Origin of the sequence: Knoellia altitudinis, assembly GCF_042666355.1 — a bacterium.
Taxonomy (GTDB): Bacteria; Actinomycetota; Actinomycetes; order Actinomycetales; family Dermatophilaceae; genus Knoellia; species Knoellia altitudinis.
The window spans coordinates 170,583-227,188 of record NZ_JBHTDK010000002.1 but is presented as its reverse complement, the minus strand read 5'-3'; the positions used below and the strand labels follow the sequence as shown (position 1 = coordinate 227,188).

The 56,606-nt window shown below is 69.4% G+C and carries 56 protein-coding genes (2 of these 56 cut by a window edge); 25 read left to right on the top strand and 31 right to left on the bottom strand.

The window, feature by feature from the left end:
• The 6 genes from ACFQW8_RS15815 to ACFQW8_RS15790 form a co-directional block, all read left to right on the top strand.
• Window positions 1-597: the 3' portion of a nitroreductase family protein gene (locus tag ACFQW8_RS15815; RefSeq protein WP_380089042.1), read on the top strand. It extends 78 nt beyond the left edge of the window; the window shows 597 of its 675 coding nt (coding positions 79-675); the start codon falls outside the window, past its left edge; its stop codon occupies window positions 595-597.
• Window positions 598-667: 70 nt separating this feature from the next.
• A complete protein-coding gene (locus ACFQW8_RS15810; RefSeq protein ID WP_380089040.1) occupies window positions 668-3,145 on the top strand; it encodes a DNA gyrase/topoisomerase IV subunit A in 2,478 nt (825 codons plus the stop codon).
• 246 nt (window positions 3,146-3,391) lie between these two features.
• Window positions 3,392-4,774: an ABC transporter substrate-binding protein gene (locus tag ACFQW8_RS15805; protein WP_380089038.1), complete on the top strand. Its 1,383-nt coding sequence runs from the start codon at window positions 3,392-3,394 to the stop codon at window positions 4,772-4,774.
• 113 nt (window positions 4,775-4,887) lie between these two features.
• The gene (locus ACFQW8_RS15800; protein WP_380089037.1) at window positions 4,888-5,904 is read left to right on the top strand and encodes a carbohydrate ABC transporter permease; all 1,017 of its coding nucleotides are present in this window, start codon (window positions 4,888-4,890) and stop codon (window positions 5,902-5,904) included.
• Window positions 5,905-5,907: 3 nt separating this feature from the next.
• Window positions 5,908-6,861 (top strand): carbohydrate ABC transporter permease, encoded by a 954-nt coding sequence (locus ACFQW8_RS15795; RefSeq protein ID WP_380089035.1) that lies wholly within the window; start codon window positions 5,908-5,910, stop codon window positions 6,859-6,861.
• Window position 6,862: 1 nt separating this feature from the next.
• A complete protein-coding gene (locus ACFQW8_RS15790; RefSeq protein ID WP_380089034.1) occupies window positions 6,863-7,909 on the top strand; it encodes a LacI family DNA-binding transcriptional regulator in 1,047 nt (348 codons plus the stop codon).
• 106 nt (window positions 7,910-8,015) lie between these two features.
• Here ACFQW8_RS15790 and ACFQW8_RS15785 read toward each other — a convergent pair whose 3' ends face one another.
• Both ACFQW8_RS15785 and ACFQW8_RS15780 read right to left on the bottom strand, forming a co-directional pair.
• Window positions 8,016-9,488, bottom strand: coding sequence for an APC family permease (locus tag ACFQW8_RS15785; RefSeq protein ID WP_380089032.1), 1,473 nt, complete (start codon window positions 9,486-9,488; stop codon window positions 8,016-8,018).
• 158 nt (window positions 9,489-9,646) lie between these two features.
• On the bottom strand, window positions 9,647-11,794 hold the full coding sequence (locus ACFQW8_RS15780; protein WP_380089030.1) for a DNA gyrase/topoisomerase IV subunit B: 2,148 nt from the start codon (window positions 11,792-11,794) through the stop codon (window positions 9,647-9,649).
• A 255-nt stretch (window positions 11,795-12,049) separates the two neighbouring features.
• On the opposite strand from ACFQW8_RS15780, the gene ACFQW8_RS15775 reads away from it, so the two are divergent.
• Window positions 12,050-12,268, top strand: coding sequence for a DUF7455 domain-containing protein (locus tag ACFQW8_RS15775; protein ID WP_380089028.1), 219 nt, complete (start codon window positions 12,050-12,052; stop codon window positions 12,266-12,268).
• A gap of 10 nt (window positions 12,269-12,278) precedes the next feature.
• Window positions 12,279-12,773 carry a DUF456 domain-containing protein gene (locus ACFQW8_RS15770; RefSeq protein ID WP_380089026.1) on the top strand — a complete coding sequence of 165 codons (495 nt, stop codon included), beginning with the start codon at window positions 12,279-12,281 and terminating at the stop codon, window positions 12,771-12,773.
• Between the two features lie 177 nt (window positions 12,774-12,950).
• Here the strand turns inward: ACFQW8_RS15770 and ACFQW8_RS15765 are convergent, their stop codons facing one another.
• From ACFQW8_RS15765 to ACFQW8_RS15735, 7 genes are all read right to left on the bottom strand, one after another.
• Window positions 12,951-13,346 carry a DUF3040 domain-containing protein gene (locus ACFQW8_RS15765; protein ID WP_380089024.1) on the bottom strand — a complete coding sequence of 132 codons (396 nt, stop codon included), beginning with the start codon at window positions 13,344-13,346 and terminating at the stop codon, window positions 12,951-12,953.
• Between the two features lie 110 nt (window positions 13,347-13,456).
• Window positions 13,457-14,710, bottom strand: coding sequence for a DNA polymerase IV (gene dinB, locus ACFQW8_RS15760; RefSeq protein WP_380089022.1), 1,254 nt, complete (start codon window positions 14,708-14,710; stop codon window positions 13,457-13,459).
• 8 nt (window positions 14,711-14,718) lie between these two features.
• Complete coding sequence (locus tag ACFQW8_RS15755) at window positions 14,719-15,495, bottom strand: methyltransferase domain-containing protein (protein ID WP_380089021.1); 777 nt, start codon at window positions 15,493-15,495, stop codon at window positions 14,719-14,721.
• Window positions 15,496-15,586: 91 nt separating this feature from the next.
• Window positions 15,587-16,063 carry an iron chaperone gene (locus ACFQW8_RS15750; RefSeq protein ID WP_380089019.1) on the bottom strand — a complete coding sequence of 159 codons (477 nt, stop codon included), beginning with the start codon at window positions 16,061-16,063 and terminating at the stop codon, window positions 15,587-15,589.
• A 67-nt stretch (window positions 16,064-16,130) separates the two neighbouring features.
• Window positions 16,131-19,922, bottom strand: a complete 3,792-nt coding sequence (locus tag ACFQW8_RS15745) for a DNA polymerase III subunit alpha (RefSeq protein ID WP_380089017.1) — start codon at window positions 19,920-19,922, stop codon at window positions 16,131-16,133.
• Window positions 19,919-20,326, bottom strand: coding sequence for an SAV_6107 family HEPN domain-containing protein (locus ACFQW8_RS15740; RefSeq protein WP_380089015.1), 408 nt, complete (start codon window positions 20,324-20,326; stop codon window positions 19,919-19,921). Before ACFQW8_RS15740 ends, ACFQW8_RS15745 begins: the two co-directional genes overlap by 4 nt.
• 5 nt (window positions 20,327-20,331) lie before the next feature.
• Window positions 20,332-20,649, bottom strand: coding sequence for a DUF6504 family protein (locus ACFQW8_RS15735; protein WP_380089013.1), 318 nt, complete (start codon window positions 20,647-20,649; stop codon window positions 20,332-20,334).
• Window positions 20,650-20,784: 135 nt separating this feature from the next.
• Between ACFQW8_RS15735 and ACFQW8_RS15730 the strand changes: the two genes are divergently transcribed.
• On the top strand, window positions 20,785-21,306 hold the full coding sequence (locus ACFQW8_RS15730; RefSeq protein ID WP_380089011.1) for a YbaK/EbsC family protein: 522 nt from the start codon (window positions 20,785-20,787) through the stop codon (window positions 21,304-21,306).
• A 167-nt stretch (window positions 21,307-21,473) separates the two neighbouring features.
• On the opposite strand, the gene metF is transcribed toward ACFQW8_RS15730, so the two are convergent.
• Window positions 21,474-22,361, bottom strand: a complete 888-nt coding sequence (gene metF, locus ACFQW8_RS15725; protein ID WP_380089010.1) for a methylenetetrahydrofolate reductase [NAD(P)H] — start codon at window positions 22,359-22,361, stop codon at window positions 21,474-21,476.
• Window positions 22,362-22,439: 78 nt separating this feature from the next.
• On the opposite strand from metF, the gene ACFQW8_RS15720 reads away from it, so the two are divergent.
• Window positions 22,440-23,525: a polyprenyl synthetase family protein gene (locus ACFQW8_RS15720; protein ID WP_380089009.1), complete on the top strand. Its 1,086-nt coding sequence runs from the start codon at window positions 22,440-22,442 to the stop codon at window positions 23,523-23,525.
• 6 nt (window positions 23,526-23,531) lie between these two features.
• Here ACFQW8_RS15720 and ACFQW8_RS15715 read toward each other — a convergent pair whose 3' ends face one another.
• The 4 genes from ACFQW8_RS15715 to ACFQW8_RS15700 all read right to left on the bottom strand — a co-directional run bounded on the left by ACFQW8_RS15715 (window position 23,532) and on the right by ACFQW8_RS15700 (window position 25,585).
• Window positions 23,532-24,116 (bottom strand): GNAT family N-acetyltransferase, encoded by a 585-nt coding sequence (locus ACFQW8_RS15715; RefSeq protein ID WP_380089008.1) that lies wholly within the window; start codon window positions 24,114-24,116, stop codon window positions 23,532-23,534.
• A 33-nt stretch (window positions 24,117-24,149) separates the two neighbouring features.
• The gene (locus ACFQW8_RS15710; protein WP_380089006.1) at window positions 24,150-24,428 is read right to left on the bottom strand and encodes a winged helix-turn-helix transcriptional regulator; all 279 of its coding nucleotides are present in this window, start codon (window positions 24,426-24,428) and stop codon (window positions 24,150-24,152) included.
• Window positions 24,425-24,829, bottom strand: a complete 405-nt coding sequence (locus ACFQW8_RS15705; protein ID WP_380089004.1) for a VOC family protein — start codon at window positions 24,827-24,829, stop codon at window positions 24,425-24,427. The genes ACFQW8_RS15710 and ACFQW8_RS15705 overlap by 4 nt, the downstream gene beginning before the upstream one ends.
• A gap of 66 nt (window positions 24,830-24,895) precedes the next feature.
• Window positions 24,896-25,585, bottom strand: coding sequence for a hypothetical protein (locus tag ACFQW8_RS15700; protein ID WP_380089003.1), 690 nt, complete (start codon window positions 25,583-25,585; stop codon window positions 24,896-24,898).
• A gap of 160 nt (window positions 25,586-25,745) precedes the next feature.
• Between ACFQW8_RS15700 and ACFQW8_RS15695 the strand changes: the two genes are divergently transcribed.
• Both ACFQW8_RS15695 and ACFQW8_RS15690 read left to right on the top strand, forming a co-directional pair.
• On the top strand, window positions 25,746-26,291 hold the full coding sequence (locus tag ACFQW8_RS15695) for a DUF1349 domain-containing protein (protein ID WP_380089002.1): 546 nt from the start codon (window positions 25,746-25,748) through the stop codon (window positions 26,289-26,291).
• Between the two features lie 206 nt (window positions 26,292-26,497).
• Window positions 26,498-26,653: a hypothetical protein gene (locus ACFQW8_RS15690; protein ID WP_380089000.1), complete on the top strand. Its 156-nt coding sequence runs from the start codon at window positions 26,498-26,500 to the stop codon at window positions 26,651-26,653.
• A gap of 204 nt (window positions 26,654-26,857) precedes the next feature.
• Here ACFQW8_RS15690 and ACFQW8_RS15685 read toward each other — a convergent pair whose 3' ends face one another.
• Window positions 26,858-27,508 carry a potassium channel family protein gene (locus ACFQW8_RS15685; protein ID WP_380088998.1) on the bottom strand — a complete coding sequence of 217 codons (651 nt, stop codon included), beginning with the start codon at window positions 27,506-27,508 and terminating at the stop codon, window positions 26,858-26,860.
• A 518-nt stretch (window positions 27,509-28,026) separates the two neighbouring features.
• On the opposite strand from ACFQW8_RS15685, the gene ACFQW8_RS15680 reads away from it, so the two are divergent.
• Window positions 28,027-29,247: a hypothetical protein gene (locus ACFQW8_RS15680; RefSeq protein ID WP_380088997.1), complete on the top strand. Its 1,221-nt coding sequence runs from the start codon at window positions 28,027-28,029 to the stop codon at window positions 29,245-29,247.
• A 162-nt stretch (window positions 29,248-29,409) separates the two neighbouring features.
• Here ACFQW8_RS15680 and ACFQW8_RS15675 read toward each other — a convergent pair whose 3' ends face one another.
• From ACFQW8_RS15675 to ACFQW8_RS15665, 3 genes are all read right to left on the bottom strand, one after another.
• Window positions 29,410-29,730, bottom strand: a complete 321-nt coding sequence (locus ACFQW8_RS15675; RefSeq protein ID WP_380088995.1) for a pentapeptide repeat-containing protein — start codon at window positions 29,728-29,730, stop codon at window positions 29,410-29,412.
• Window positions 29,731-30,460: 730 nt separating this feature from the next.
• Window positions 30,461-30,886, bottom strand: coding sequence for a DUF4262 domain-containing protein (locus ACFQW8_RS15670; protein WP_380088993.1), 426 nt, complete (start codon window positions 30,884-30,886; stop codon window positions 30,461-30,463).
• A 101-nt stretch (window positions 30,887-30,987) separates the two neighbouring features.
• The gene (locus tag ACFQW8_RS15665) at window positions 30,988-31,209 is read right to left on the bottom strand and encodes a hypothetical protein (RefSeq protein WP_380088991.1); all 222 of its coding nucleotides are present in this window, start codon (window positions 31,207-31,209) and stop codon (window positions 30,988-30,990) included.
• Between the two features lie 368 nt (window positions 31,210-31,577).
• On the opposite strand from ACFQW8_RS15665, the gene ACFQW8_RS15660 reads away from it, so the two are divergent.
• Together ACFQW8_RS15660 and ACFQW8_RS15655 are read left to right on the top strand one after the other, a co-directional pair.
• On the top strand, window positions 31,578-33,020 hold the full coding sequence (locus ACFQW8_RS15660; protein WP_380088989.1) for a DUF4041 domain-containing protein: 1,443 nt from the start codon (window positions 31,578-31,580) through the stop codon (window positions 33,018-33,020).
• Window positions 33,021-33,134: 114 nt separating this feature from the next.
• The gene (locus tag ACFQW8_RS15655) at window positions 33,135-33,863 is read left to right on the top strand and encodes a class I SAM-dependent methyltransferase (RefSeq protein ID WP_380088988.1); all 729 of its coding nucleotides are present in this window, start codon (window positions 33,135-33,137) and stop codon (window positions 33,861-33,863) included.
• A gap of 137 nt (window positions 33,864-34,000) precedes the next feature.
• Here the strand turns inward: ACFQW8_RS15655 and ACFQW8_RS15650 are convergent, their stop codons facing one another.
• Window positions 34,001-34,372 carry an Rv2175c family DNA-binding protein gene (locus tag ACFQW8_RS15650; protein WP_380088986.1) on the bottom strand — a complete coding sequence of 124 codons (372 nt, stop codon included), beginning with the start codon at window positions 34,370-34,372 and terminating at the stop codon, window positions 34,001-34,003.
• A 140-nt stretch (window positions 34,373-34,512) separates the two neighbouring features.
• On the opposite strand from ACFQW8_RS15650, the gene ACFQW8_RS15645 reads away from it, so the two are divergent.
• From ACFQW8_RS15645 to ACFQW8_RS15635, 3 genes are all read left to right on the top strand, one after another.
• Window positions 34,513-35,649, top strand: coding sequence for a LysM peptidoglycan-binding domain-containing protein (locus ACFQW8_RS15645; protein WP_380088985.1), 1,137 nt, complete (start codon window positions 34,513-34,515; stop codon window positions 35,647-35,649).
• A gap of 62 nt (window positions 35,650-35,711) precedes the next feature.
• Window positions 35,712-37,640, top strand: coding sequence for a Stk1 family PASTA domain-containing Ser/Thr kinase (gene pknB / locus ACFQW8_RS15640; protein WP_380088983.1), 1,929 nt, complete (start codon window positions 35,712-35,714; stop codon window positions 37,638-37,640).
• Between the two features lies 1 nt (window position 37,641).
• Window positions 37,642-38,577 (top strand): DMT family transporter, encoded by a 936-nt coding sequence (locus ACFQW8_RS15635; RefSeq protein ID WP_380088982.1) that lies wholly within the window; start codon window positions 37,642-37,644, stop codon window positions 38,575-38,577.
• Between the two features lie 20 nt (window positions 38,578-38,597).
• Here ACFQW8_RS15635 and ACFQW8_RS15630 read toward each other — a convergent pair whose 3' ends face one another.
• The 5 genes from ACFQW8_RS15630 to ACFQW8_RS15610 form a co-directional block, all read right to left on the bottom strand.
• Window positions 38,598-39,683, bottom strand: a complete 1,086-nt coding sequence (locus ACFQW8_RS15630) for a threonine aldolase family protein (RefSeq protein ID WP_380088981.1) — start codon at window positions 39,681-39,683, stop codon at window positions 38,598-38,600.
• Window positions 39,676-41,028, bottom strand: coding sequence for a class II 3-deoxy-7-phosphoheptulonate synthase (locus ACFQW8_RS15625; protein WP_380088979.1), 1,353 nt, complete (start codon window positions 41,026-41,028; stop codon window positions 39,676-39,678). The genes ACFQW8_RS15630 and ACFQW8_RS15625 overlap by 8 nt, the downstream gene beginning before the upstream one ends.
• 234 nt (window positions 41,029-41,262) lie before the next feature.
• Window positions 41,263-41,961 carry a response regulator gene (locus ACFQW8_RS15620; protein WP_380088977.1) on the bottom strand — a complete coding sequence of 233 codons (699 nt, stop codon included), beginning with the start codon at window positions 41,959-41,961 and terminating at the stop codon, window positions 41,263-41,265.
• The gene (macS, locus tag ACFQW8_RS15615; RefSeq protein ID WP_380088975.1) at window positions 41,958-43,151 is read right to left on the bottom strand and encodes a MacS family sensor histidine kinase; all 1,194 of its coding nucleotides are present in this window, start codon (window positions 43,149-43,151) and stop codon (window positions 41,958-41,960) included. The genes ACFQW8_RS15620 and macS overlap by 4 nt, the downstream gene beginning before the upstream one ends.
• Before the next feature lie 4 nt (window positions 43,152-43,155).
• Entirely contained in the window at window positions 43,156-44,037 is an 882-nt protein-coding gene (locus ACFQW8_RS15610; RefSeq protein WP_380088973.1) for a lysophospholipid acyltransferase family protein, read from the bottom strand.
• A 163-nt stretch (window positions 44,038-44,200) separates the two neighbouring features.
• On the opposite strand from ACFQW8_RS15610, the gene ACFQW8_RS15605 reads away from it, so the two are divergent.
• Window positions 44,201-44,737 (top strand): hypothetical protein, encoded by a 537-nt coding sequence (locus ACFQW8_RS15605; RefSeq protein ID WP_380088971.1) that lies wholly within the window; start codon window positions 44,201-44,203, stop codon window positions 44,735-44,737.
• 12 nt (window positions 44,738-44,749) lie between these two features.
• Here ACFQW8_RS15605 and ACFQW8_RS15600 read toward each other — a convergent pair whose 3' ends face one another.
• From ACFQW8_RS15600 to ACFQW8_RS15580, 5 genes are read right to left on the bottom strand one after another with little or no spacing between them, the layout of a single operon-like run.
• Window positions 44,750-45,427: an endonuclease/exonuclease/phosphatase family protein gene (locus ACFQW8_RS15600; protein WP_380088969.1), complete on the bottom strand. Its 678-nt coding sequence runs from the start codon at window positions 45,425-45,427 to the stop codon at window positions 44,750-44,752.
• Between the two features lie 20 nt (window positions 45,428-45,447).
• Entirely contained in the window at window positions 45,448-46,410 is a 963-nt protein-coding gene (locus ACFQW8_RS15595; protein ID WP_380088968.1) for an ROK family glucokinase, read from the bottom strand.
• Window positions 46,407-46,829: a hypothetical protein gene (locus tag ACFQW8_RS15590; protein WP_380088966.1), complete on the bottom strand. Its 423-nt coding sequence runs from the start codon at window positions 46,827-46,829 to the stop codon at window positions 46,407-46,409. The genes ACFQW8_RS15595 and ACFQW8_RS15590 overlap by 4 nt, the downstream gene beginning before the upstream one ends.
• Window positions 46,819-48,081, bottom strand: a complete 1,263-nt coding sequence (locus ACFQW8_RS15585) for an ArsA family ATPase (protein ID WP_380088965.1) — start codon at window positions 48,079-48,081, stop codon at window positions 46,819-46,821. Before ACFQW8_RS15585 ends, ACFQW8_RS15590 begins: the two co-directional genes overlap by 11 nt.
• Window positions 48,082-48,095: 14 nt before the next feature.
• Window positions 48,096-48,548 carry an SRPBCC family protein gene (locus ACFQW8_RS15580; protein ID WP_380088964.1) on the bottom strand — a complete coding sequence of 151 codons (453 nt, stop codon included), beginning with the start codon at window positions 48,546-48,548 and terminating at the stop codon, window positions 48,096-48,098.
• 125 nt (window positions 48,549-48,673) lie between these two features.
• Here ACFQW8_RS15580 and ACFQW8_RS15575 point away from each other — a divergent pair, with 125 nt between their 5' ends.
• Window positions 48,674-50,464: an AMP-dependent synthetase/ligase gene (locus tag ACFQW8_RS15575; protein ID WP_380088962.1), complete on the top strand. Its 1,791-nt coding sequence runs from the start codon at window positions 48,674-48,676 to the stop codon at window positions 50,462-50,464.
• Window positions 50,445-51,890 (top strand): hypothetical protein, encoded by a 1,446-nt coding sequence (locus ACFQW8_RS15570; protein ID WP_380088961.1) that lies wholly within the window; start codon window positions 50,445-50,447, stop codon window positions 51,888-51,890. Before ACFQW8_RS15575 ends, ACFQW8_RS15570 begins: the two co-directional genes overlap by 20 nt.
• On the opposite strand, the gene ACFQW8_RS15565 is transcribed toward ACFQW8_RS15570, so the two are convergent.
• Together ACFQW8_RS15565 and ACFQW8_RS15560 are read right to left on the bottom strand one after the other, a co-directional pair.
• Window positions 51,841-52,854 carry a hypothetical protein gene (locus tag ACFQW8_RS15565; RefSeq protein ID WP_380088959.1) on the bottom strand — a complete coding sequence of 338 codons (1,014 nt, stop codon included), beginning with the start codon at window positions 52,852-52,854 and terminating at the stop codon, window positions 51,841-51,843. The two genes, ACFQW8_RS15570 and ACFQW8_RS15565, sit on opposite strands and share 50 nt — an antisense overlap.
• Before the next feature lie 23 nt (window positions 52,855-52,877).
• Entirely contained in the window at window positions 52,878-53,135 is a 258-nt protein-coding gene (locus ACFQW8_RS15560) for a hypothetical protein (RefSeq protein ID WP_380088958.1), read from the bottom strand.
• 130 nt (window positions 53,136-53,265) lie between these two features.
• Here ACFQW8_RS15560 and ACFQW8_RS15555 point away from each other — a divergent pair, with 130 nt between their 5' ends.
• From ACFQW8_RS15555 to ACFQW8_RS15540, 4 genes are all read left to right on the top strand, one after another.
• Window positions 53,266-54,114 (top strand): alpha/beta fold hydrolase, encoded by an 849-nt coding sequence (locus tag ACFQW8_RS15555; RefSeq protein WP_380088957.1) that lies wholly within the window; start codon window positions 53,266-53,268, stop codon window positions 54,112-54,114.
• A gap of 89 nt (window positions 54,115-54,203) precedes the next feature.
• The gene (locus tag ACFQW8_RS15550; RefSeq protein WP_380088956.1) at window positions 54,204-55,919 is read left to right on the top strand and encodes a DEDD exonuclease domain-containing protein; all 1,716 of its coding nucleotides are present in this window, start codon (window positions 54,204-54,206) and stop codon (window positions 55,917-55,919) included.
• Between the two features lie 66 nt (window positions 55,920-55,985).
• Window positions 55,986-56,477 (top strand): cupin domain-containing protein, encoded by a 492-nt coding sequence (locus tag ACFQW8_RS15545; RefSeq protein ID WP_380088955.1) that lies wholly within the window; start codon window positions 55,986-55,988, stop codon window positions 56,475-56,477.
• Window positions 56,478-56,496: 19 nt separating this feature from the next.
• Window positions 56,497-56,606, top strand: partial view of an Lrp/AsnC family transcriptional regulator gene (locus ACFQW8_RS15540; protein WP_380088954.1) — the 5' end (the start) only. It continues 169 nt past the right edge of the window; the window shows 110 of its 279 coding nt (coding positions 1-110); its start codon is at window positions 56,497-56,499; its stop codon lies beyond the right edge, outside the window.

Sequence of the window (56,606 nt, the reverse complement as noted above, 5' to 3'; positions counted from 1 at the left end):
TTCGACGCCGACCGCGCCGTCCCGTTCGAGACCGTCGAGCGGCTCGTCGCGCTCGCCCAGCGTGCTCCGAGCGCCGGCCACACCCAGGGGTGGGACGTGCTGGCCCTCACCAGTGCCCAGGACCGCGAGCGGTTCTGGGAGGTGAGCCGCGAGGAGACCGCCACGGAGCCGGGTCAGAGCTCACCTTGGCTGCGCGGAGTCTCGGCAGCGCCGGTCCTGCTCGTCATGCTCGCCGACCCGACGGCATACCTCGACCGCTATGCCGAGCCGGACAAGGGCTGGACCGACCGCTCGCCGGACCGGTGGCCGATCCCCTACTGGGACACCGACACGGCGATGGCCGCGATGGTCATCCTGCTGGGGGCCGTCGACGCCGGGCTGGGTGCGCTCTTCTTCGGCGTCCCGGCCGGGCGTCACGACGCAGTCAGAGCGGCGTATGCCGTCCCGCCCGGTCGGCGGGTCGTCGGCGTCATCGCGCTGGGCCATGAGGCCAGGCGGGTGAGGAGCCTGTCGCTCAGGAGGGGACGTCGCCCGTTGGGTGACGTGCTGCACCACGGCACCTTCGGCGCGTCGGCTGCGGGGACGTCAGAGCCCTGAGGGAGGATGCAGTGATCGCTCGCGCCGCGTCCGCGAGGCACCGAACCCGACTGAGGTAGACCGCCCACCCATGGCCAAACGCACCAGCTCCCCCACCGGAGACGCCGAAGAGGTCGCCGAGCACATCGTCGACATCGACGTGGGGCTCGAGATGCAGAACGCCTTCCTCGAGTACTCCGTGTCGGTCATCCACTCTCGGGCGCTCCCGGACGTGCGCGACGGGCTCAAGCCGGTGCAGCGCCGCATCCTCTACTCGATGAGCGAGATGGGCCTGCGCCCCGACCGCGGTCACGTCAAGTCCTCGCGCGTCGTCGGCGACGTCATGGGCAAGTACCACCCGCACGGTGACACCGCGATCTACGACGCCCTCGTCCGCATGGCGCAGCCGTTCACGATGCGCCTGCCGCTGGTCGACGGCCACGGCAACTTCGGCTCGCTCGACGACGGGCCGGCCGCCTCGCGCTACACGGAGGCACGGCTCGCGCCCGCCGCGCTCGTCATGACCGCCGGTCTCGACGAGGACACCGTCGACTTCGTCCCCAACTACGACGACCAGCTGCTCCAGCCCGGCGTGCTGCCGGCGGCCTATCCCAACCTGCTCGTCAACGGCGTGAGCGGCATCGCCGTCGGCTTCGCGACGAACATGCCTCCGCACAACCTCGTCGAGGTGATCGGCGCGGCCAGGCACCTCATCGCCCACCCCGACTGCAGCCTGGACGACCTCATGAAGTTCGTCCCCGGACCCGACCTGCCGCTGGGCGGCAAGATCGTCGGGCTCAACGGCATCCGCGACGCCTACCTCACCGGCAAGGGCAGCTTCAGGACCCGCGCGACCACCCGGATCGAGAAGCTCACCCCCCGCAGGTCGGGGATCGTCGTCACCGAGCTGCCCTACCTCGTCGGCCCCGAGAAGGTCATCGAGCGGATGAAGACGCTCGTCCAGGGCAAGAAGCTCCAGGGCATCAGCGACGTCAAGGACCTCACCGACCGCAAGCACGGCCTGCGGCTCGTCATCGAGGTCAAGAACGGCTTCAACCCCGACGCCGTCCTCGAGCAGCTCTTCAAGCTCACGCCGATGGAGGACTCGTTCGGCATCAACAGCGTCGCGCTCGTCGACGGCCAGCCGCAGACGCTCGGCCTCAAGGACCTCCTGCGCCACTACGTGGAGTTCCGCATCGACGTCGTGCGGCGCCGCACGGCATACCGGCTCCGCAAGGCGCAGGACCAGCTCCACCTCGTCGAGGGCCTCCTCATCGCGATCCTCGACATCGACGAGGTCATCCAGCTCATCCGCACGAGCGAGGACACGGCGACGGCCCGCTCACGCCTCATGAGCGTCTTCGACCTCAGCGAGGTCCAGGCCACCCACATCCTCGACCTGCAGCTGCGCCGCCTGACCAAGTTCTCGCGGATCGACCTCGAGACCCAGCGTGACGACCTGCGCAGCCGCATCGAGCAGCTCGAGGCGATCCTCGGCGACGAGAAGCTGCTCCACAAGACGGTGTCGAGCGAGCTGGCCGAGGTCGCCAAGCAGCACGGCACACCACGGCGCACCGTGCTGCTCGAGTCCGCCGGCAACCCGGTGAGCGCAGCGGCCCCGCTCGAGGTGAGCGACGACCCGTGCTGGGTGCTCCTCTCCTCCACCGGACTGCTCGCCCGCACCGGGACCGACGACCCCATCCCGTCGCACGGACCACGCGCCAAGCACGACGCCGTCATCGCGGCCGTGCGCACGACGGCGCGCGGCGAGGTCGGTCTCGTCACGAGCCGCGGCCGGATGATCCGCATCAGCGCGCTCGAGCTGCCGACCCTGCCGCCGCTCGGAGGTGCACCGAGCCTCTCCGGCGGAGCACCGCTCGCGGCCTACGTCGACCTCCCCCGTGGCGAGGAGCCGATCACCGTCGTCTCGCTCGACCCCGACGGTCCGGGCCTCGCCCTCGGCACCGCGCAGGGCATCGTCAAGCGGGTGACCACCGACCAGCCCAGGTCGCACGACTGGGAGGTCATCTCCCTCAAGGACGGCGACACCGTCGTCGGGGCCGGCCAGGTCGTCACCGGTGACGAGGACCTCGTCTTCGTCACCACCGACGCCCAGCTCCTGCGGTTCCCGGCGAGCGCCGTCCGCCCGCAGGGCCGCACCGGCGGAGGCATCGCCGGCGTGCGCGTCACCCCCCGCGAGCGGGTGGCGTTCTTCGGCGTCGTCGACCCGGCTCGCGACGCCGTCGTCGTCACGGCCAGCGGGTCCGCCGACGCCCTGCCCGGCACCCAGCCCGGAGCCGTCAAGGCCACTCCCCTGTCCGAGTACCCCGCCAAGGGGCGCGGCACCGGCGGCGTGCGGGCGCACCGCTTCCTCAAGGGCGAGGACACCCTCGTGCTCGCCTGGGTCGGCGCCACCCCTGCTCGCGCCAGCGGCGCGGGCGGCGTGGCCCTCGACCTGCCGGAGGCCACCGGGCGACGCGACGGATCAGGTGTCCAGGGCTCGGCCGTGATCACCGGCATCGGCGCCTCCCCTCCTGAGTCGTCCGTTCGTACGACGTCCGCGGGCTGAGACGAGGGTCGTCTGGCTCGCGGCGCTGGATGATGCGACGATCCCCGGAACCTGCTGCCACTGCGCGAAGGTGAGCGAACGGCATACTCGCAGAGCAGTTTCAGTCGTGTTACGGGATCGTGACCGACGAATGACAGCAAAGACGTTCCACCGGACATGTAACCGCTTTTACACTTCGAACGATTCACCTCAGCGCCGAGGTCAGTGATGGCCACGGCGCGTCCCCTTGAACAGATGGAGGCGGGCATGGCCCACAAATCACAGCGCCGCACTGCACTGGCGTTCGCCAGCATTGTCGCGGTTTCCCTGAGCGTCGCGGCCTGCGGCTCCTCGGACGACGGCGGCGGCGGCACCGACGCCGGTGCCAGCGGAGACACCAGCTCGGTCGACTGCGCCCCCTACGAGGCGTTCGGCGACCTCAAGGGCAAGACGGTCTCGGTCTACACCTCGATCACCGCGCCCGAGGACGAGCCGCACATCAACTCGTACAAGCCGTTCGAGGACTGCACCGGCGTCGAGATCAAGTACGAAGGCTCCAAGGAGTTCGAGGCCCAGCTGCCCGTGCGCGTCAAGGGTGGCAACGCCCCCGACATCGCCTACCTGCCGCAGCCCGGCCTCCTCAAGACGATGGTCGCCACCGGCAAGGTCATCCCGGCCCCGCCGGAGACCGTGGCCAACGTCGACAAGTACATGCCCGACTTCAAGGAGTACGGCACCGTCGACGGCAAGTTCTACGCGGCGCCCCTTGGAGCCAACGTCAAGTCGTTCGTCTGGTACTCGCCTTCCGCCTTCGAGGAGAAGGGCTACGAGATCCCCAAGACGTGGGACGAGCTGCTCACCCTGAGCGACAAGATCGCGGCCGACGACCCCGAGGGCAAGCCGTGGTGTGCGGGCATCGAGTCCGGCGACGCCACCGGCTGGCCGACCACCGACTGGGTCGAGGACGTCCTGCTCCGCACTGCGGGTCCCGAGACCTATGACAAGTGGGTCAAGCACGAGATCCCGTTCAACGACCCCGCGGTCGAGACGGCTCTCGCCGAGGTCGGCAAGATCCTCAAGAACCCGAAGTACGTGAACGGCGGCCAGGGTGACGTGAAGACGATCGCCTCGACCTCGTTCCAGGACGCTGGTCTGGCGCTCCTCGACAACGGCGGCTGCTACATGCACCGTCAGGCGTCGTTCTACGCCGCCAACTTCCCCGAAGGCACCAAGGTCGCCGAGGACGGCGACGTCTGGGCCTTCTACCTGCCGGCCAAGGACGAGAGCACCAAGCCGGTCCTCGTCGGTGGCGAGTTCACCGCGGCCTTCGCCGACCGTCCCGAGGTCAAGGCGTTCCAGACCTACCTCGCCTCGCTCGAGTGGGCCAACGAGCGCGCCAAGACCTGTGGAGCCGGTGGCTGCGTCACCGCGAACACCCAGGCCGACGCGTCCCTGCTGAAGAACCCGGTCGACAAGCTGTCGGCCGAGATCCTCACCGACAAGGCGACCACCTCGCGCTTCGACGGCTCCGACCTCATGCCGGGCGCCGTGGGTTCGGGAACCTTCTGGAAGGGCATGACCAACTGGATCACCGGACAGGACGACAAGGCCACTCTCGACTACATCGAGAACTCCTGGCCCAAGTCCTGACCTGACTCCCGGGCCAGACCTTTCGGCCCGACAGGTCTCCCGCCGGGGTGGGGTGGTTTCCCACCCCACCCCGGCTTTCTTCTGTGCACCCTCAAACCTCTGGAGGTGGAGTCATGGTCGCGAGCATCCTGGGCATCGCGCCGTCGGCAATCCCCGAGCCGTTGCTTCGTGCCGAGAGCACGCTCGGCAAGTTCCTGCTCATGTTCTTCGCAGTGGCGGTCTTCGCCGTCGTTTTCGGCCTCGTCCTGCTGGTGGCCTCCCGCTTCAAGGGACGCAACGGCGAGAAGGCCCAAGGCGCACTGTTCGCGGCGCCCGCCGTGCTGCTCCTGGCCGTCGGCCTCATGTACCCGGCCATCCTGACCGTGATCCAGTCACTTCGCGGCAAGTCGGGTGAGGGCAGCTTCAGCTTCGAGAACTACGTCACGATGTTCACCCAGCCCGAGCTCCTCATCGTGCTTCGCAACACGGCGCTCTGGGTCGTCCTCGTGCCGTTCCTCGCCACGGGCATCGGCCTGCTCTACGCCATCATCATCGACCGGGCCAGGGGTGAGGCGTTCGCCAAGGCGCTCATCTTCCTCCCGATGGCCATCTCGATGGTCGGCGCGAGCATCATCTGGAAGTTCGTCTACCAGTACAAGCAGACCGAGCGTCCTCAGATCGGCCTGCTCAACCAGATCTTGAAGTGGTTCGGGTTCGAGACCCAGCAGTTCCTGCTCAACGCTCCTCTCAACACCCTCATGCTCATCATCGTCATGGTCTGGATCCAGGCCGGCTTCGCGATGACCGTGCTCTCCGCTGCGATCAAGGCCATCCCCGATGACATCATCGAGGCCGCTCGTCTCGACGGAGTCTCGGGCCTGAAGATGTTCCGGTTCATCACCCTCCCGAGCATCCGGGCCGCCATGGTCGTGGTCCTCACGACCATCGGCATCGGCACCCTCAAGGTGTTCGACATCGTTCGCACGATGACCGCGGGACAGTTCGACACCTCGGTCGTCGCCAACGAGTTCTACAACCAGAGCTTCCGATACGACGCGGCCGGAGTGGGTGCCGCCCTCGCGGTGCTGCTCTTCGTCCTCGTCATCCCGATCGTCGGCTACAACATCGTCCAGATGCGCAAGGAGGCCTGAGCCGTGAGCACTGTCCAGACGGGGGCTCTGCCCGAGTCGTTCGAACCCAAGGACCTCGAGCCGCCGAGCAAGCCCAAGAAGGCCAAGAAGTCCGCCACGGGGGACGCCGCTCGTGCCATGAGCTCCCGTGGTGCCTCGCTCGTCGCGATCGTCATCGCCGTCCTCTGGACGACGCCGACGCTCGGCCTGCTCATCACGTCGTTCCGCAGCCAGCGCGACATCAACCGCAGCGGGTGGTGGACCGCCCTGAGCAACCCAGGCGGTTTCACTCTCGAGAACTACCGCCAGGCTCTCGAGCCCGGCAGCTCGGCGAGCCTGGGTCAGTACTTCATCAACACGATCGTCATCACCGTTCCCGCGGTGCTCCTGCCGATCTTCCTCGCCTCGCTCGCGGCCTACGCCTTCGCGTGGATGCCGTTCCCGGGTCGTGACGCCCTCTTCGTCGCGGTCTTCGCCCTGCAGATCGTCCCGCTGCAGATCGCGCTCATCCCCCTGCTCGACATCTACACCAACAAGCTCGGGTTCGGCGCGTCCTACTGGAGCGTGTGGTTGTCGCACACGATCTTCGCGCTGCCACTGGCCACGTTCCTGATACACAACTTCATGCGCGAGCTCCCGGGCGAGCTCATGGAGGCGGCCCGCGTCGACGGGGCAGGTCACGTCACGATCTTCTTCAAGATCCTGCTCCCCCTGCTCACCCCGGCCCTCGCGGCGTTCAGCATCTTCCAGTTCCTCTGGGTCTGGAACGACCTGCTCGTGTCGTTGGTCTTCCTGGGTGGATCGCCGGACGTCGCTCCCATCACGGTGCGGGTGGCCGAGCTGTCCGGATCACGTGGCAGTGCCTGGTACCTCCTGTCGGCAGGTGCGTTCATCTCGATGATCGTCCCCGTCGCGGTGTTCCTGGCCCTGCAGCGGTTCTTCGTCCGAGGCCTTCTCGCAGGCGGCCTGAAGGGCTGACATGACTGCTCCGGACCGCCGCCGGCGGATGAGCACGATCACGGATGTTGCGCGGGAGGCCGGGGTCTCCGTGGCCACGGTCTCCCGCGCACTCCGTGGGCTCGACCGCGTGAGCCCGCGCACCCGTGAGCGGGTGTTCAAGGTGGCCACGGAGCTCGACTACGTCGCCAGCCCGACAGCGACGTCACTGGCGTCCGGACGCACCCAGGTCGTCGGAGTCGTGGCGCCCTTCCTCACCCGGTGGTTCTTTGCGACCCTCGTGAGTTCCATCGAGAAAACTCTGCGGCAGCACGGGCACCACGTCCTGCTCTTCGACCTGGAGGACGACACCTACGACCAGCGACTTCCCCTGTCGCAGAACATGCTGTGGAAGCGCGTCGACGGTGTCATCACCCTCAACCTGCCCCTGACCGTGCAGGAGCTCGAGCTCGTCGACCGTCTCGGACTGCCCCTCGTCGCGATCGGGACACCGGTCGCGGACCGGCCCAACGTCCGCATCGACGAGGACCTCGCGATGCGGACCGCCACCGAGCACCTGGTGTCGCTGGGGCACGAGCGCATCGCCTACATCGGCACGGTCCCGTCCAACGCGGCCCACATCCAGACCCCGCAGGCGCGCCTGGACGCGTTCCGGGACGTCATGCGCGCACACGGGCTTCAGGAGCACCCGGACTGGATCCTGGAGTCCGACTGGACCGCGGACAGCGCCGCGTCGGACACCCGGACCCTCCTGGCCTCGGCGGACCGACCCACCGCCCTGGCTGCCGCCTCGGACGAGATGGCGATGGGCGCGATGGCCGCGGCACGGGCTGAGGGCCTCCGAGTCCCTGAGGACCTCTCCGTCATCGGTGTCGACGACCACGTCCTCAGCAACGTGCTCGGCCTGACGACGGTGCGTCAGGACGTCGCCGCCCAGGGACGTGAGGCTGCCGAGATCCTCCTGCGCGCCCTCGGTGTCGACACCCCAGGTGGCAGCACCTCCGCGGTCGTCGTGCCCACGGAGCTCATCGTGCGCGCGAGCACCGCTCCCCCGCCGCCCAGCACCTGACCCCTGCCCCACCTCGACATTTCGTGGCGGACACACGACCGTCCCCCCAGGACGGCCCTGGGGGGACGGTGACGTGTCGCGAAGCCGCGGTCAGGCGGCGTCTGCCTCAGTGGTGCGCGTGGTCGGGGTCGCCGAGCTCCTCCGGGTCACGCATGTAGGTCTTCTTGGCAAAGAGGAACCGGTTCGCCAGCCAGGTGATGGCCCACAGGACGACACCGATGGCCAGGAGGCCACCCGCGATCTTGTACTGGATCGTGTCGCGCCCGGTCCACGGACCCACGAAGAACGCGCAGACGATGGCGCCGATGATCGGCAGGGCCGTCGGAGCGACGAAGTGCTTCCGGTTGATCGTGTCCTTGCGCAGGACGAGCACGCAGACGTTGACGATGCTGAAGACACCGAGCAGCAGCAGTGCGGTGGTGCCACCCAGTGCCGCGATGATCGGAGAGTCCGACTGGGTCGACACGAAGTAGATGAGCCCGAAGGAGATGGCCGTGGTGAACAGGATGGCCGCCCACGGGGTCCGGCGCTCCGCGTGCACCTTGCCGAGGAACGGCGGGAGCACCTCCTGCTTGGCCATGCCGTAGAGCAGGCGACTGGCCATGAGCATGTTGATCAGCGCCGAGTTGGCCACGGCGAACATGCCGATGAACGGGAACACCTTGTCGAACGGGACGTTGGGTGCGCCGGCCGCCACGACCTGGGTGAGGGCTGACTCGTTGTCGGGGTTCGCGAGCTCTCCCACGGGCACGAGTGCGACGGCCGTGATCGAGACGAGGACGTAGATGAGACCGGTGATGCCCAGGCCGGTGAGCATGACCCGCGGGAAGTCCCGGACCGGGTCCTTGGTCTCCTCGGCCATGTTGACCGAGTCCTCGAAGCCGACCATCGCGAAGAACGCGAGTGACGTCGCTGCGGTGATGGCGAAGAACGTGCTCTTGTCGCTCGGGCTGTCGAAGACGACGGCCCGTGAGAAGTCCGCCTTGCCCTGGGTCACGGCATACAGGCCGATGAAGATGATGAGGAGCAGACCCGAGAGCTCGACCATCGTCAGGACGACGTTGGCCTTGACGCTCTCGCTGACTCCGCGGAAGTTGATCGCCGCGACGAGGGCCATGAAGCTGAGCGCGATGATGAGCAGTGGCGTGCTTCCCGCCTCCCACTCCGTCCCGAGGCCGTCGCGAAGGAAGCCCGCGAAGGCGTTGGACGCGGTCGATGCCGAGGTGATGCCCGAGCACATCACCGCGAAGCACACGATGAACGTCACGAAGTGCACCCCGAAGGCCTTGTGCGTGTAGAGGGCTGCACCGGCCGCCTGCGGGTACTTCGTCACGAGCTCGAGGTAGGAGAACGCCGTGATCGTCGCGATGACGAACGCGACGAGGAACGGGGCCCAGGCCGCACCGCCGACCTCACCCGCGACGGTACCGGTCAGGGCGTAGACACCCGTTCCGAGGATGTCACCGACGATGAAGAGCAGGAGCAGCTTGGGCCCCATGACCCGGTTGAGCTCCGGCTCTCCATTGCGTGGTGCGTCGATCACTCCCGTGTCGCCGCGATCGTCGATGTGACCACTCATGTGCACGCCCTCCTGATGGGGCCCCGGGTGTCCGACGCCTGTATCGGCTTACTGTGGCCCAGATCACGACTCAGGGCAACGCAAACGCGCCGGTATGCCGTGAGTTCGCCGAATGCGGCCGTGCGCCCGCTGGTCGCCTCACCTGGGGTGCCGGTGGCTCAGGCGTCGATGCGCTCCCGGTCGAGCCGGGCCGAGCCCTGCACGATGAAGTCGCGGCGCGGCGCCACCTCGTTGCCCATGAGCAGCTCGAAGATCTGCTCGGCCTTCTCGGCGTCGGCCATCGTGACCTTGCGCAGCGTGCGGTGGCGCGGGTCCATGGTCGTCTCGGCCAGCTGGTCGGCGTCCATCTCGCCCAGCCCCTTGTAGCGCTGCATGGGCTGCTTGATGTTGCGACCCTTCCTCGTCAGGGACGCGACGGTCTTGCGCATCTCGCCCTCGGAGTAGGTGTAGATGAGCTCGCCCTTGCGCGCGCCCACGCCCGACACCTCGATGCGATGCAGTGGCGGCACCGCGGCATACACCCGCCCTGCCTCCACGAGGGGCCGCATGTAGCGGAAGAACAGGGTGAGCAGCAGGGTGCGGATGTGGGCGCCGTCGACGTCGGCGTCGGTCATGATGATGACCTTGCCGTAGCGCGTGGACTCGAGGTCGAACGTCCGGCCCGAACCAGCGCCCAGCACCTGGATGATCGCGGCGCACTCGGCGTTGCCGAGCATGTCGGTCAGTGAGGCCTTCTGGACGTTGAGGATCTTGCCCCGGATCGGCAGGAGCGCCTGGACGTCGGAGTTGCGGGCCAGCTTGGCGGTGCCGAGGGCACTGTCACCCTCGACGATGAAGAGCTCGGTCCGGTCGATGTCGTTGCTCCGGCAGTCAGCGAGCTTGGCCGGCAGCGACGAGGTCTCGAGCGCGTTCTTCTTGCGCTGGGTCTCCTTGTGCAACCGCGCACTGATGCGCGACTTCATCTCGGCGGTGACCTTCTCGAGGAGCATGGCCGCCTGCTGCTTCTCGCCCCGCTTGGTCGACGTGAGGTTGGTGGTGAGCTCCTTCTCGACGACTCGGCCGACGATGGCGCGCACGGCGTTGGTGCCGAGCACCTCCTTGGTCTGACCCTCGAACTGTGGCTCGGCGAGGCGCACCGTCACCACGGCCGTGAGCCCCGCGAGGATGTCGTCCTTGTCGACCTTGTCGCTGCCGACCTTGAGGCGGCGGGCGTTGACCTCGAGCTGCTTGCGGAAGACCTTGAGCAGGGCCTGCTCGAAGCCCACCATGTGCGTGCCCCCCTTGGGCGTCGCGATGATGTTGACGAAGGAGCTGATCCTGGCGTCGTAGCCGGTGCCCCAGCGCACCGCGATGTCGACCTCGCACTCGCGCTCCACCTCCTGCGGGGACATGTGGCCCTTGGAGTCGAGGACCGGCACGGTCTCGGTGAAGCTGCCGGTGCCCTGGAGCCGCCAGACGTCGGTGACCGACGGGTCGGGCGCGAGGAACTCGGCGAACTCGCTGATGCCGCCGTCGTGGAAGAACACCTCCTCGTGCGGACCGGCCTCCCCCGCGGTCCCGGGGAGCCGGCGTTCGTCGCGGATCATCAGGGTGAGCCCGGGGACGAGGAACGACGTCTGGCGCGCGCGCGCGACGAGTCCCTCGTAGTCGAACTCGGCGTCCTTGATGAAGATCTGCGGATCGGCCCAGTAGCGGATGCGCGTGCCCGTGACACCGCGCTTCGCCTTGCCGATGATGGCGAGCTCACTGGTCCGCTCGTAGGGCTTGAACTCGTGCTCGGGGCTCTTGTCGGCACTCGCCACGTCGGGGAAGTAGCCGGGCTCACCGCGGCGGAAGCTCATCGCATAGGTGTTGCCGCCCCGGTCGACCTCGACGTCGAGGCGTGCGGAGAGGGCGTTGACGACCGAGGCGCCCACACCGTGGAGGCCACCGGAGGCGGTGTAGGACCCGCCACCGAACTTGCCACCGGCGTGCAGCTTGGTGAAGACGACCTCGACCCCGGTGAGCCCGGTGCGGGGCTCGATGTCGACGGGGATGCCACGCGCGACGTCCCGGACCTCGACCGAGCCGTCCTGGTGCAGGATCACCTCGATGCGGTCACCGTGGCCACCGAGGGCCTCGTCGACGGCGTTGTCGATGATCTCCCAGAGACAGTGCATGAGACCGCGGCTGTCGGTCGACCCGATGTACATGCCCGGCCGCTTGCGCACGGCCTCGAGGCCCTCAAGGACCTGGAGGTGGTGCGCGCTGTAGTCGGACGAGGTCTTGCTCGTCGCGGCCTTCTTGGCCGGGGACGTGGGGCTCATGCGTTCCTTCGGGTGTCGTGCGTGGCGGGGCCGGGAGGCGGATGCCGCGTTGCGCTCAGGCTAGCTCCGGCCTCTGACCACCCCGCCGAGGCGCGCTGTCGCACCCGTGGGGAAGAATCGAGTCGTCGGCATCGGATCGGTCACAACGCGAGTACTTCCCGCGCAGGAACAGGTCGGCATGTTTGACTGTTACAACGCTCGACGCCCACGCATCCGCCGTGGGCGCAACTGACGAGATCAGCCGAGGAGGCCGATGTGACCACCGCACTGGCACCCACCCTGACCGCTGCGGACCGCTGTGACCGCTGCGGTGCCCAGGCCTATGTTCGGGCGACGCTCCACGTCGGGGGTGAGCTGCTCTTCTGCGCTCACCACGGCCGCGAGCACCTTCCGAAGCTCCGCGACCACGCGGACATCACCGACGAGAGCGACCGGCTGACGGAGCCGCCCAGCGTCGCAGACATCGACGTCTGACGCCGCACGCGTGAACCTCCTGCCGGAGGGCACCAGCGTCTGGGTGCCGGCGATCCTCATCTTCGTGGGGATCGTCGGCATCGTCGTTCCTGTCGTCCCCGGGCTCCTGCTCGCCGTGCTCGGCGTGCTCCTGTGGGCCTACGAGACCGGAGGCTCCACGGCCTGGACCTTCTTCGCGGTGTGCCTGGCGATCTATCTCGCCGGCGTCGTCATCCAGTTCCTCGTGCCGGGCAGGCGCCTGCGCGAGCAGGGCGTGAAGACGACCACCCTCCTGTTGGCCGTCGTGCTCGGCGTCGTCGGAATGTTCGTCATCCCCGTGATCGGCTTCATCATCGGCTTCGTGCTCGGGATCTTCCTCGTCGAGCAGAGCCGCAGCCGGGACCGCGCGCAGGCGTGGGCCCGCACCAAGAGTGCAGTCCGGGCCGTCATCACGAGCATGGGCATCGAGCTGTGCGCCGGACTGCTCATCGCGGTCACCTGGGTCATCGGCGTCCTCGCCACCTGAACCGTGCCCCACTTCACGCCGCCCCTTGATCGGGTCACCCGATAAGGGGGCGCTCGACCCGACGTGCGAACCGGGGTCGAGCGGACGTTGATCGGGTCACCCGATCATGCGGCGAACCGCGGGGGTATGCCGTCCGCCCACGTGCACGTGTCCGAGGACGAGGACCCGTCTTCGGTCCTAGTTCCAGCCGTCCTGGCCGCGGCGGTCCCACCGGTTGTCGAGCTTGTCCATGAACCCGGATCCGCTCTTCTGCTTGCGCCCGCTCGACGTCGGCCCGGTCGAGCCGTCATTGCGCACGACCGCGAGCTGGCCTCGTCGTGGCGGGGTGAGGGCGAACGCCACGGCGGCGACCATCACTGCGAAGCCGGCCGCGCCGACCCACATCGTCGTCTGGATGCCCACGAGGACAAGGCCCAGACCGACGAGCACACCGACGATGCCGATGATCCACCGCAGGCGCGTGGGGCCACCGCGCCGGGTCCCCTCCATGCTGGAGGCGAACTTGGGGTCCTCGGCGACCAGGGCCTGCTCCAACTGCTCGAGCATTCGCTGCTCGTGCTCTGACAGCGGCACGGCGTCCTCCTGGTGTGCGGCGTGGGTGGTGTCGTGTCATTGATCTTCCACCAATGACAACGCACGGCGCCGCGGTTTCGTTGCATCGCCAGCTGCGGTGCTGGTTCTTCCTAGGATAGGTCCCGATCGTCGCTGGGGGAAGGTTGGCCCCGGTCAATCAAACTGGCCGGTCGCACGGAGCCCGCACCGAAGCGAGCGCTCGCCCGGTCGACGGCCCGGTCGGCGTCCCGCCAGCCGTGGTCGGCCTCTCCCAGCATCCCCTGGATCGGCGCCTGCTCGACCGCGACGAGCTTCTCGAGCCGCACGCCTACGAGCCTGATCCGGGCCCGTTGCAGCCCGAGGGCGTCGAACAGCGAGGTCGCGGTCTCATAGATCTCACGGCTCGTGTCGGTCGGCTCGCGCAGGGTGCGCGCCCGCGTGATCGTCGTGAAGTCCGAGAACCTCACCTTGATCGACACCGTGCGGCCGGTGAGCCGAGCAGCCCGAAGCCGCGCTGCGACCCGGTCGCTCAGCTTGAGCAGGTGCCGGTGGATCTCTCGCGGGTCGTCGATGTCGTACTCGAAGGTCTCGTCGGCGCCAATGCTCTTCTCGCGCTGCTCCCGCTGCACGGCTCGCGGGTCACGTCCCCAGGCGAGCTCGTAGAGGTGGTTGCCGGTCGCCTCGCCGAGCCCACGCACGAGCGTCGGCAGCGGCGTGTGGGCGATGTCGGCGACGGTGCGCAGCCCGAGCCGGGTGAGCTGCTCCTCGGTCTTCTCCCCCACGCCCCACAGCGCGCCGACGGGCAGCTGCTGGACGAAGGGGATGACCTCGTCGCGCGGGACGACGACCATGCCGTCGGGCTTGGCCAGCCCGGAGGCGATCTTGGCCACGAACTTCGTCGACGCGACCCCGACCGAGCAGGTGATGCCCTGCTCGTCGTGGATCGTGTCCCGGATCTGCGCGCCGATCAGTGCGGGCGACCCCAGTCGTCGGATGGCGCCCGACACGTCCAGGAAGGCCTCGTCGAGCGACAGCGGCTCGATGTCGGGGGTCACCGAGCGGAAGGTCTCCATCACCGCGGACGAGATCGCGGCATACAGACGGTGGTCGGGTGGCAGGACCGTCGCCTGCGGGCAGAGCCGCCGCGCGCGCGTCATCGGCATCGCCGAGGCCACCCCGAAGCGTCGGGCCTCGTAGGTCGCCGACAGGACGACTCCCCGGTTGCCGCCACCGATGATGACGGGCGTGCCGACGAGCTCGGGGTGCGAGAGCAGCGTCGCCATGGCATAGAAGGCATCCATGTCGACGTGCAGGATCGTGCACCCGGTGTCGTCGGGTGGCTCGTTCGAGGACCGACCGGGGAGGCTGAACTGGCGACGGCTCATCGCCGCTCTCAGGGCCGGGTGGCGATGACGTGCAGCGAGGTGCCGAGGTCGGCGAGGACGGCGAAGTCCGGATGCGCCGCCACGGCACGCTCGAGGTCGAGGAGTGCGGCGCGGTCGGCGTCGGAGTCCACGAGCGCCGACGGGACGAGGTCGCTGAAGAGACGTATGCCGTGTGCACCCGTGACCGTGAGGCCGGCGGCCTCGAGGAGGCCGACGACACCGGCCCGGTCGAACCGTCGCGGGACGGGATCGGCGTCGCCCCAGCGTCCATCGGGACGGTCGAGTGCCGCACGAGCCTGGGCGAACTGGCCGGCGAGCGCGCGGGCGATGACGGCCGCGGACCTCTGCGGGACGACGAGGCTGAGGATGCCGGCGGGCGCAAGGACCTCAGCGATCCGGGCGAGGGTCGCCTCCGGATCGTCGACGTACTCGAGGGTGCCGTGGCACAGGACGAGGTCGGGGCGGTCGCGGCCGACGAGCGACGACAGGGTCTCGGCGTCACCCTGCACGGCGCTGACCCGTGACGACGCCTGTGCCTCCGCGGCCCGACGGCGCAGGGAGGCGAGGGCGTCCGGGCTGGGGTCGACGACCGTGACGTCGTGGCCGGCGACGGCGAGCGGCACGGCGAGGCCGCCGGTGCCACCGCCGAGGTCGATGACCCGCAGGGGGCGGTCGAGCTCGAAGCTGCGGGCGCGCACGACCTCGTCGACCGCCGCCCACATGGCTGCTGTCCGTGGTGAGGTCGAGACCCCGGTGCGGCGTGCGATCGTCGCGTCCTCGGTCACGACCCACCTCCTCGTCAGATGCCTCTGGGGCAGTGCGACCGGCCGGGTGCCTCGCGCCCCACCAGCCTAGTTGCCGCGCGTGACAGCGTCCTCAGCCGACCGCCTTCCTGACGAGTGTCGCGACGCGCTTCTCGTTCGCGGCGTTGACCGCGGTGATGGCGAACACCGTCGGCCACATCGTGCCGTCGTCGAGGGTGGCCTCCTCGTTGAACCCGAGCTCCGAGTAGCGGACGTCGAACTTGGAGGCTGCCTTGAAGAAGCAGACGACCTTGCCGTCGGCGTTGGCATAGGCCGGCATGCCGTACCAGGTCTTCGGCATCAGGTCCGGTGCGTTCTCGGTGACGATCCGGTGGATCGCCTCCGCAAGAGCTCGGTCGCCGTCGGGCATCTCCGTGATCTTGGACTCGAGGTCGGCCAGACCCTTGGCCCGGTCCTTCTCGCCCTTGGCCTCGGCGCGGAGCTCCTTGGCGCGCTCCTTCATGGCGGCACGCTCGTCGGCGCTGAAGCCGCTCTTGGTCGTGTCGGTCGTGGTCTTCGTGGTCTTCGTGGCTGCCTTGTTGGTGGTCATGAAAGGCACCGTAGGTTCGCGGGCCACGTCGCTGCTTCTCGATTCCTGACGACTTCCTTCCCGGGTCTCAGTGGCCGGAGCTGCCGGGGCTGGAGTGCCACAGCTTGCGCGACGGTGTGCCGTGCTCCGGGACGGCGACCGAGCCGACGAGACGGCCGTCGGTGGTCGACGTGCCCGCGGGCTTGATGTCGGCATAGGGCGACTGCTTGAAGCCGGACGCGTGCACGAGCACCCGGCGCCTCCCGCGGGAGTCGGCCTCCCGCTCCCCCACCTCGGCACGGGCGATGGCCTCGGCGTCGGCGCTCTCGAGCGCACCCAGGACCGCCGCGTGACCACCGTCGCGCCAGGCATCCCAGAGCCCGGCGAGCTCCCAGGCACCGGTCGCCCGGACCGAGATCCCGCGCGGGCCCGTTCGACGGACGACACCACGCACCAACAGGAGCCAGGAGTGGAAGATCGTCGCGGCATACGGGCCCTGGACGTCCTCGAAGAAGGTGGCGTCGACGGGGCCGGTGGAGTCGTCGAGGGTGAGGAAGACGACCCGGCGGCCCGACCGGATGGGCGGGGTCTGGGTCGCGACCTTGACCCCGGCGATCCACACCTCGCTGTTGCTGCGCGCTCCCAGCAGGTCGCGGCTGCGGACGACCCCGAGCGCGTCGAGCATCGGCCCGTAGAACTCGACGACGTGCGCCGAGGCGTCGAGCCCGAGGACGTCGAGCTCGGCCCGGACCCGCTCGGTGCCGGTCATCTCGGGCAGGCCGGTGCCGGGGGTCAGCTCGGGCCGGTCGCCGAGGTCGAGGGTGAGCTGCACCGACTGGTCGCCTGCAGCCACGACCGGCCGAGCTGCTTGCGACTGTGCCGCTGCCCGCTCCCGCACGAGGTCGTCGCCGAGGGTCGGCGGCGGGAGTCGGCGACGCGACGACCGTCCCGTGCTCGCCCGCTCCCACCGGTCGAGCTCACCGACGTGGAGCAGGAGGTCACGGCGGGTGATGCGACCGCGACGCCCCAGCCCGGAGCCCGAGACCCCGATGCCGTGCATGGAGTCGAAGGCACCGGCGAGGACGAGTCGTTCGACGACCGGCCGGCTCACCGTGGCACGTGACCAGAAGTCACCGAGGTTCGAGAACGGCTGTCCCGCAACGATGCTCGCAACCTCGGCACCACTGATGCCCTTGACGTCGGTGAGCGAGAGGCGGATGCCGTAGCCGCTCGCGTCGGGCAGATCGGGGTGCACCGGGGTGAAGTCGCCCCTCCTGCCCTCGTCGAGCCGCTCGATGCGGTAGGTGTCGCCCGAGGCGTTGACGTCGAGCGCGAGGACGGCGATGCCGAGCGACCGTGCGTCGTCGAGGATGAGCCGCTTGGGATACATCCCCGGGTCGTGGGTGAGGACACCGGCGAGGAACGCCGCCGGGTGGTGGGTCTTGAGCCAGGCCGAGTGGTAGGTCGGGAGGGCGAAGGCTGCTGCGTGCGCCTTGCAGAACCCGAACGACGCGAACGACTTGAGCACGGCCCAGATCTGGTCGACATCGTCCGGTGCATACCCTCGTGCCCGGGCCGCGGGACGCCACCACGCCTCGATGTCGAGCTGCCCCTGGGGAGTGCCCATCGTGCGACGCACCTCGTCGGCCTGGGCCAGCGTCACCCCGGTCGTCTCGGCGACGATGTGCAGGACCTGCTCGTGGAAGACGACGACGCCCTCGGTCTCGGCGAGGGTCGGCACGAGAGTCGGGTGGATGAGCTGGGGCTTGGACCAGCCGTGCCGGCTCTCGAGGAACGGGCGGATCATGTCGGACTTCACCGGCCCGGGCCGGAAGAGCGAGATGTCGATGATGAGGTCGCCGAAGCGTTCGGGACCGAACTTGCCGATGAGCTCGCGCTGCCCCGGGCTCTCGATCTGGAAGCAGCCGAGGGTGTGTGCCGTGCGGATGAGCCGGAACGTCGCCTCGTCGTCGAGCGGCACCTGCCTCTCGTCGTCGAGGTCGACCTCGTCGCCGTCGACCCGCCTGACCTCGGCGACGGCGTGGGCCATCGCCGACTGCATCCGGATGCCGAGGACGTCGAGCTTGAGAAGCCCGAGGGTCTCGACGTCGTCCTTGTCGAAGTGGCTCATCGGGAAGCCGAGCCAGCTCGCCTCGACGGGCGTGCGGTCGAGCAGCCCGGCATTGGACAGGACGACGCCGCACGGGTGGAGCGCGATGTGCCGAGGCAGCCCGTCGAGCCGCTCGACGAGCTCGAAGAAGGTGTTGAGTTGGGGCGCATCCAGTCCGCGAGAACGCAGCTCGGGCAGGTCGGCGATCGCACTGCGTGCGTCCTTGGCGCGGATGTGCGGGAACGCCTTGGCGATCTCGTCGATCTCGATCGGCGGCATACCGAGTGCCGCCCCGACGTCACGGATGGCATGCCGCACCTTGTAGGTGTCCATCATCGACACGCACGTCACCCGGTCGCCGCCGAAGCGGTCGAGGATCGCCTCATAGATCTCGGTCCGTCGCGCCGACTCCACGTCGATGTCGATGTCGGGCAGCTCGGCGCGCAACGGTGAGCAGAACCGCTCCATGAGCAGGTCGTGCCGGATCGGGTCGACGCCACTGATGCCGAGGAGGTAGTTGACGAGCGACCCTGCACCCGAGCCACGAGCCGCGACGCGCACCCCCTTGGCCTTGATGAGGTCGGTCACCTCCGCGACCGTGAGGAAGTAGGTCGGGTAGCCCAGGTCCGCGATGACGCGCAGCTCGTCGTCCAGGCGGGACAGCACGGTATGCCGTGCCGCGTCCCCGATCTCGGGGAACCTTCCGCCGACCGCGGCACGACAGCGCTCGGTGAGGACCTGGTGCGGGTCGACCCCGGCCTCGATGCCCAGGATGCTCGGCTCGGGCAGGTGGACGGCGCCGATGCCGAGGTCGCCGCGGGCGTCCTGGACGCACTCGTCGGCCAGCGCGAGCGTGGCGCCGACGAGCTGGGCGGCGCGGCCGTTGTCACCGGCGATCTCGAGGGCACGCAGCCACATCTCCTCGCTGCTCGCGAGGTGACCGGCGTCGGTGACCCGGTCGAGGTGGCGTGAGTCAAGAACAACCAGCCGACGAGCGGCATCAAGGATGTCGACGGTGCGCACCCCGTCGCGGTCGGCGTGCCGGACCGCTGCGGTGAGGACGGCGGGGACGCGGGCCTCGTCGGCGAGGCCGAGCAGGTGGCGGGCGTGGACGCGGGAGCCGGGGGTGCCTTCGGGTCCACCGTTGCCGACGACCTCGATGGCGAGCGCCTCGGGTGGCAGGATCGTCCGCCACCTCTCGAGCCGGGCTCGGGCCTCGACGGGGCGACGGGCGAGGAGCGCCCGACCCACGTCGGAGTCCGGTCCGAGGAGGACCCTGAGCCGGCTCGGCTCGGGGTGGCCGGCCCACTCCTCGCGCTGCTCTCCCCCACGGCACCAGCGGGCGAGAAGGTCGGGCAGCGTCACGGGGACACCGCGCTCACCACGCAGGTGGGTGTCGGTGACGAGCCGGCACAGAGCCGCCCAACCGAGCCCGGGACCGGTGCCCGCAGCCCGGCCCCGGGCGAGGACGGTGACCCGCGGCAACCGTGGGTCGATGACGGCGCCGCCACGCACCGGCGTGCGGGCCTTGCGCACGGGGCGCCCCGTCACGGGCTCACCGACGGCGAGGTCGACGCCGAGGATCGGGTCGATGCCGGCCCGGCGGCAGGCCATCGCGAACCGCACCGCGCCATAGAGACCGTCGCGGTCGGTGAGGGCCAGGGCGGGCTGCCCGTCGGCGGCGGCCCGTTCGACGAGGTCCTCCGGGGTGGAGGCCCCGAACCTCATCGAGAAGCCGGACGCGGCGTGGAGGTGGACGAAGTCGTTCATGCCGTCTCTCGAGCGGCGGCGAGCCGACGAGCAGCACGCTCGCCACGCGGCATACCCAGGGTGAGCGTGACGAGCTCGACGAAGGTCTCGGCGGCGCGCAGCAGGTCGTCGGCCTCACGCACCGACACCCGGACCGTGCGCGACTCGACCTCCTCGCGACGCACGGCCGCGAGCGCGAAGAAGTCGGCCCACTCGCCGAGCTCCGGGGCGTGGTTCGTGAGCAGCGGCCACAGGTCCTGACGGCTGCGTCCGCGTCCGGAGTGACCGGCGACGAGGGCGGCGGCGGCCCGCATCGCGGCATCCTGGGAGGTGACGTAGCGAGCGGCAGCCAGCTCTGCGGCATACGCCTCGGCAAGGCACTGACGGGACTGTTCGATCAGGGCGAGGGCAGGAGCAGCACCCACGGCGATCAGTCCTGGGCCCGGAGCAGGACCCAGGGGTCGCTGCAGCCGTCGGCGGCGTCGGAGGCGAGGTCGTAGACGCCGGTGCCCGCGGCGCTGCCGGCCTCGACCCGCCAGACGTGCCGCTCGGGACGCGCACCGAGGTCACCGAGGTCGCGCCACCACGACCGGCGCTCGCTCCAGTCCTCGAGGACCTCTCGGACGACGAGGATGCGGCCGCGCCAGACGAACGCACGCGGGCGGCACCGGACGGCGAGCGAGCCATCCGTGACGGGCGCCGCGGCCTCGACCCGGACCTCGACGCGTTCTTCGTACCGGCGCACCACGACATGGCCTCCTCAGGCAGGATGGGATGGAGGTGAGAGAGCGATCGAGATGATCGCCAAGGTTCGAACGCCTGTTCGAACACCTCCACTGTACAACCGCCGGACAGCACGCCGTCAAGCCCCTACGCTGACGAGATGAGCCAGCCCGGGGACGCCGTCTCTCAACGAGACCTGAGCAACCACCCCTCGGTCGCTGCTGTGCTGAGCACCCTTGCGACACACCGTGTCCAGACCGTCGTGCGCTATCTCCCCGATGCCGTCCGCACGGCCCGGGCCGCCGCCGAGGCACTCGGGGTCTCCCCCTCCGAGATCGCCAACTCGCTCGTCTTCGCCGGGCGCCGTCACGACGGCTCGACCGAGCCGCTCCTCGTGCTCGCCTCGGGTGGTCGCCGCGTCGACCAGGACCGCATCGCCGCCCTGCTCGACCTCGCCGCCGTCGAGAAGGCCACGCCCGAGCAGGTGCGCGAGTGGACCGGCTTCGCCATCGGCGGGGTGGCGCCGGTCGGGCACCCCACTCCCCTGCGCACCGTCGTCGACGTGACGCTCAGCAGCTTCGACGTGGTGTGGGCCGCGGCCGGGCACAGCCACTCCGTCTTCCGCACGACGTACGACGAGCTGCTCCGCATCACGAGCGGCAAGGCGATCCAGGTCGACTGACGCACCGGTCGCGACACGCGAGACGGCCGCGTCGCCGGGATGACGAGCGCCCCTCCACACTCACCGACCCGGCCACGCGGCCGCGTGATCACTCTGGCGGCAACGAAGGTGGTGCCGGATCAGTACACGTACTCAGGTTCGGCGGACCCGAGATACTCGGACCAGGGTCAGCGAGCCCCGGCGGACAGCCCGAGGTTCTCGTAGACCTCGAGCGTCGCCGTGGAGCGGTTCATCGTGATGAAGTGCAGCCCCGGCGCGCCCTCGGCGAGCATGCGTTGGGCCAGCTCGGTCGCGATCTCGACGCCGACCGCACGCACCGCGGCCGGATCCTCGCTCACGGCCTCGAGCCGGTCGACGACGGCCTTGGGCAGTGGCGTCCCCATGAGCTGCGACATCCGGGTGATCTGCCTGAGGTTGGTCACCGGCATGAGTCCGGGCGTGATCGGCAGGTCGCGGTGCTCGGCGACCCGGTCGCGCAGGCGGAGATAGCTGTCGGCGTCGAAGACCATCTGCGTGACGGCGAAGCTCGCGCCGGCGTCGGCCTTCTTGAGCATGATGTCGACGTCGTGGTCGAGGTCCGGGGAGGCCGGGTGCACGTCGGGGAAGGCCGCGACGCCGATCGTGAAGTCGCCGAGCGTGCGGATGAGCGCCACGAGGTCGGTCGCGTGGTTGAGGCCCTCGGGGTGGGCGACCCACTCGCCGCCGGGGTCGCCCGGTGGGTCGCCACGCAGGGCGAGGATGTTGCGCACTCCCGCGGCGGCATACTGACCGATGACCCGGCGGACGTCCTCGACGGACGCACCGACGCAGGTCAGGTGGGCCAACGGGGTCAGGGTCGTCTCGCGCGCGATGCGCTCGGTGACCCGGACGGTGCGGTCCTGCGTCGTCCCCCCGGCGCCGTAGGTCACCGACACGAAGTCGGGTCGAACGCGCTCGAGCCGTCGGATGGCATCCCACAGCGCCGCCTCGGACACGTCGTCCTTGGGCGGGAAGAACTCGAAGCTCACCGAGGGCCGCTCGGACGAGAGGAGCTGGGGGATGGAGCGGGGTGCCATGGGGTGAGATTAGTCCAGTGGGCAGGCCGTAGGCTCAGACCCACACCCCGTGAGATGCGTGAGATGCGAGGAGCGTTCGTGACCAGCCCGTTGGACGAGGCAGATCTCCGCGCACGCGTGCAGGCCTGCATCGACGAGGAGCTGCGACGCCAGGCCGTCGTCCTCGACGAGCTCGGACCGGACGTCACCGACCTCCTCGACCGCGTCGGATCCCTGCTCGCCGGGGGCAAGCGACTGCGTGCCGCGTTCCTCTACTGGGGCCACCGCGCCGCCGGCCGCGCCGACTCGGACGAGCTCGTCCGCCTCGCGACCGCCATGGAGTTCTTCCAGGCCGCTGCGCTCATCCATGACGACGTCATGGACGACTCGGACACCCGACGGGGTATGCCGGCCGCCCACCGTGCGCTCGCAGCCGTCCACACCGAGCGTGGCTGGGGCGGTGACGACGAGCGTTTCGGCGTGGCTGGCGCCATCCTCGCCGGCAACCTCTGCCTCACCTGGACCGACGAGCTGGTCGCCACGAGTGGGCTCGACGCGTCGGACCTGGCGCAAGGACGCGTGGTCTTCGACCGGATGCGCACCCAGCTCATGGCGGGGCAGTTCCTCGACGTCGTCGACTCGGTCCGCCCGTGGGACGACCTCGCGGCGAGCGAGCGCATCGAGCGCGCCCAGCGGGTCATCCGCTACAAGAGCGCCAAGTACACCGTCGAGCACCCGCTCCTCATCGGTGCCACCGCCGGGGGCCTCGGCGAGAGCGACCTCGCCCACCTGTCCTCCTACGGCCTCGACCTCGGGCACGCGTTCCAGCTGCGCGACGACCTCCTCGGGGTCTTCGGCGATCCCGAGACGACCGGCAAGCCGGCCGGCGACGACCTGCGCGAGGGCAAGCGCACCGTGCTCATCGCGCACACCCTGAGCGGCACCGACGACGCCGGACGCCAGCTCCTCCGCACCGCCCTCGGCGACCCGAACCTCGGGACCACCGCTGTCGACGACCTTCGAGCGGTCATCACCGACTCGGGAGCCGTCGACGCGGTCGAGTCCGAGATCAGCCGTCTCGCCGCCAGTGCCCGCACCTCCCTCGCGGCGGCCACGGGCGTCGCGCCCGACGCCGCAGTCATCCTCGACCAGCTCGTCGAGATCAGCACCGCCCGCACCGCCTGACGCCCGTCAACTGTCGGTAGGGGCCACCTTCCGCACCATCACGCAGTTGCCCAGGCCTTTGGGGCGGTCATAGGTGAAGCCCTCGCGCTCGTACATCGTGCGGGTGCCGTTGTAGAGGAACGACGAGTTCTTCTTCCGTTTCCCGCCGGTGTCGTGGGGGTAGCCCTCGACCACGCCGCCGCCCGCCTGCGCGATCAGGTCCACGGCTCCGCGCAGGGCAACCGACGCCAGCCCCTGGCCACGGTGGGCCTTCTCGACCTGGATGCAGGTGATCCGGTAGTCGGGCAGTTGCTCGGCCGTGGCCAGATACTCCTTGCGGTGGTGGATGCCGGGTAGCTCCTCAGGTGTGCCGTACTCCGCCCAGGCGATGGCCAGGTCCTCGTCGTAGACCAACGCCGCGTGCGCGATCCCCTCGTCCACCCGGCGCTTCTTGAACGCCCGGTTGTCCTCGGCGGCCCCGTCCGGCTCCCGGTCATCGGGATGGAACCAGGTGCACCAGCAGCTGGCGAACATCCCCTTGTTGCGCTCGACGAGGGCTGCGAAGTCGTCAAAGGTCTCCGAGGTGAGCGACCTGATCGTGATCTCGGACATGTTGGCAACCTAGACCGCGTCGGACGTGGACTCCTACCGTTCGGCCCCCCAGCGTCCGAGGGCAGTGATCGCCTCGCCCAGTGCGAGCCCTCGATCGGTCAGCACATAGGCGCGTGTGTTGTGTCGAAGAGGCAGACGGGTCAGCACGCCTGCCGCCTCCAGCTCGCGTAGGCGGGTCGCCAGCATGTTCGTCGGCGTCCCGAGCTCGCGCTGAAGGTCGCCGTAGCGCTGCGGGCCTTCGAGCAGCCGCTCCACGATGAGCAGTGCCCACCGACTGCCGACGATCTCGAGGGCCGCGGCGAGGTCGCTCACTCGGTCGGGTCGGTGTTCGGCTTCATCCAGAACGGCGAGTAGTGGTAGCCGTCGGGATCGTCGAACTGGCGCTGGTACATGAAGGGATAGTCGTCGATGTCACCGATTCGTCCGCCGGCTGCACCAGCACGGTCGACCAGCTCGTCGACCGCCTCCCTGCTGCCGAGGTCGAACGACACCGTGACCTTCGAGGGTGTGTCCGGTCCGCCGACCAGCTCCTCGACTCCCCCGATGTTCGCGTACATCTCTCGGCTGCCCAGCATGAGGTACTGCTCGGGCGCGATGGCGAAGCACGACACGTTGTGGTCGGACATCTCCGGGTTGAGCGTCCAGCCCAGGGCCGTGTAGAAGGCGGTTGCGCGCTCGACGCTCTGGACGGGGCAGGTGATGAAGAGGCTCATGCGGTCATACTTGCAAAATGCAAGTGGGCCCGTCAAGAGCTGTCGCTCTCCATCGGGACAGGCAGCTCAGCGCACCCACACGACCTGCGGTCCGGTGGTGTGGAAGCCGGCCGCGATCCACCGGCCCAGCTCGTCCCCGTGCGCGTAGCCGACAAGTGCTCGGCCGGGGTGGAGGACCGCCGCGCACGCGACCATGGCGGCAACGTCCTCCTGTTGCCCTCCAGCGGCCCAGGCGTTGGACAGCTCCACCGTGGCCCCGGCTTCGTGCAGCACGGCGCCGCCGACCAGCTCCTCGCTCTCTCGCTGGGCAAGGATGGTGAAGCGCGGGTGCTCGAGGAATGCCGGAAGGAGCACCCCCGTGTAGTCGTGCAGCTCGTTCCACCTCCCCAGCTCGTCAGGGTCGGAGACGACGCCCCACCCCTTGGGGAGGCTGGCTTGAGGGGAAGCCGCCTCGCGGTGCAGCCAGTCGGCCTCGAACAACTGCTGGAAACCTGCTGGCGCGAGGTCGACCGTGCCGTACGAGTCGGCGACGGAGCAGTGCTCGAACGGCTCCATGGCGCGCAGCACGCGGTCGACCGTGACGTCGCGTCGCACCGTCTTGGCTGCGGAGTGCCACGGGGGCGGATCGGACAGTGCCCACCACAGGGCGTCGTCGGACCGAGTGGAGATCCCGTGCACGGCGAAGACGTCCTCGTACCACGCCAGGCTCGCGCGGACCCCGGCCTCGTGCTCCGCCGCCGTCTTCCCTGCCACCACGCTCCAGTGGTACCAGAACCGAGGCGAGGCAACTGCACGGACACACCGCTACCGGAAGGTCACCGCCACCCCGCGAACAGGCAGTCGTGGGAGGGTTGACTCCGTGAGCGATCGAGGACCGGCCGACGGGTGGCGTACGGGTTGGCGGCACCTTGACTGGTTGAACCCACCCCCGCAGGTCGCCCGGGACCAGGACGACCTGCTGGTCACCGCAGCGGAGGGCAGCGACCTGTGGCGCACCACGTCGTACGGCTTCATTCACGACACAGGTCACGCCCTGCTCACCGACTTCCCCGACGGGACGGCCGCTGAGGTCAGCTTCATCGCTGACTTCTCGGCCCAGTTCGACCAGGCGGGCCTGCTGATCCGCGCCGACGCGGAGCAGTGGATCAAGGCCGGCGTCGAGCTGGCCGACGGCGTCCTGCAGTTGGGAGCAGTCGTCACGCGAGGCGTCTCGGACTGGTCGGTCGCCCCCGTGCCGGAGTGGTTGGGCCAGGCCGTGGTCGTGCGCGCAAGTCGCAAGGGCAATGCGCTCACGGTCCGGGCCCGAAGCGGCGACGAACCCTGGCGTCTTGTCCGAGTGGCACCCTTGCCGCCCGGGCCGCTCAGCGTGGGGCTTCTGTGCTGCGCCCCCACGTGCTCTGGTCTGGTCGTGCGGTTCACCGACCTGCGACTCGTCGAGGCAGACCAGTCTCTCCACCCCTGAGCAGACGCGAGCGTGTCAGCGCTCGCTCCTCAGCGAACGTTCACGAACGACGTCGTCGTGCCCTGCTGTCACCGGGGTCGTCGCATGCCATCGCAGAAGGCGCCTTGTCGTGCGGCCTGCGACCCGCCCTCAACCCGGCACAGCGCGAAACGCGCCAGATGCGCGACAGGCCACCGCTAGCCATTGAGACGGTCAAGGATGTGATCGTGCTGAAGGTGTTGCTCGGAATCGGACTGACCCTCATCGCCCTTGGCGGGGCGCTCATCCCGCTGCCGGGCCCTGGGTTCATCGTCCTTACCCTTGGCGTCATCGTGACCGCTGTCGCGGCAGCCCTGCTGCAGCAGAGCCCTGAACGCACCTAACGCGGCCGGCAGATGGGTGCGTTTCACCCGTTCGCCCACGCGTGAGCGCATCGCGTCGCCCCATGCGGCCTGTGATCGCCAGACTCACGTTCAATACCGACGCGAGCCGCCACGTCGAGTTGGCCGGACGGGTCGCCATCTCTCGTGTACGTCTTCAAACCCGACCACACGCTTGATCGCGGCATGAGGGGACGTTCGTCGGGCTCACTCGGAGGGTGGAGTATCCCCATCGCTCGCGCGCTGAACCTGTCCCACCATCCAGGTCGCAATCGATGCGGTCACCGCACCGACCACCGCGATACCGACGATCATCAGCGCGACTGCGATGAAGCGGCCTTCGGTGGTATCTGGGAACCGGTCCCCGTAGCCCACTGGCGTAACCGTTGTCGATGCCCACCACAGCGCGTCACCGAACGAGGCGATATTCGCCTCGGAGGAGTCCTGTTCCGCATCGAGCACCGCGATTGCGCCGAGGAAGACGGCCAAGATGGCGACACCTGCGACGTACGTTGACACCCGCCCGATCAACGAGCTCGCTGCTGAGCGATTGAGGACCCGGGCGAATGCCAAGAGCCTCAGCAGCCGCAGTGGGCGCAGCATCGGCAGCACGATGAGCGCGACGTCGTACCACTGCCGGGCCGTGTACTCGACGCGGCGCTCCGCTAACCAGACGCGCGCCGCGAAGTCCATCGCGAACGCGCCCCACATCGTCCACGACGCCAAGGTCAGAAAGCTCTGCAGGTCTGAGTCCAAGCGCGGGTCAAGCACCGGCCAGGCATATGCGACGAGGAAGGCGACCGCAAGCAACAGAAGAGGTACTTCTGCGCGACGCTCCCACCGTTCCACCCGAGTCACCTGGTCACGTTAGGCCGAGAGGAGGCTCGTCGAGCATCAAACCAACGAAGTGCTCGACGTGCGGCATGAGCGGACGTTCCTCAAGACGTGTCGAGTTCCGATCGGAGGCGCCTGACGGTCCCTGTGCCCCACCTGCCTCCGGCAAGCACATTGCTGCGGCGAGGGCCGAGTGATTCGACCCATCAGGCGAGCGGCGCCCGGTCCTTGATTGCCCCAAGGACGTGCCGGCACGCGGGCAATAATCACAAAAGTGGGTCGTCGAATCCGTTGGCTCGTCTAGCCTGCTGCTGCTAGCCGTTGGGGCCGGCCAATCGGGAGGGAAAGACACCATGTCCTCAAGGACGCGCTTGCTCCTTGCGACCGCCGTGGCCACGACCGTCTGCACGGCCGCAGCGAGTAGCACAGCTATCGCAGCCCACGCGGGCCTGCTGCGCACATCGACAGCAGCGGGAAGCACGGCATCGACTGGCTTCGAGGGCGACGAAGGCTCTTACTCCGCGACTCAAGGGACACGGCTGTTGGACACGAGGACCGGCAACGGCGCGCCGAAGGGGGTTGTTGGTGCGGGCAAGGAGTTGTCGATCCTGGTGGCCGGACGCGGGGACGTGCCTAGTGGCGTGTCGGCTGTCGTCCTCAACCTCACTGCCGTGGCGCCGTCCACCAACACCTTCCTCACGGTCTACCCGTCTGGCACGCCGCGTCCCGCGACGTCCAATCTCAATGTGGCGGCACGGACTAACCGGGCCAACATGGTCACAATCCCCGTCGGCAGCGACGGCAGGGTGAGGATCTACAACAGCAGCGGGACGACCCACATTCTCGCGGACGTCACGGGGTACTACCACGGCTTGCCGACGGCTACGCCTGCCTCGCGGCCGAGCACCTACGTCAACCTCGGGCCTACTCGCTTGTACGACTCTCGATCCGGCGACGGGGCCTTCGCCCCTGGGGACAGCACGCGCATCGGCATCGACTACGGCGTCAGCGACGCTGACAACACGAGGATCACCGCGCTGGCAGTGAATGTCACGGTCACCGGCGGCACGGGGCCGGGATACATCGGCAACGTCTACAACAGCGACACGTCGATCCTCAATTATGCCGCGAACCAGTCCGTCGCCAACATGACCGTCCAAGCGGCGCAGTATTACGGCTCCAACGCGGCCGACGGGGTGGGCTTCGAGCTCGTCAACCGTGGCCCCGGTACGGTGCACGTCATCGTCGACCTCGTGGGTGTGTACGACGACTCGAGTGACTACCTCCGCTTCCGGCCGCTGGCGCCTCAGCGCATTATGGACACCCGCTCTGGCATCGGCGGTCCATCGAAGCCGCTGAGCGCTGGGGAGGCGCGTCTGCAAACGGCGCCAGACACTGTCGCCGGTTGGGAGACCTATGCGCTCGTGGCGAACACCACCGTGGCGAACCCCACGGCTAACACCTACCTGACGCTGTATGCAGGCGGACTCGAGCGTCCTGACGTCAGCAACCTCAACGTGCCAAAGGGCGCGACAGGCGCGAACTCGACCTTCATCGACCTGGACGATGCATTCGAGTACCGCGTCCACAACGCGGCGGGATCGTCTCCGACCATCGTCGACGCTTTCGGCACCTTCGACCTCAACGTTTCCATGCACTCTGACGCCCTAGCCGACGCGCCCCGCGCAGAGCGAGGCCGTACAGCCTCGGACCGCCTCGATGAGAAGCGTGCTGCAACCGAGGCCGCGGCTCGGGCATCCTGACGACCAGCTGGGACAGCGCGGGGCCAAGCACGAAGGCGTTCAACGGGTTAACAGGCACGGTTCGAGTTCTTCTCGCATCCGCAAACCAAGAACGTCGGGTCAGAGCAAGGCTCACCGGGTCCCTAGCTTAGGAAGTGGAACGGATCGCGGCAGATGCGGACGTCAGTCCGCTGGCCAGCCGATCACACGATGCGTCGTGACGCGTTTGAGGCAAGCGTCCTGCAGCTGCACTCCTGAAACGTCCGTGCGCCCATAGTCCGCACTATGGGTCGAGACGTACGTGAACGCAGCGTCAGTCAGGTCGGCACCTCGGAGATCCGCTTCTCGAAGATCGCTACCGGCGAAGCGGCAGCCCCGCAGGGAGGCGCCCCGAAGGTCTGCCCCGCGAAAGTCGCATAGCTTGAAGGATTGGCCATCGAAGCTTGCCGGCCGAAGATCCGCTCCGGCGAAGTTCTCGCGCTCTGTGAACCCTGAGGCCGTCATGGCCGTAGTTGAGCACGCACGCCCTAAGTTGACGACGCCCATTCCTTTACGCGGCATGAGAGGAAGCCAGCGGCTTCTCGTCAAAACGATCCGTGGTGTGAAGGTCGGGCAGCAGGCCATCCCCCCAAGCCAGGAAGTTGGGCGTCCCAGATCGGTTCCGGCGGCATCCACTCCGTTGCCCCCATACCTGGGGCGCGCAGACAAGAGGGGCACGGGCGACCACGCTTGATCTGCCAGAGAGACGCCTGCCAGTCCGCGTGGTCGGGCTCCTCATCGCAGCTCCACCAGTACACGGGGCGTGCATCGCACGAGGGCGGTGGATAAGGAATGACCTTCTGTGCGGACCATCGAGGCACGCTGACTCCAGCGCTTCGAAGCCCCTGTTGGTCTCCCAGCGAGCCGAACAGCTCCTCAGGGGTGGCTGGTGCGGCGAGCTGTTTAGTGCTTGCGGCGCGCGACCGCAATTGAGGAAGCCGCGCTTTAACATGCGCAACGATCCCGTCTCTCGAATGGGCTGCCGCTTCCGCGATGGAATCCAACAGCTCATGCGCGCTGAGAGGATCGCCGACGTTGATAGCCCGTTCCACCTCGGCAATCAGGCGCAGGAATTGCCGCTGCTCCTCTAGCCCCTGTTTGTCGCCCACAGAGCCAAGATATCGAGGAGCTCTCACATCGAGAAGGGTTCGGCGAACCTCCCACGGAGCGGCATGTGAGGAGGATTCAACAGCGGTCAGAGCGAGCCAAGGAGTCTCTGTGATCCGACGGGGTTCGCGTAGCCGGGCTCCCACGGAAGGCGTCCCCCAGAGTCCGTCCAAACGATTTGAAGCGCAGGGACGTCGCCAAAGATGGCGTCCACGGCCGTGAGTTCGGTCTTGTCCTTAACGGCCAGAACCTGCATCGCCGGACCATCCGCCAACTCCCTGGTCGCCTCCCCTGCCGCGAAACGTCCCCCTTCATGGACGACGATTTCGCCGACGATGTTCAGGAACGCCGTGCCGGCCGCCGGTGGGAGCCCAGTCATGACGACTTCGGGATGATCATGTGCAGTCAGGCCAACCGTGTACGAGAGGCACTGCGCCGGGTCGGAGTCCGAGACGTTCCGAACCGCCCAACCGTAGGTGTCGATCTTGGCTCGCAGGTCGTCCAGAGGGTCCACGCTGGCACCCTAGGCGACCTTGGTGCGGACACGTCGGAACGCGCGGCACGCGGCAAATGAGGACAGGCGGGTCTCGGGCAAAATGCCGACTGCTTGCTGGCTCAGAGACTGCAGCTGATGTTGTCCCATTGAAAGCCGTCCCGCCAGTGGTCGTCGCCGTCGCCGCTGTGCTCGTCCAGCCATCCCAGTGAAAGCTGCAGCGAGCCGTCACGCACTTCGAGCTGATAGTGCCCTTCGGGGCGCAGCCAGACCTGGACGTAGACCTCGGGCTCGTCCATGCTCTCGAGCAGGACGTGACCGTCGCGGGGCAGCGACTCGATCACGCCAAGTACGGCATCCGGTTTTGGGGCACGCAAGACCCGGTGTCCAGGAGTGGTGAGTCGATAGCGACGCTGACCAGCTCGAGTCATGACAGCCATTGTTCAACTTTGGGCATTGCTGTTCGTGGAACCGCGAACCGCTGGCGTCCATGTCTACCGGTCATCGGCACGACCATGCGGAACGCGGCATGAGCGGACGTTTTCGGCAGCAGCGTCCTTCGCAACAGAGAGAGGCCGATTGGGCCACTGATGCCCGGTGCCCTAGGGACTTGCGATGGTCGACCGGTGATGGGTTTGGGCGAATCAGTCCCATCACAGCCGCCGACGTGATGGTCTATCGGGGCACGCACGACCGAACACGAGGGGACCCAATGGCGACACCCCAGGGCTGGTACCCAGACCCCAACGACTCGACGATCGTCCGGTGGTGGGACGGGCAGCAGTGGACGAGCCACACGCATCCACGCACGCCCGAACAGCCGTCGCCGTCGTTGCAGACCCCACCAGTCGCCACAACTGCTGAAACCAAAAGGGCAAAGCCGAAACTGTTCGGCAAGGGACAAGCCATTGACGAGGCGCATGCCGAGATCGACGGACTTCGAGCCCAGCTCGACAGACTTGGAGTCATGGATGTAGTCCAGCTGCAGTCAGAGCGCAACAGGCTGCATGCTGAGGTGGAGTCTCTCGAGCGGGCCGCTGCTTCAGCGCACGCAGATGGCGAACGCCAGCGACAACAACTTCAGACCCAGATCGCGACACTGCGGCAGACCGTGGTGGAGACCGAGGAGACAGCAATCCTCCAAGAGGTCGGCGTCTACCGATATCGCCACCCTCTCAATGACTCCGTCGCCTACCGCGTCGAGCTTGCCCGCATCCAGGACCAGATCAGGGCCATGGTCAGGCGAGACGGAGGAGCGATCACGGCCAGCACCACGTGGCAGGTCAACGGTTCGGAAGCCCAAGGCCGCAAGATGGTCAACGACATCTCGAAGCTCATGCTCAGGGCGTACAACGCCGAGGCCGACAATTTGGTCCGCGGCATGAAGCCGTACAAGCTCGACACGGCCAAAGAGCGTCTAGACAAGGTGGCAACCACGATCGCCAAGCTGGGTGTGTCGATGAGCATCGCCGTCTCTGTCCCCTACCACCGGGTTCGGCTCCGTGAACTCGAGCTCACCGCTGACTACCTCGAAAAGGTTGCTGAAGAGAAAGAGCGCGAACGTGAAGAGCGCGAACGGCTGCGTGAGGAGCGCAAAGTCGAGCAAGAGATCGAGCGAGAGCGGCAGCGACTGCGGAAGGAAGAACAGCACTTCCGTCAGGCCATCGCACAGCTACAAGCGAAGGGTGACGCCGACGGTGTCGCGCGACTCCAAGTCCAGCTCGAAGGCGTGATTGGAGAGATCGAAGCGGTTGACTTCCGAGCCCGAACCCTCACAGCCGGCCATGTCTACGTCATCTCCAACATCGGGTCCTTCGGCGCAGGCGTCCTCAAGATCGGCATGACTCGACGACTCGAGCCGATGGACCGTGTCCGCGAGCTCGGCGACGCTTCCGTTCCGTTCATCTTTGACGTTCACGCGCTGTACTTCTCTGACAACGCCGTCAAGATCGAACGAGAGATGCATCAGCGGTTCGCCGGCCTACGCATCAACCGGGTCAACAACCGTAAGGAGTTCTTCAAGGTCACCCCAGCCGAGGCCAGGGAGGCGCTCACCGCACTTTCGGGAGAACTCATGACGTTCGTTGAAGAACCTGAGGCCCTGGAGTACAGGCAAGGACTCGTGGGCGCCACCGAGGTCGCGTCCCTCGAGTAGACACGCACACCCCGGCGCACGACCCTCATCGCGGCAGATCCGGTCGTTTGAGGAGATGAGTCGGGGCGCGTCGTTCGCGCTCACGCTGCCATTCGATTGGCACAGTGGCGTGGCATGACGTCCGAACCGCAGACCGCCGAGCAGCAGCCGGACCATTACGACGCCTTCGCTGATGCGTACGCGCGGGCGAACGAAAACGGTCTGTTCAACCGGTGGTACGCCCGGCCGGCCGTGTTGGACTTGTTGGGTGACGTCGCAGGGAGGCGGATCCTGGACGCTGGCTGCGGTTCTGGGCCGCTCCTCGCCGATCTGACCCAGCGAGGCGCGAACGTGGCCGGGTTCGACGCAAGCCAAGCAATGATCGCGCTCGCCCGGGAGCGACTCGGAGAGGAGAGCGACCTGAAGATAGCCGACCTCACCCAGTCGCTTCCGTACGACTCCGAAGCCTTTGATGACGCGTTGGCCGTCCTCGTGCTGCACTACCTCGAGGACTGGTCGCGCCCGCTGTCCGAACTGCGTCGGGTGCTGAAGCCCGGCGGTCGCCTGGTCGTGGTGGTCAACCACCCGGTCATCCCGCCAGTGATGTACCCCGACGTGAACTACTTCGCGACCGTGCCGAACGCGGAAGAGTACGAGTTCGACGGCGTCTCCGCCACCCTGACGATCTGGTACCGCCCGCTGAGCGCGATGTCGGAGGCGTTCAGCGCTGCCGGCTTCAGGATCTCGGCGATCAGCGAGCCACCGGTGTCGCCGGATACGCCGCACGACCTGCTGCCTCAAAGCGAGCCCGACCCCACCCGCTTTATCAGCTTCATCTTCTTCACTCTGGAGGCCGTCGTCTAGGTTCGCGACTCAATGCCGCCTCTCAGGTGTCGGACCGAATCCGAGACCAACGCGCTCGCTCATCGGCATGAGCGGACGTTCCAACGCCACATGCCACACGACGCAGCTCGTCTCTGCGGTGCGAGTACAAGGACGAATCAGAAGGCGAGTTCCATGGCCCGTCGTCGCACCTCGGTCTTGAACCCGCCACGGAGCGAGTCGATGGGGGCACCTTCGACGGGCAGTGTGGGATCCGGGGTGAAGAGCCACGTGAGGATCTCGATGTCGTTCATGCCGCCGTCGCCGAGCACGGTGAACGTGCCCTTGAGCGAGGACATGACGCCCTCGTCGTCGAGGAACTTCTCGGGCACGGCGACGACGCGCCGCTCGCCGATGCGAGCGGAGAGCACCTCGCGGTCGTCGATGAGCTGACGCACGGCCGACAGGGGCAGGTCGAGCCGCTCGGCGAGGTCGGGAACGGTCAGCCACTGGCCGACGAGGGCCTCGAGATCGGTGTCCTGGTCTTTCACGAGGCAAGCGTGCCACACCGCTACCCCTCGCACGGACTAGTCTCACCCGCTACTCTGTCAACGCCTACCACATCTGTCTCATTGTCAACACGTGTCTCCACGACGGCCTCGCCGGCCGTCGCCTTGGAAAGGACGGCCTCATGGTCATCGCCCTGCCCCCCGCGACGGTGCCACCCGCCGTCCTCGTCCCTACGACGGTCTCGACCCACTCCAGCCCGGCACCACACGGGTGGACCTCCTACACGGTGAAGGACGGCGACACCCTCATCGGCCTCGCCGCGACCTTCCGCACGACACCACGTGCACTTGCCGCCAAGAACCACATCAGCGACGCCCGTCGGCTCTGGGCCGGCTCCACCATCCAGGTTCCAGGCCGCGCGGGGTCAACGGCCAAGGCTGGCCCCCGCGCAACGTCCCGTTCGGCCGGAAGCCACACGGTCAGGGCCGGTGACACCCTCTACGGCATCGCCGCCCGCTACGGCACGACCGTCCCCGCGATCGCCAAGGCCAACGGCATCTCCCCGCGGTCCTTCATCTACCCGGGCCAGCAGCTGCGCCTCTCCGGAGCGGCGGGGCCCTCGCAGGGCACCGGCGCAAAGGCGAGCAGCAGGGCCAAGTCGTCGAGTGCGGCATACACGGTCAAGAACGGTGACACCCTGCTCGCCATCTCGGCCCGCACCGGTCGCACCGTCTCCTCGATCGTCAAGGCCAACGGCCTGCGCGGCACGATGATCTACCCCGGCCAGCGCCTCACCCTGCCGGGCACCGCGGCTCGCAAGTCCGCCCCCCAGGCGGCGCTGCCGAACACCTTCGCCGGGCGCACCTACCCCGACCGCATCGTCCAGAACGCCGCGCGCAACCGTGAGATCCTCGCCGGCCGCTCCGTGCCGACGCGCTCCGAGACCAAGGCCCTCATCAAGGCGACCGCCCGCCGGCACGGGGTCGACCCGCGGCTCGCGCTCGCGATCTCGATGCAGGAGTCCGGGTGGAACCAGCGGCAGGTGTCGGTGGCCAACGCGGTCGGGATCATGCAGGTCATCCCCTCCGGCGGTGAGTGGGCGTCCTCCCTCATCGGACGCAAGCTCGACCTGCTCGACCCCGAGGACAACGTGACGGCGGGAGTTGTCATGCTGCGCGCTCTCACTCGCGCCGCCCCGTCCGAGGACATGGCCATCGCGGGCTACTACCAGGGCCTGCACTCGGTGACGACGCGTGGGATGTTCACCGACACCAAGAGCTATGTGGCCAACATCAAGGCGCTCAGGGGTCGTATGTGACACCGGCAGCGTCGGGCACCGGGGTCCCCGGGCTGCAACCGCGCAGTCCGTACACTCAACTGGTGTCCACCGCTCCCGCCGACGGTCTCGTCGGAGAGATCCTCGACGGTCGCTACCGCGTCATCGAGCGCCTCGCCGACGGTGGGATGGCCACGGTCTACCTCGCCCTCGACACCCGTCTCGACCGCGAGGTCGCCCTCAAGGTCATGCGCCAGCACCTGGCTCAGGACGCCATGTTCCGCTCACGGTTCCACCGCGAGGCCCGCTCCGCAGCCCGCCTCTCGCACCCCGGTGTAGTCGCCGTCTTCGACCAGGGCGAGGACGACGGTCGGATGTTCCTCGCGATGGAGTACGTGCCCGGGCAGACGCTGCGCGAGGTCATCGACACCGAGGGGTCGCTCACCCCGCGGGCCGCGATCGACATCATGATCCCGGTGCTCGACGCCCTCGCCGCGGCCCACCGCGCCGGCATCATCCACCGGGACGTCAAGCCCGAGAACGTCATCCTGCGCGAGGACGGTGCGGTCAAGGTGGCGGACTTCGGCCTGGCGCGCGCGGTGACCTCGCAGACCGTGACGTCGTCGTCCGGACTCCTCCTGGGCACGGTCGCCTACCTCTCCCCCGAGCAGGTCGAGCGGGGCATCGCAGACGCCCGAAGCGACGTCTACGCAGCGGGTCTCGTCCTCTTCGAGATGCTCACGGGGTCCAAGGCGTTCGACGGGGACACGGCGATCAACGTCGCCTACCAGCACGTCCACGCGGGTGCGCCGCGGCTGCGCAGCCGTGACCCCGAGGCGCCCGAGGTCCTCGACGAGGTCGTGGCGGCGGCGACGTCCCTCGACCCCGACGGTCGGCCCGCGGACGCCGCAGCGTTCGCCGCCCTGTTGCGCACGGCACGTCGCGAGCTCACCAGCGACGAGCTCGACGACCGGCCCTCGGCGGCCGAGGCCGCGGCATCGACCCTTACCCGCACGACCCCGCTGCCGGTCGCGCGCTCGCGCCATGCCGCACCCCGAGCAGAGACGTCGTTGCGCGACCAGGTCCGGGGCGCACCACCCGCCATTGCCGGTGTCGCCGTGCGCAACGACCTCCCCCGCGGCCGACGCCGGGCCGTCTGGCCATGGGTCCTCGTCGTCGTGTGCGCTGCCATCGCCTCAGCCACGGCGTGGTTCTTCATCGCCGGCCCGGGCTCCCCGACGATCGTGCCCGCAGTGGTGGGCAAGCCGATCGTCGCAGCCGAGGCCACGCTGCGCACCCAGCACCTCGACCCCAACCGACGTTACGGCTTCAGCGAGAGCGTCGCCAAGGGTCTGGTCATCTCGACGACGCCCGCGGCCGACGCCGAGGTCCGCCGCGGCACGGCCGTCACGCTCCTCGTGTCCAAGGGCCCCGAGCGCTACGTCGTCCCACCCCTGCCGGGCACCAGCCAGGCCGAGGCGACCAACCAGCTCACCGCCGCCAACCTCGTCACCGGCAAGATCACTGAGGCGTTCAGCGAGGACGTCGACGACGGGCAGGTCATCTCGACCAACCCCAAGGCCGGCACCCAGCTCAAGCGCGGCACCGCCGTCGCGCTCGTGGTCAGCAAGGGTCGCCAGCCGATCACGGTCGAGAACTTCACCGGCAAGAGCCTCGACTCCGCGCAGGACACGCTCGGCAAGGCCGGCCTCGTGGTCGAGGTGACCGGCGAGGAGAACGACGACACCATCCCCGACGGGTCGATCATCCGGCAGGACCCTGCGGGCGGGAACCTCTTCAAGGGCGACAAGGTCTCTGTCGTCGTCTCCAAGGGGCCGGTGCTCGTCACCGTGCCCGGAGGCCTCATCGGCAAGCAGTTCACCGAGGTCAAGGGCCTGCTCGAAGGGCTCGGCCTCAAGGTCACCGAGCGCCAGGCGATCCCGGGCATCAACTTCGGCACCGTCCAGGGCCTCAACCCGGGCTCGGGCGACCAGGTCCGCAAGGGCTCCGAGATCGTCGTGACGACGGTCTGAGGTGACCTCTCCCCCATCGCCCGTCCACGACGGGCGAGCTCGCCTCGCCGTCCTGCTGCTCCTCGCAGTGACGGCTGTCTGGGGCTCGACGTTCTTCCTCATCCGCGACCTCGTCGAGCACGTCCCGTCGGCGGACTTCCTCGCGGTGCGCTTCGGCATCGCCGCGGTCCTCATGTTCGCACTGTTCCACCGGCAGACCCTGGCCCTGACCCGTCGAGAGCTCACCCTGGGTGCCGGACTCGGAGCCCTGTATGCCGTGGCGCAGCTCCTGCAGACCACCGGACTTGAGACGACCGCCGCCTCCGTGTCGGGATTCCTCACCGGGACCTACATCGTCCTCACGCCCGTGCTCGGCGCGCTGCTGCTGCGCGACCACATCCCCCGCGCAGCCTGGGTCGCGGCCCTCATCGCGACCATCGGCATCGGGGTGCTGTCCCTGCAGGGCCTCGCGATGGGGTTCGGCGAGGCCCTCACCCTAGGCTCCGCCGTCATCTATGCCCTGCACATCCTGGCCCTCGGCCGCTGGTCCACGGGGTCCACGGCGCTGGGGCTGTCGACGGTGCAGGCAGCCGTCATCGCCGTCATCTGCTTCGGCGCGGCCATCCCTGACGGAGTGACCCTGCCGGCGACCAGCGGTCAGTGGACCTCGCTGCTCTACATGGCCGTGGTCGCCGGAGCCGGCGTCCTCATCGCGCAGACGTGGGCGCAGGCCCACCTCACCGCGACCCGGGCAGCGATCGTCATGGCGATGGAGCCGGTCTTCGCGGCCGTGTTCGCCGTCCTCTTCGGCAACGAGGGCGTCACGGCGCGGCTGCTGCTCGGCGGTGGTCTCGTCCTCTGCGCGATGTATCTCGTCGAGCTGCGAGGCAGCACCCACGCCGACGACGTGTCAGCGCTCGAGGACCCGCCGGCGGAGATCCTGCACCACGACGTCTGAGACCTCCGCGCGCCAGGACGTCAGCGCAGCAGGTCGACCAACACGTCGGTCGCTGCGTCCGTGGCCGCGTCGTCGACGTCGAGGTGCCAGACGAGACGCACACCGGTCCGCCCGGCGGCATACGTGCGTATGCCGTGTGCCCCAGCCGCGTCGACCAGCTCAGCGGGTGCCCACCTGGTCGAGGACAGGTCGAGCATGACGATGTTGGTCTCGACCGACGCCGGGTCGAGCACCGCGGGCGCGACCCCACCCACGGCCGCGGCGAACCGCGCAGCGCGGGCGTGGTCTTCGGCCAGGCGCTCGATGTGGTGGTCGAGCGCGTGCAGACCGGCCGCTGCGAGGATGCCGACCTGGCGCATCCCACCACCAAAACGCTTGCGCCAGATCCGTGCTCGCGCCATGAGCTCGGCCGAACCCACGAGCACCGAGCCCACGGGAGCACCGAGCCCCTTGGAGAGGCAGACGCTGACCGTGTCGAACTCGCGGCCGTAGTCGCTGAGCGGCACACCGGTGGCGACGTGGGCGTTCCAGAGGCGCGCACCGTCGAGGTGCATCCTCACGCCGGCCTCGCGGCTCGCCGACCGCACCTCGCGGATGGCGTCCAGCGGCTGGATCGTGCCGCCACCGAAGTTGTGGGTGTTCTCGACGACGATGAGGGCGGTCCCCACCTGGTAGGGCCCGGCGCCGACGCTCATGAGACCCAGCGGCCCCGACGGCACCAGGCGTCCGCGCTCGCTGGCCCACGTGCGCGACGAGATGCCCGACAGCACCGCGGCGGCACCGAGCTCGGCCCGCAGGACGTGGGCGAGGGTGTCGGCGATGATCTCCTGGCCGTGCTCGACGTGCAGCCGCATGCCGAGCTGGTTGGCCATCGAGCCGGTCGGTGCGAAGAGGGCCGCCTCGTGGCCGAGTAGCGCGGCGACCCGCGACTCGAGCGCGTTGACCGTAGGGTCCTCGCCGAAGACGTCGTCGCCCACGGGCGCGTCGGCCATCGCGCGACGCATCGCCGGCGTCGGCTGCGTCAGCGTGTCCGAGAGCAGGTCGGCAACCCAGCGACGCGGCATACCGGCGTCCTGTGTCGGTTCAGAGGTGGCCACGTCAGTCACGACTGAGCATCTCGGCGACGAGGAAGGCCAGCTCGAGGCTCTGCTGGTGGTTGAGCCGCGGGTCGCAGACCGTCTCGTAGCGCTTGTTGAGGTCGGCGTCGAGGATCTTCTCGGCGCCACCGATGCACTCGGTGACGTCGTTGCCGGTGAGCTCGACGTGGATGCCGCCGGGCACGGTGCCGAGTGCTTGGTGCACCTCGAAGAAGCCACGCACCTCGTCCACGACGTCCTCGAAGTCGCGGGTCTTGTAACCAGAGGCCGACTCGAAGGTGTTGCCGTGCATCGGGTCACAGATCCACGTGACGGCCGCGCCACTCGCCGTGACCTTCTCGACGATGGACGGCAGCGACTCGCGGACCTGGCCGGCGCCCATGCGGGTGATGAACGTCAGGCGGCCCGGCGTGCGCTCGGGGTCGACGAGGTCGATCATCCGGAGCAGGTCGTCGACCTGGGCCTTGGCCGAGACCTTGACCCCGATGGGGTTGTGGATCCGGCTCACGAAGTCGAGATGGGCGCCACCGAGGTCGCGGGTGCGCTCGCCGATCCACACGAAGTGGGCCGAGGTGTCGTAGAGGTCGCCGGTGCGCGAGTCGACCCGGGTGAGGGGCCGCTCGTAGTCGAGCAGGAGCGCCTCGTGCGCGGCGAAGAACTCGGTGCCCTTCATCGCCTCGAAGTCCGCGCCACACGCGGCCATAAACTTCATCGCCTTGTCGATGTCGCGGGCGATCTTCTCGTAGCGCTGGTTGGCGGAGTTGGCGACGAAGCCACGGTTCCAGTCGTGGACGTGGCGCAGGTCCGCGAAGCCGCCGGTCGTGAAGGCGCGCACGAGGTTCAGCGTCGCGCTGCTCGCGTGGTAGGCCTTGACCAGTCGCTGCGGGTCGGGGTTGCGGGCGGCCTCGGTGAACTCGAAGTCGTTGACCATGTCGCCGCGGTAGGCCGGGAGGGTCACGCCTTCGCGGGTCTCGGTGTGGCTGCTGCGCGGCTTGGCGAACTGCCCCGCCATCCGCCCGACCTTGACCACAGGGACGGACGCGCCATAGGTGAGCACGGCCGCCATCTGCAGGATCGTCTTGATCCGGTTCTTGATGTTGTCGGCCGTGGCACCGGCGAAGGTCTCGGCGCAGTCACCACCCTGCAGGACGAAGGCGTCCCCGCGGGAGGCGGCAGCCATCCGGTCGCGCAGGACGTCGCACTCGCCGGCGAAGACGAGCGGCGGATAGGTCGCGAGCTCGGTGACGGCAGCGTCGAGGGCGGCAGCGTCCGGCCACAGCGGCTGCTGGGCAGCCGGGAGGTCGGGAGTCGCCTCGAGAGAGGTGCGAAGTTCGGGATCGGTGGTCAGGCTCACCCGCCAAGGATAGGCGCGTCGTGCGCACGAGCCTGCGGCGCCCGTATGCCGGTCAGCCGCCGATCGCGTGCCCGCTCACCCATCCGGCTCCGAGCCGCATTATCGGGTCACCCGATAATGTCCCGCTCGACCCGGGTTGCCAACCGGGGTCGAGCGCCCCTTTATCGGGTCACCCGATAATGCGGCAGGCCATGCGGCGCCCGTATGCCGGTCAGCCGCCGATCGCGTGCCCGCTCACGAGTCCGTGCCGCCCGGACCGTCCTCGAGACCTCGGGCCAGGGCGAACCGGACGAGCTCGACCCGGTTGTGCAGGTGCAGCTTGCCGAGGGTGTTCTGGACGTGGTTCTGCACCGTGCGGTGCGAGAGGACGAGCTCGGCGGCGATCTCCTTGTAGGACATGCCGGTGGCCACGAGCCGCAGCACCTCGGTCTCGCGGTCGGTGAGCTCGGGGATGGGCCGCTCGGCCGGCTGGGGCGTGGCCACCGCCTCGGCGCCACCGGCAGCCATCCGACGGAACTCGCCGAGGACGAGCCCGGCCAGGCCGGGGGTGAACACGGCCTCGCCTCGGGCGGTGGCGGTCACGGCCGCGACGATGTCCTTGCTCGACGCCGACTTCACGAGGTAGCCGGTCGCCCCGGCCTTGATCGCGGCGAGGACGTCGAGCTGCTCACCGCTCGCCGAGAGGATGAGGACCCGGGTCTCGAGGTCGCCGAGCGCCCGGCACACCTCGTCGCCGCGCATCCCGGGCAGGTTGAGGTCGAGGACGAGCACGTCGGGGCGGGTCGCCCGGGCCCGGCGCACGGTCGAGGGCCCGTCGGCAGCGGTCGCGACCACGTCGAGGCCCGCTTGGACGAGGTCGCGCTCGAGGGCACCGAGCCACAGGGGGTGGTCGTCGGCGACGAGCACCGTGGTGGCGGGTGGGCTCTCTGTCATGCGGACTCCTCGCGAGGCACGGTGATGACGACGCGGCAGCCTCCGCCGGGTCGGGTGATGACGTCGGCGGTGCCGCCGAGGTCGCGGGCACGACCGACGATCGACTGGCTGACGCCGAGCCGTCCGCGGGACGCAGCCGAGAGCAGGTGGTCGGGGTCGTCGCCGACACCGTTGTCGCGCACCGTGACCGAGACCGTGTCGCCGTGGTCCTCGAGCAGCAGCCACGCCCGGGCGTCGTCGCCGGCGTGACGGTGGACGTTGTCGAGGGCCGCCACCACGGCGGCGTCGAGCTCCTCGGCGCGGGCGCCCTCGAAGGGCACCGGACCGCCGGGGAGGGAGACGCTGACCCGCTCACCCTCGTGGGCGCCGAGCAGCAGGCGCAGGTCCTGGCGGACCACACCCGCCGGGACCGCGAACGCACCGGGCGGCTGCGCACCCGTGACGTCCTGGGAGACCAGGCGGCGCAGGGTGCGCTCCTGCTCGGCGGCCATCGCGCCCAGCTCGGCGCCCTCGCCGCCGAGCTCCTCACCGCGCCGGTGGATGAAGGCGAGGGTCTGGAGCACCCCGTCGTGGACGACGCGGGCCAGCCGCTCGCGCTCGCGCAGCCGCTCACGTTCGGCGAGCACCTGCTCGTAGCGGTGCAAACCGCCCCGGGCGAGGTCGACGGCGAGGCCGATGAGCACGCCGAGGAGGACGAGCAGCAGGATGTTGTGCCACGTCGTCTGGGTCGGCGACCCGATCTCGACCAGGTCGGCGGCCGCGATGATCCCAGCCACCACCAGGCCGCCGAGCCGGCCGTGGAGCACGGCGGCACCGACCACGCCTCCCGCCGCCCAGATCGTCGGCAGGGTGAACTGTCCTGCGGCGACGTCCTCGGGGTGGTCGGCGAGCAGTGTGGCGAAGATCCCGCCGACGGCCAACGCCACCTCGACGGCGAGCAGCCAGGTCGTCCGGCGCCGGAAGACGAGCAGCAGCAGGCTGAACGCCATGAGGACCCCGATGACGGTGAACGCCACCCAGGGTCGCGCCATCGTGTCGTGACGAGCCCAGACGACCGACCCGGCATACAGGGCCGCCGCAGGCCGGAAGTAGTCGAGCCCGCGCGAGAAGGCCTCGACGATGACGGGTTCGGAGCGACCCGTGCGCACCGAGCGGTACGTCACCCCGAACAGGGCCCCCCGGCGGTTCATGGCCTCAGCCGGCACGTTGTTCGTCGGCGTCGCGGGTCCTGGCCTCGTCCGCGTCAGCGGCTTCGCCCGCGTCAGCGGCCTCGCCGGCGTCTTCGGCTTCGGCCGCGGCATCGACCGCGTCAGCGGCATCGAGCTCGCGCTCGAGCTCGTCGGCCGCGCGACCCGGGTTAGCCGCCTCGGCCTGCTCACGCTGGAGGATGCGCTTGGCGCGGGTGAGACGGTCCTTCATCGACCCGGCATACATGTCGACGTACTCCTGGCCGGAGAGCTCCATGAGGGCATACATCACCTCGTCGGTGATGGATCGCAGGACGAAGCGGTCGTCCTCCATCCCCTTGTAGCGCGAGAAGTCGAGCGGCTTGCCGACGCGCACGCCCACACGCATGACCTTGGGGATGACCTGACCGGTGGGCTGGGCCTTGTCGGTGTCGATCATCGCGACGGGGATGACGGGGACACCGGCCTCGAGGGCCATGCGGGCGACCCCGGTCTTGCCCTTGTAGAGGCGGCCGTCGGGTGAGCGCGTGCCCTCGGGATAGAGGCCGAGGAGCTCGCCGCGCCGCAGGATCTTCAACCCCGAGCTGAGCGCTGCCTCGCTGGCCTTGCCGCCGGAACGGTCGACCGGGACCTGCCCGACACCCCGGAAGAACGCCGCGGTCAGCCTTCCCTTGAGGCCACCGCCGGTGAAGTAGTCGGCCTTCGCCAGGAACGTCACACGGCGCGGCACGACGAGCGGCAGGAAGATGGAGTCCGAGAACGACAGGTGGTTGCTCGCGAAGATCGCGGCACCGGTCTCCGGGATGTGCTCCTCGCCCTCGACCCACGGACGGAACAGGATCTTGAGCAGTGGTCCCAGGATCACCGTTTTGAGCACCCAGTAGAACACCGTCGTCCTTTCCGTCGAATTCTGCTGACTCTAGTGCACGGGGTGCACCCCACCTGCCGGACTAATCCGATCCCCCAGGACGTTGGCGAGGGTGTTCCGGTGCACCCACCGTCCGCGACGTGGCACCATTTCAACTGTTCGTCCCCATCCCCGTGAGGCAGCCATGAGCGAGCGTGACATCGACGCCGAGTTCGACGCGATCGTCTCGCGGTGGGACGACGACTCGCCGCAGCCTCCCAAGCCGCGAACCGTCCAGGACATCACGACGGCGTATGCCGCCCTCTCGCGTCCCGAGACAGCTCCGCCCGAGCCGGTGGACGAGTCCACCGAGGACGTGGCCCCGGTGGATCCCGACGCGGAGGGCGCCCTGACGAGGCGCGAGCCCGAGGCCCGGCCCGAGGTCGCGGCCGAGCCTCCGCTGGCGTGGCGCGAGGGACCGAGCATCGACGCGGAGGACGACGACCACTTCGAGCCCGCACCGGTCCAGCTGCCTCCGGGCGAGGACATCGGCTACTGGGGCGCGATCGTCGGGCTCGTGGGTGGCCCCCTGCTCATGGTGTGGATCGCCCTGGCCAGCCCCTTCTACCGCGGCTGGTGGATCCTCGGGTCGATCGTGCTCTTCCTCGGTGGCTTCGCCCTGCTCGTCATGAGGTCGCCGCGCCTGCGCGACCCCCGTGACGACGACGGCGCCCGGGTCTGAGGCGAGCCAGGCCTACGCGCGTTGGAGCCGGAGGTCGACCCAGGTCGGCCGGTGGTCGCTGCCGGCGACGAGGTCGGTCTCGTCGATCGGCAGGTCGGCGTGCGGCTCGGCCTGCAGCCCGGACGAGGCGAAGATGACGTCGAGGACCCGGCGCGGCCGCGACGCGGGATAGGTCGGTGTCATCGGGGAGACCAGACGCAGGGCACCGGCGAACGCCTGCCAGGCCTCACCGGACTCGCCCTCGTTGAGGTCCCCGGCGAGGACCACCTCGCCCCCCACGTCGATCGTCTGCAGGATGACCCGGGCGTGCGCGGCGCGCTCGCGGGCATCGAGGCTGAGGTGGACGCTCGCCACGGCGATGGGCTCCCGCCCCGGCGCCGCGACCCGGGCCAGGGCGAACCCACGAGTCCGCTGCAGCCGCGCGACGCGCAGCCGGTGGTGCGCGGACTCGACCACGTCGACGCGCGTGGACGTGAAGATCGTCGTCCCGCCGCTCCCCCGGTGCCGACCCGACCAGGACATGCCGCAGTGCTTGGCGAAGGTCGCGACCCGTCGGGTCGAGAAGAGCCGCCTCGGCACCTCCTGCAGGCACAGCACGTCCGGGTCGATGGCACGCACGACCCGTGCCGCGGCATACGGGTCCTCGAGGAAGTCCCGCGTGTTGTAGCTCGCGATCCGGATCGTCGTCATGCCGGGTCCACCACCGGGACTCAGGGCGTGCTGTCGTTGCGGGCGAGGTCGGCCGCCCCGATGAGACCGGCCTCGTTGCCGAGCCTGGCGGCGACGATCCGGGCCTCGGGCCGGTAGCCGCGCCCCGTGAGACGTCGGCGGAAGGTGTCACGAGCCGGGCCGAGCAGCAGCTCGCCGGCCGCCGAGACGCCACCGCCGATGACGAACGTGCCGGGGTCGAAGGCCGCCGCGAGGTTGGCGATCCCGATGCCGAGCCAGTGGCCGATCTCGGCCAGCAGCTCGATGGAGGTCGGGTCCCCCTCGCGCGCGGCCTCGGTGACGATGGGCCCGGTGAGCTCGTCGGCGCGTCCGTCGACGCGGGCCGCCAGGTCCGTGGCCACGGGCGAGTTCGCGAGGATCATCGCCCGGGCCTCGCGCACGAGAGCGTTGCCCGAGGCGTACTGCTCCCAGCAGCCGCGGTTGCCGCACTCGCAGCGCTGGCCCTCGGGCACGACCTGCATGTGCCCGAACTCGCCAGCGATGCCGTAGCGGCCACGGATGACCTCGCCGTGCATGAGGATGGCGCCGCCGATCCCGGTGCCCAGGTTGACCATGACGACGTCCGAGTCGCCCTGTGCCGCACCGAACCTCCACTCGGCCCAGCAGGCCGCGTTGGCGTCGTTGTCGACCATGATCGGGGCGTCGATGCGCTTGCTCAGGGCATCACGCAGGGGTTCGTCACGCCATGACAGGTGCGGCGCGAAGACGACCGTCGCACGGTCCGCCGCCACGAACCCCGCCGCGCCGATGCCCACGGCCACGACGTCCGGGTGCTCCGCCCGCAGCTCCTCGACGACGTCGACGATCGTGTCCTCGACGACCTGTGGCCGCTTGGACCGGTGGGGGGTGTCGCGGCGAGCGCGCGCGAGGATCTCGCCGTTCTCGTCGACGACACCCCCGGCCACCTTGGTCCCGCCGATGTCGATGCCGATGGCCAGACTCATGACAGCTCCTCCTCGTCGACGACGGCGATGGGTTCGGTGCGGGGGGTGCGGTCCGCGGGCGCACGCCCGCTGTCTGCCGACGAAGCCTCGGTATGCCGGCTCGCCAGGTCCGCGAGCACCGTCGCCGCCGCTGTGGCCAGGTCCGCGAGACGCGTCAGGGTCTCGGGACTCACGCCCCTGAGCAGGGTCACCGAGCGGCAGACGGGGCACCAGGTGCAGGTCTCGGCATCGCCCATCGCGACGTGCACGTGCTCCGGAGGCACGGTCTCGTCGCCGGCGTGGGGCGGCCCCTCCGGACGCGGTGCGGCGGAGGGGCGCTCGTCGCGCGGCGGCTGGCCACGGCCCATGGCCTCGAGCAGCCTCGCGGCCTCCTCGGCCACGGAACCCACGGCGGCATCGAGTCGCGCCTCAGCGTCCACGGGGCCACACCTCCTCCACACGAGCGAATCGCACCCGGAGCTCACCGGCGCGCACCCCAGCATTCTTGACGATGCATCGTCGCAGCACCGAGGGGAGGGCGATGACCCGGCGCACACCCCCGACGTCGACGACGAGGTCATCGGCCCGGCGGGCGAGGTTCACGTCGCCCGAACGGGTCAGGGGCAGGGGCAGCATGAGGACGAACTCGTCGCCGTCGGCCTCGACGCGCAGCCCTTGTGACCGCACCGGTGCATCCAGCGCGGGCAGCTGGCCGTCGAGGCAGGTCGTCTGCGCCGCGAGGTCCGAGAGCGCGTCGACCCCCGTCGGCTCGCCCGCGAGATAGGGGGCGGTGAGGACCGGAGTGCCGTGGAAGGACTCGGTGATGGTCGTGATGCCCGCCGCCTGCGCGGTGTTCCAGGCCGACCGCCACGGGTCGTCGTCGACGGGGATGACGCGGTTGACGACCACCGCATCCACGGCATACCCGTGCAGTGAGAGGGAGGTGAGGATGCGACGCGCCTCGGCGATGACGACGTTCTCGGGGGTGAGGACGATGCGCACGCTGGCCCGGTCGGAGGTGAGCAGCGTGCGGATGTCGGCCATGTGGGCCCGCCACGTCGCGATGACGTCGAGGACCGCAGCGTCGGGCATCGGCACGCCCGCCGCCGCCGCGGCGGCCGGACGCATCACGGTGAGGAGCCGGCGCTGGGCCGGCAGGAGGCGGTCGAGGTGCCAGCCGAGCACCTCCGGCAGGGCGAGCAGACGCAGCGTCTCGGCGGTCGGCGCGCAGTCGACGACGATGACGTCCCACTCGCCACTGGCCGCATGGTGACCCAGCGTGAGCAGGGCGCTGATCTCGTCGGCCCCCGGGAGCGCGGTGAGCTCCTCGGCCACGACCGGGTCGACCCCGACGGAGTCGAGCACCGTGAGCAGGTAGTCGCGCAGGGTCCCCCAGTCGGCGGCGACGCTGGTGCGGGCACCGACGGCCTGGGCATGGAGCCGGTCCTGCACCAGCAGGGTCTGCTCCCACGTCGGCGCCGTGCGCAGCTCCACGCCGAGGGCGTCACCGAGGCTGTGGGCGACGTCGGTCGACATGACGAGCGTCCGGCGACCGGTGCGGGCGGACTCGACGGCCATCGCCGCCGCCGTCGTCGTCTTGCCCACCCCGCCCTTGCCCGTGACGAGGACGACGCGGGGTGCGGCGGCGGGCACCACACCCGGCGCCACGGGATGGGTCACGGCCGGCAGCACCGGGTCGTCGTCGCTCAGCTGAGGGACTCGACGCGCTTCTTGAGCTCCTTGAGCGCCGTGTCGATGATGACCTTCTCGGCCTTGCGCTTGAGCATCCCGATCATCGGGATCTTGACGTCCGCCGCCAGGGAGTAGGCCACCTGCGTGCCGTCGCCGTCGCGGCTCAGCGTGTAGGTGCCGTCAAGGGCCTTGAGGACGCCCGCTCGCACGAGGTGCCACGACACCGAGCCAGAGCCGTCCTCGGCGATCCCGTCCCAGTCGTACTCGAGCACGTAGGTGTCCTTGATGGCTCCCGCGTCGAGGACGTACTCGACCTGGTCGGCCCAGCCGTCGCCGTCCTCACTGAGGACCGTCACCGTCTTCACCTGCTCGGCCCATTCGGGGTAGGCCTCGAAGTCGGCGATCACGTCGAGCACGGCGCCCGGGTCGGCAGCGATGTGGACGGAGGACGACGTGCTGTCTGTCATAGGCGCAGGCTACCGGGCGCGGAAGGTCCCCTAGGATCGACAGCGCGGTGGATGTCGCGTCCGCCGCCCCACCCGCTGGTGATCCGGGACGACGACGACGTCGCGCCCGGACGAAGGAGAGCACCTTGCACGAGAAGACCACTCCGGCCCTCGCCCCCGCGACCACGCAGGGCTCCCTTGCCGACCTCCCCGTCCGGCACCGACGTGACACCCCCGGCAAGGCCCTGTTCGGCGTCCGCGACGGCTCGGGCTGGAGCGAGGTCTCGGCCAAGGACTTCGCCGACCAGGTGGACGCGCTCGCCAAGGGCTTCGTCGCTGCCGGGGTCACGCCCGGCGCCGCGATAGGGATCATGAGCCGGACGCGCTACGAGTGGACCCTCGTCGACTTCGCTCTCTGGGCCGCGGGCGCCATCCCGGTCCCGATCTACGAGACCTCCTCCCCCGACCAGGTCGAGTGGATCCTCAAGGACTCGGGCGCCGTCGGCGTCGTCCTCGAGACCGAGAAGCACGCCAGCGCCCTGGCCAGCGTGTCGGCCAACCTCTCCACCCTCGCCCACACGTGGATCATCGACAACGGTGATCTCGACAGCCTCGCCGCGTCCGGAGCCACCTCCGACGACGAGGTCCTGACCGCGGCCCGGGCCCACACCGACCGCCGGTCCGTCGCGACGATCATCTACACCTCCGGCACGACCGGTCGCCCCAAGGGGGTCGAGCTCACCCACGGCAACTTCCTCGACCTGGCCGAGAACACGGTGGAGAAGCTCAAGGACGTCGTGAGCAGCGACGGCGCGTCGACCCTGCTCTTCCTCCCGCTCGCGCACGTCTTCGCCCGCTTCATCGAGGTGCTCTGCCTCGCCTCCGGCGCCAAGATAGCCCACTCGGCCGACATCAAGACCCTCCTCGACGACTTCGCGAGCTACCAGCCGACCTTCATCCTCGCCGTGCCGCGAGTCTTCGAGAAGGTCTACAACTCGGCCGAGGCCAAGGCCGTCGCCGGCGGCAAGGGCAACATCTTCGCCAAGGCGGCAGAGACCGCCATCGCGTGGTCCGAGGCCACGGACAAGGGATCGGTCGGCTTCGGCCTCAGGGCCAAGCACGCCGTCTTCGACAAGCTCGTCTACGGCAAGCTGCGCGACGCGATGGGTGGCAAGGTCCAGTACGCCGTCTCCGGTGGCGCCCCGCTCGGCACGCGTCTGGGTCACTTCTTCCGCGGCATCGGCGTGACGATCCTCGAGGGCTACGGCCTCACCGAGACGACGGCGCCGGTCTGCGTCAACCTGCCCGAGCGCCTCAAGATCGGCACGGTCGGCCCGCCCCTGCCCGGCACCTCGGTGCGCATCGCGGAGGACGGGGAGATCCTGCTGCGGGGCGTCAACGTCTTCGGCGCCTACCGCAACAACGCCGACGCCACGGCCGAGGCCATCCGCGACGGCTGGTTCCACACCGGGGACATCGGCGAGCTCGACGACGACGGCTACCTCAGGATCACCGGCCGCAAGAAGGAGATCCTCGTGACGGCTGGGGGCAAGAACGTCGCCCCTGCCGTCCTCGAGGACCGCCTTCGCGCCCACCCGCTCGTGTCGCAGTGCATCGTCGTCGGTGACCAGAAGCCGTTCATCGCAGCCCTGCTCACCATCGACGAGGAGATGCTGCCGGGTTGGGCCGCGAACCACGGCGTCGAGGGCATCACCGCGGCCAAGGCGCGCACCGACGAGACGATCCTCGCCGAGCTGCAGAAGGCCGTCGACGACGCCAACTCAGCCGTGTCCAAGGCCGAGTCGATCCGCAAGTTCGCCGTCCTGGAGTCCGACTTCACCGAGGAGTCGGGTCACCTGACGCCCTCGCTCAAGCTCAAGCGCAACGTCGTCATGCGCGACTACGCGGACGAGGTCGATGCGCTCTACGGCGACTGACCCCACCTCGCGCTCGGCCGCCTTCACCCGCTCCCTCACGACGACCGGGTATGCCGCGTGCGCCCTTGCCGCTCTCTGGCTGGCCTCCCTCGGTGTGCTCCAGTGGAGCGTCGTCCGCTTCCGCTTCTCGATCGTGCTCACCCTCACGATGGCCGCACTCGGGCTCGGGCTCTGGCTCTGGCGGCGCACGCAGATCCGTTCTGCGCCACCGTGGCTCGTCCCGGTCGTGCTGCTCGCGTCGGTCGCCATCACCTGGGCCGTCCCGCTCTTCAGCTATCTGCGAGGGGGCACGCTCACCGCAGCACTCACGGTCCTCACGGTCGTCGGAGTCGGCGCCGCCGGACTGCTGGCAGCGCCGACGGCGGCACGTTCGGGCGCGGCATACCTGCTCGCCGTGCTCGGCCACCTCGTCACCGCAGCGATCGCCACGATCGGTGACCCCGCGCCGAGGATCGACGTGTGGGTGACCCTCCAGCAGGCGAGCGATGCATTGGCCCGGGGCGAGAACTTCTATGACATGAGCTGGACCGACTCCCCCGGCATCCAGGACGCGTTCACCTACCTGCCCTGGACGACGGTGCTGCTCGCGCCGGGACGCTGGCTCGGCGGGGACGTGCGATGGGCGATCGCCTTCTGGTCCGTCGTCCTCTTCGCGGGCGTCTGGGCCCTCGCCCGCCCGGTCCGGGGCGACGCCCCGAGCGACCCGTGCGCCACGGCTCTGCGAGCAGCGGTCCCGGTGACCGTGCTCGTCGTGGCACCGGGCACGCTCACCCAGATCGACCAGGCCTGGACCGAGCCCCTGCTCGCCGCCGGACTCGTGTGGTGGGCCGTCCTCGTGCGTCGCGGTCACGCGTGGTGGGCGATCGTGCCGCTCGCCCTGGTGTGTGCGAGCAAGCAGCACCTCGCCCTGCTCCTGCCCCTGCTCCTGCTGTGGCGTCCGTTCGGCGCGCGGCGTGCGTTCGCGACCGGGGCGCTCACGGGGGTGCTCATCGCGCCGTGGTTCCTCGCGTCCCCGTCGGACTTCGTCCATGACACGATCACGCTGCTCGTCGGCTTCCACCCGATCAGGTTCGCCAACACCTGGTACCTCTGGTTCCTCAACGAGCACGGCATCACCCTGCCGTTCTGGGTGACCGGTCTCGTCGTCCTCGGGGCCTTGGGGGTGGCGGCGTGGCTCATCTCCCGGCGCCAACCGGCCATCGACGAGCTGCTCAGGTGGTTCGCGTTCGTCCTGCTGGCGGCCAACCTCGTCAACAAGCAGGCGTTCTACAACCAGTTCTGGCTGAGCGCTGCGCTCGTCGCGATCTCGCTCGCTGTGCCAGCCCTGGCTCGGGAGAACGACGCTGGCGATGTTCGGGTCAGCCGCGCCGGCGATGTCACCGCGGAGCCGCGAGCTGGTTCAGCTCGGCCAGCCACCGGCTCGTGAACCGGGCCCGGGTCGTGCCGAGCACCTCGACGAAGGCCTGGTCCATGGCGGTGTCGGCTGTCGCCGGTGAGTCCCTCACGCTCGAGGCCTCGTAGAACCTCTGCAGCTTGTCCTCACCGTGGCGCCGCGCGATGAGGTCGACGGCGAGCCACGCCCCGAGGTAGGTCGGGGCGATCTCACCCTGGCTGGGGTCGAAGTCGCCCTGGGTCGGCAGGCGCGTCGGTCCCCCGCCCTGTGCCACCCGGGTGAGCAGCGGCGCGGCGAGATCCACTGTCCGGCGCCCCGACCCGGCATAGCCGACGTGGTCGGCGAACCCCTCGACGAGCCACAGCGGGGGCGTGCCGGGGAGCGAGCTGCGGACGGCGACATGGGTGGTCTCGTGGGTGATGACGAACTGTCGGCCGGTGGGCGTGAGTCTGGCGAAGGCATCGGGGTTGAGGACGACCCGGTCACCGGTCGCGCGACCGGAGGCATCGACGGGGCCGTCGGTGATGGCCGCGACCTGGCTGAGGTCGTCGGCCCGTCCGACCTGCTCGCGGAAGGCTGCGGCGTCCTTGGGGGCGATGATCGACACCCGGCGTGGCCACGTGCGTTGCCAATGCTTCGACACGTCCGTCACGGCCCGGTCGGCCATCTTCGCGTAGGCCGTGAGGGTCGCTCGGTCGACGGTGCCGGTGACGGTGCTCGACCGGCCGGTGACCGTGGCGGCACCCGCCAAGGGCGTGGGGGTTCGCTGGCCGGCAGGGGGTGACGGGGCAAGGGTCGGTGGCGCGTCCGGCGCCGGCTGCGCGGTCTCCGGGGCGGTCGGCGACGGGGCGACCGCTGCCGAGGTGGTGGGGGTCGGGTCGGCACGGGCGCAGGCCGTGGCGAGGGTGAGGAGAAGGGAACCTGCGACGACGCAGACGGTGCGACGCACACGAGAGGTGCGTCGCGGCAGACGCGAAGGTCGGTCGGTCAGGGGCACGGGCCCATCGTCTCAGGCGAGGCTCAGCCGACGGCACGTCCGATGTCGAAGGGCGCGCGCTGGGAGCGCACCGTGGCGGCCACCTCGGCCGTGATGAGTCCGGCGCGCACGCACGCCGTCACGGCAGCGCGCTCGTCGTGGTCGAGCGGCAGGTCACTGCCGAGCCCCATCGAGGCCGGGTCGATGAGAGCGGTCACCATGCAGTCGCCGCACTGAAGGTCACGCACCGGGCAGCGCGCGCAGAGGATGGTCAGGCTGTCGTGGTTGAGGTCGTGGGTCATGTCGTCACCCCTTTCGTCTTGGGCACCACACACGCTAGGAGGCGCCACTGACAGCGGGCGGGGGGCAGACCTCGACCGGGGACTCCCACACCCGCCCGGTCACCAGGGTCAGCGGTACTAGCCTGCACCCGTGACCAACCGCATCGAGACCTTCACCAACGAGGGCCTGCGCTTCCCGGTGGTGGACACCGGCCCGCTGGGCGGTCCCCCGGTGCTGCTCCTGCACGGCTGGCCGCAGGACCAGCAGAGCTGGGCGCAGGTGGCGAGCCGCCTCAACGACGCCGGCTACCGCACCTTCGTCCCGAACCTGCGTGGTGCGAGCGACTCGGCCAACCCACCGGACCGAACCTCGTTCGGCACCAGCGCCCTTCGCGGCGACGTCACCGCGATGGTGGGCCAGATCGGTCAGCCGGTGCACCTGGCGGGTCACGACTGGGGTGCCGCCCTGAGCTGGAACGTGGCCAGCCACCACCCGGAGGTGCTCCGCAGCCTCACCGCGGTCTCGGTCCCCCATCCCGCTGCCTTCCTGCGCTCGCTCCTCACGAGCAGGCAGGGTATGAGCTCTTGGTACATGGCCTTCTTCCAGCTCCCGTGGGTCCCCGAGCTGGTGCTCGGCTCGAGCTGGTTCATGACCCGCGCCCTCATGGCCACGGGCCAACGACGGGACCTCGCCGCCCGGGACGCCGAGCGCAACCGCACCCTCAGCCTGCGACGCGGTGGGCTGAACTGGTACCGCGGAGCCGTCACCGAGCTCCCTGACTTCGGGTCACCCACCCCGGTGCCCGTCCTGCAGGTCTGGAGCGACCGCGACACCGCGGTCCGGCGAGACGGGATCGACCGCACCCATGCCCACGCGGCGGGCCCCTACCGTCTGAAGGTCCTCGAGGGTGTGTCCCACTGGATCCCGGAAGAGGCGCCGGACGCGCTCGCCGAGGAGCTCATCGCCCACTTCGCCGAGGCTGACGGTCAGCCCGCCTGAGGGCGCCGGTCCCGCGCGTGACGGTCCTCCGGCTCGGCTCCCGCCGCGCCTCCCCGGGCCTGTCGGACCTCACACCTAACCTCGCTGACATGCAGATGGTTCAGGGCACTCTCGACGACCTGGGCACCCCTCTGTCGGACGTGACGTTCGTCGTCGTCGACCTCGAGACGACCGGCGGCAGCCCCAGCGAGTGCGGCATCACCGAGATCGGCGCGGTCAAGGTGCGCGGCGGGGTGGTGCTCGGCGAGTTCCAGACGTTCGTCAACCCCGGCCAGCCGATCCCCGCCTTCATCTCCGTCCTCACCGGCATCACCGACGCCATGGTGCGTGGCGCGCCGCGCGTCGAGCCCGCCCTCGTCGCCTTCCTCGAGTTCGCCACGGGGTCGGTGCTCGTCGCCCACAACGCCGGCTTCGACATCTCGTTCCTCAAGGCCGCCTGCGCCCGCGCCGAGCGCGACTGGCCCCGCTTCCCCGTCGTCGACACCGTCCACCTCGCCCGCCAGCTCGTGACCCGCGACGAGGCCCCCAACCACCGACTGGGTTCTCTCGCAGTGCTGTTCGGTGCGACGACGACCCCTGACCACCGCGCCCTCCATGACGCACGCGCCACCGTGGACGTCCTTCACGGGCTCATCGCCCGGGTCGGGTCGCTCGGAGTGCACTCACTCGAGGAGCTCAGGGCCTACTCGGCCAAGGTCCCCGCCGCGACGAGGCGCAAGCGCCACCTCGCGGACGGGCTGCCGGAGGCACCCGGTGTCTACCTCTTCAAGGACGGCCAGGGCCGCGTCCTCTACGTCGGCACGTCGGTGTCGATCCGCACGCGCGTGCGCAGCTACTTCACGGCGTCGGAGCAGCGTCGCCGCATGGCCGAGATGGTCCGCATCGCCGAGTCGGTGACGCCCATCGTCTGCGCCACCCCCCTCGAGGCCGAGGTGCGCGAGCTGCGGCTCATCGCCGAGCACAAGCCCCGCTACAACCGCAGGTCGCGTCACCCCGAACGGGCCTGGTGGGTCAAGCTCACCGTCGAGCCCTTCCCCCGCCTGTCGATCGTCCGCGACGTCGCCGACGACGACACGCGCTACGTGGGGCCCTTCGCCTCGCGCGGCTCCGCAGCGGACGCGGTCGCCGCCGTCCACGAGATCCTGCCCCTGCGCCAGTGCCTCGAGCGCCTGTCGGCCACGAAGCCGCGCTCCGCCTGCGCCCTCGCCGACATGGGCAAGTGCGGCGCTCCGTGCACCGGCGCGCAGAGCGTCGAGGACTACTCCGCTGTGGTCGCCGAAGCGGTGGCCCTCCTCGCCGGCGACGCCACCTCGGCCGTCTCGACGTGGCGCGAGCGGATGGACCACCTCGCCGAGCAACAACGCTTCGAGGACGCCGGGATCGTGCGAGACCGGATGCTCAGCCTGGTGCGGGGTGCCTCGCGCGCCCAGCGACTCGATCCCCTGTCCCGGACCGCCGAGCTGCTCGTGGCCCGGCGGAGCGAGACCGGCGGCTGGGAGGTCATGTGCATCCGGCACGGACGCCTTGCGGGCAGCACCCTGTCACCGCGGGGAGCCGACCCCATGCCCTACGTCGAGGCCTTGCGCGCCAGTGCAGAGGTCGTGCCCGCTCCCCTGCCACCCGCCACGTCGGCGACACCCGAGGAGAGCGAGAAGATCCTGCGCTGGCTCGACGCCCCCGGGGTGCGCGTCGTCGACATCGACGGTGCGTGGACGTGTCCCGTCGGCGGCGCGACGGGCGTGCGTCAGGCGCTGGAGCCGGTCGAGGCGTCGAAGCGCGCGACCCCGGGGTTTCGCTCGGCCTAGTCTCAACCCACCAACCAGTCATCCAGCGTCGCCACATCAGCATCACGACCCAAGGAGTCGTTTCGCATGTCCTATCCGCCACCGCTCTACACCGGTCCCAGCGGCGAGAAGTCGGCCTGGGTCCGACCCGGCGCGGACGAGCCGGACGTGGTCTACCCCAACGGAAACCGCGTGCACTACCTCGCCCGGGGCGCTGCCACCGGAGGGCTCTTCGGCCTCTATCGATGGGAGTTCGCCGGGCCTCCGAGCGGTCCCGGGTCGCACTTCCACCGGACCATCTCCGAGTCGTTCTACGTGCTCGAGGGCACGGTCACGATCTTCGACGGCGACAGCTGGGTCAAGGCCCGCTCCGGCGACTTCCTCCACGTGCCGCCCGGCGGGCTCCACGGCTTCCGCAACGAGGACGGCCCGGCGTCGATGCTCCTGCACTTCGCGCCGGGGGCGCCACGCGAGGCCTACTTCGAGGGGCTGGCCCAGGACGGCGGCATCGCCGCGATGAGCGAGGAGGAGCAGGCGGAGTTCATGGCCGCCCACGACAACTTCTGGCAGAAGGACTGACCCGACTACGCTGCGAGACGTGATCACCGCCATCGTCCTCATCACTGCCGACGTCAACCGGATCCCCGAGGTGGCCCAGGAGGTCGCCGAGCTCGACGGCGTGAGCGAGGTGTACTCCGTCGCCGGGGA

Excerpts from the sequence above, each read along its gene's own strand:
- ACFQW8_RS15810 (WP_380089040.1), top strand. The coding sequence starts at position 668 with ATGGCCAAACGCACCAGCTCCCCCACCGGAGACGCCGAAGAGGTCGCC.
- ACFQW8_RS15805 (WP_380089038.1), top strand. The coding sequence starts at position 3,392 with ATGGCCCACAAATCACAGCGCCGCACTGCACTGGCGTTCGCCAGCATT.
- ACFQW8_RS15800 (WP_380089037.1), top strand. The coding sequence starts at position 4,888 with ATGGTCGCGAGCATCCTGGGCATCGCGCCGTCGGCAATCCCCGAGCCG.
- ACFQW8_RS15790 (WP_380089034.1), top strand. The coding sequence starts at position 6,863 with ATGACTGCTCCGGACCGCCGCCGGCGGATGAGCACGATCACGGATGTT.
- ACFQW8_RS15785 (WP_380089032.1), bottom strand. The coding sequence starts at position 9,488 with ATGAGTGGTCACATCGACGATCGCGGCGACACGGGAGTGATCGACGCA.
- ACFQW8_RS15780 (WP_380089030.1), bottom strand. The coding sequence starts at position 11,794 with ATGAGCCCCACGTCCCCGGCCAAGAAGGCCGCGACGAGCAAGACCTCG.
- dinB (WP_380089022.1), bottom strand. The coding sequence starts at position 14,710 with ATGAGCCGTCGCCAGTTCAGCCTCCCCGGTCGGTCCTCGAACGAGCCA.
- ACFQW8_RS15750 (WP_380089019.1), bottom strand. The coding sequence starts at position 16,063 with ATGACCACCAACAAGGCAGCCACGAAGACCACGAAGACCACGACCGAC.
- ACFQW8_RS15745 (WP_380089017.1), bottom strand. The coding sequence starts at position 19,922 with ATGAACGACTTCGTCCACCTCCACGCCGCGTCCGGCTTCTCGATGAGG.
- ACFQW8_RS15730 (WP_380089011.1), top strand. The coding sequence starts at position 20,785 with ATGAGCCAGCCCGGGGACGCCGTCTCTCAACGAGACCTGAGCAACCAC.
- metF (WP_380089010.1), bottom strand. The coding sequence starts at position 22,361 with ATGGCACCCCGCTCCATCCCCCAGCTCCTCTCGTCCGAGCGGCCCTCG.
- ACFQW8_RS15715 (WP_380089008.1), bottom strand. The coding sequence starts at position 24,116 with ATGTCCGAGATCACGATCAGGTCGCTCACCTCGGAGACCTTTGACGAC.
- ACFQW8_RS15705 (WP_380089004.1), bottom strand. The coding sequence starts at position 24,829 with ATGAGCCTCTTCATCACCTGCCCCGTCCAGAGCGTCGAGCGCGCAACC.
- ACFQW8_RS15675 (WP_380088995.1), bottom strand. The coding sequence starts at position 29,730 with ATGACGGCCTCAGGGTTCACAGAGCGCGAGAACTTCGCCGGAGCGGAT.
- ACFQW8_RS15660 (WP_380088989.1), top strand. The coding sequence starts at position 31,578 with ATGGCGACACCCCAGGGCTGGTACCCAGACCCCAACGACTCGACGATC.
- ACFQW8_RS15655 (WP_380088988.1), top strand. The coding sequence starts at position 33,135 with ATGACGTCCGAACCGCAGACCGCCGAGCAGCAGCCGGACCATTACGAC.
- ACFQW8_RS15645 (WP_380088985.1), top strand. The coding sequence starts at position 34,513 with ATGGTCATCGCCCTGCCCCCCGCGACGGTGCCACCCGCCGTCCTCGTC.
- ACFQW8_RS15620 (WP_380088977.1), bottom strand. The coding sequence starts at position 41,961 with ATGACAGAGAGCCCACCCGCCACCACGGTGCTCGTCGCCGACGACCAC.
- macS (WP_380088975.1), bottom strand. The coding sequence starts at position 43,151 with ATGAACCGCCGGGGGGCCCTGTTCGGGGTGACGTACCGCTCGGTGCGC.
- ACFQW8_RS15605 (WP_380088971.1), top strand. The coding sequence starts at position 44,201 with ATGAGCGAGCGTGACATCGACGCCGAGTTCGACGCGATCGTCTCGCGG.
- ACFQW8_RS15600 (WP_380088969.1), bottom strand. The coding sequence starts at position 45,427 with ATGACGACGATCCGGATCGCGAGCTACAACACGCGGGACTTCCTCGAG.
- ACFQW8_RS15595 (WP_380088968.1), bottom strand. The coding sequence starts at position 46,410 with ATGAGTCTGGCCATCGGCATCGACATCGGCGGGACCAAGGTGGCCGGG.
- ACFQW8_RS15580 (WP_380088964.1), bottom strand. The coding sequence starts at position 48,548 with ATGACAGACAGCACGTCGTCCTCCGTCCACATCGCTGCCGACCCGGGC.
- ACFQW8_RS15570 (WP_380088961.1), top strand. The coding sequence starts at position 50,445 with ATGCGCTCTACGGCGACTGACCCCACCTCGCGCTCGGCCGCCTTCACC.
- ACFQW8_RS15560 (WP_380088958.1), bottom strand. The coding sequence starts at position 53,135 with ATGACCCACGACCTCAACCACGACAGCCTGACCATCCTCTGCGCGCGC.
- ACFQW8_RS15550 (WP_380088956.1), top strand. The coding sequence starts at position 54,204 with ATGCAGATGGTTCAGGGCACTCTCGACGACCTGGGCACCCCTCTGTCG.
- ACFQW8_RS15545 (WP_380088955.1), top strand. The coding sequence starts at position 55,986 with ATGTCCTATCCGCCACCGCTCTACACCGGTCCCAGCGGCGAGAAGTCG.